The organism is Histidinibacterium lentulum, from assembly GCF_003789055.1.
Classification (GTDB): Bacteria; Pseudomonadota; Alphaproteobacteria; order Rhodobacterales; family Rhodobacteraceae; genus Oceanicola; species Oceanicola lentulus.
This window is the reverse complement of record NZ_ML119085.1, coordinates 1-56,348: the sequence shown is the minus strand read 5'-3', so window position 1 is coordinate 56,348 and position 56,348 is coordinate 1. Positions and strand designations below refer to the sequence as shown.

Genomic DNA, 56,348 nt, shown 5'->3' with positions numbered 1-56,348 from the left:
CTTCTCGAGGAAGAGCTCGCGGGTCGGGAAGGCGATAAGCGACAGCTCGTCCACCGGCACGCCGTCCTGCTTCTCGGGCGGCCGCAGGATCGTGAAATGTACGAGATCGACGGAGCTGTCGGATTTCAGGAGGTTCCGCCAGGTGCGCTCGCCCGGGTGCGGCTCTCCGGAAACCAGGAGCACGCGCAGGCGGTCGCGGACGCCGTTGATCTGCAGCACCGCGGCGTTGTTGCGGGCCGTCAGCTCACCCTCGGCGAATGGGGTTTCGAACTGCAGGACGTTCATGCCTCCATGGGGCAGGGTCACGGGCAGCTCGAGGTCCTCGTTCACTGGCACTTCGAACTCCATGGGCCTGCCGCCGTCGACGGCGATGGTCAGCGGCACGGTGGTGGTCTCCGGCGCGGCGCCCTGATCCTCCACCCGCAGGGTGAGGGTGACAGGCTCGCCGAGGATGGCGAAGGCGGGGGCGTTCGTCAGCACCAGTCTGCGATCCCAGTCTTCGGGCTCGCCCGAAATCAGCGCATGGAGTGGCGCAGGGAAGCGTTCCGGCGCGCGCGCGGCGTCGTGAAGGCGGCCGTCGGTCAGCAGGAACAGGCCCGCCACGCGGGCCTGGGGTTCCTCGGCGAGGGCCTCGGCGAGGGCGCTCATCAGAAGCGTGCCGCCGTCGCCCTCGGTGTCGCCCAGTTCCACGACGCGGAGTTCGGTATTCTCGAGTGCAGCGATTTCGGAGCGGAGGTTCTCGAGAGCGGCCTCGGTCTGATCGGGGCGGCCCGCGATGCGCTGGGAGGCGGAGCGGTCGACCACGGCGATCACGATGTCCGACAGCGGCTCGCGCTCCTCCCGCTGAAGCGAGGGGTTGGCGACGGCCGCAAGGAGGGCGACGGCAGCGAGGCCGCGCAGCCACCAGCCGGCGAGCCTGCGCCAGACGGCCAGGGCGATGGAAACCGCCGCAAGGGCGATTGCGGCCCAGAGCAGGACAAGCGGGATCAGCGGATCGAGAATCAGGCTGCCGGTCACGAGACTTCCTTACTGGTCATCCGCATCACTGACCGAGCCGGTCGAGCAGGGCGGGCACATGGACCTGGTCGGATTTGTAGTTGCCGGTGAGGACATGCATCACGAGGTTGACGCCGAAGCGGAAGGCCAGCTCGCGCTGTCGCTCTCCCGCCATCCCGCGGCCAACGGGGTACATCCACGTCCCGTTCGGGCCGATGGCCCATGCCGCCGCCCAGTCATTGCCGCCGATCACGACCGGGGTCACGCCGTCGTTGAGATCGCGGAAAGGCATGCCTTCGACCTGTTCGGCATCGGGTGGAGAGGCCTCGACCCAGACCTCGCGGCCAGGGTGGCGACCAGGGAAATCCTGCAGCAGATAGAATGTGCGGGTCAGGACATGGTCCTGCGGCAGGGGTTCCAGCGGCGGAATATCGAGGGGGCGGGCGATGGCCTGAAGCTTGCGGCCCTCGGGTGTCGCGGCCCCGAAGCCTGCGATGTCGCCGTCGCGGGTGTCGAAGACGATCATTCCACCCGAGCGAAGGTAGCGGTTGAGCTTGTCGTAGGCCTGGCTCGAGGGGAGCTGCTGGTCCGCGGTCACGGGCCAGTAGAGAATGGGGAAGAAGGCCAGTTCGTCGGTCTCGATATCGACGCCGAGGGGCGCGGCGGGCTCGATCGAGGTGCGACGGAAGAGCGTGTCGGACAGGCCTCGGAGGCCGGCCTCCGCGACCCGGTCAATCTCGGCGTCGCCGGTGAGGACATGGGCGAGCACGACCTCGGTCGTGGCGCGCAGGGCGAGGGCGTCCTCGGCGAAGTCGGTAGCGATTTCCGGCCCCGGTGCCGGCGCGGGGGTCTGGGCGAGGGCGCCCTCCGGCGTCAGGGCGAGGACGGCCAGCAGGGCCACCGCGGCGGATGCGGCACGTGGACCGCGCAGGCGACCGGAGAGGGCGAGCGAGGCCAGGATGTCGGCGAGGAGGAGTAGCAGGGCCGCGCCGAGAAGCCAGCCCTTGAGGTCAGTCTGCCGGGTCACGTCCAGTCCTTCCACGGTGATGCGGGGAGGCCATGAGATTGCGGAGAGGGTGCGGTCCGCCGCGATCACGTTGACCGCGATGCGGCGGTCGTCGCCGGCGTAGAGGCCTGGGGGCAGCTCCGGGCCGGGCGCGCCCTCGGCCAGCCGTTCGCCGGGCACGCCGGGCAGAGCTCCGGCATCCTCGACGCGGCCGAAGGCGGTCAGGACCTCCTCTGGCTGCCAGACGGTCCCTTCGAGTTCCGCCGCCTCCGGTGTGGCCGGGCGGGTCGACACGGCGAGGCGCTCGAGCATGTCCACGAAGAGGCCCGAGAGCGGCAGGGTGGACCATTCGGCATTGGCGGTAACGTGGAAGAGCACGACGGCGCCTTCACCCACGTCCTTGCGGGTGACGAGGGGCGTCCCGTCGGCGAGTTGGGCGATCACGCGGTCGGCGAGAGTCGGATCGGGCTGCGCCATGACCTGGGCATTCACCGTCACGTCGTCCGGCACGGAAAGACCGGCGAAGGGGCCGTCGTCGGGGAAGGGGGCCAAAGCCTTCGGCTCGCCCCAGCTCATGGCGCCCCCCACGGTGCGCCCCCCCGCGCGAAGACGCACAGGCAGGAGCGGGTCCTCCTCGGCGCGGCTGACATCCGATGCGGCGAGTCGGGGACCGGCGAAGCGCAGGAGAAGGCCGCCGGTCTCCACCCATTCCCGGACGGTCTCGGCCTCGCCCGGCGCGAGGGTGGCGACATCGGCGAAGACGATCACGTCGGGATTGGCGAGGAGCACGTCCGTCAGATCGCCGTCGATCAGGTCGGCGGTCGGGGCCAGCGCCTCGTTGAGGTAGTAGAGCGGGTCGAGCAGTTCGAGCCCCTCGCGGTCCTCGCGCCCGGCAATCAGGGCCACCTCCCGGCGCTGGAGGGCGTCGTCGGTGAGGGCCACGGCACCGGCGGACCTAAGGCCCTCGATCTCGAAGCGGGTGACGCGGTTGCGCAGTTCGGGAGGCAGCACGAGCCGTGCCTCGGTGGACGCGTCGCCCGGCTCGAACCGGGCGGTCGCGGAGGCGAGGCGGCGTTCGGCACCGGCGGGATCGAGGCCCATGGCGGCGATGGCGACATCCTGGGCTGTGTCGACTTGCGCGCGCAGGACCGGAACGGTCACCGTACCGTCCTCGAAGAGCGCAGGGGCGAGGGCGAGGACGGGGCGCGGGCTTTCGAAGACGGTGACGGTGCCGCGGGCTTCGAGGCTGTCCAGCAGGCCGGAGCGGCTGTCACGGGCAAGGCCGTCGGAAAGCCAGAACGTGTCGAAGTACCCCTCGAGGGTCTCGGCCCAGGCCAGCGCGGCTTCGGCGTCGGGTTCCCAGGGCGAGGGGTCGAGTGCGGGGAGACGCTGGGCCACGGCGTCGGCGGCCTGGAAGGTCACGCCGTCGGGCGGCAGATCGGTGAGCGAGACGAGGGCCGTCGCACGACCGTCCCGGCTTGCTTCCTCGAGGGCCGCGGCGATTCGGTCGGTGCGGCGGTCCCAGTCCCGCGCGTCGGCCCATGTGCCGTCAGTGAGGATCAGCAAAGGACCGCTGCCGGAACGTTCGGCCTGCGGGTTGAGCACGGGGCCGGCAAAGCCCGCGATCACCAGCGCCACGGCGAACATCCGCAGGAGCAGCAGCCACCACGGCGTGCGGTCGGTCTGGCTTTCGTCGTCGGTGAGGCCCAGCAGCAGCGCCACGCCGGGAAAGCGGCGGCGCACCGGCGCGGGCGGCACGGCGCGCAGGAGGATCCACAGGATCGGCAGGGCGATCAGGCCCAGCAGAAGCCAGGGCGCCGCGAAACCTATGGGGCCGAGGGTCCACATGCCGATCAGACCCGCCGTTCCAGAGCGGCATGGAGCCACAGGAGGGCGCCCGCGGCACTGTCGCCCGTATGGTGGGTGTGGAACTGCCAGCCGGTCTCCCGGGCAAGGGCCGAGATGCGGTCCTTTCGTTCAGCAAGACGGTCGAGATAGGCGCGGCGCAGATCTCCGGCCTTGAGCGTCTCGTGCCGGAGCGCGCCGGTCATGCTTTCGAAGATGGTGCGACCGTCGAAGGGGAAAGCCTCCTCCTGCGGGTCGAGCACCTGGAGGATGGCGCCGCGCACGCCGCGGTCCGCGGCCTTGGTCAGGGCGGCCTCGACGGGGTCGATGTCGCCCAGGAAATCGGAGATGAACAGGGCGCGGCTGTGGGGGAGCATCCCGTCGGTTTCCGGCGTGCCGTAATCGCCCTCGTGATCCTCGGAAAAGAGCGCGGCCATGCGCAGCAGCTGGGTCTCGCCCCCCCGGGGCGGCAGGCGCAGACCGGTCAGCCCGACGCGCTCGCCCGCGCGGATCATCAGGACAGCTGCGGCCAGCGCAAGGACGCGGGCGCGCAGCGCCTTGGTCGGTCCGTCCTTGAGGGACCCGAAGGACATGGAGGCCGAGAGATCGACCCAGAGGATCACCGATTGCGCGATCTGCCATTCCCGTTCGCGCACGAAAGTGGCGTCGGACCGGCCGGAGCGGCGCCAGTCGATCATGCGCGCCTCGTCGAAGGGCATCGCCTGCCGGTACTGCCAGAAGTCGTCGCCTACCCCCGAGCGCCTGCGCCCGTGGGAGCCCAGCAGCACCGTGGTCGCAAGGTGCTCGGCCTCCGCGAGGAGCGGCGGGAAGGGGGCGGCGAGATCCTCGGCCGCTCCACGCAGGAGATGGGGATTGCTCAAGCGGCGGCCTCGACGCGGGTGACGCGGCTGGCAACCTCGTCGATGACGCGGGAGAGCCTCTCGCCCCGCGCGCGGGCTGCGAAGGAGAGGGCCATGCGGTGTTGCAGGACCGGCCCGGCCATGGCGCGCACGTCCTCGGCGGAGGGCGAAAGGCGGCCGTGGGTCAGGGCCTCGGCCCTTGCCACGAGCATCAGGGACTGGGCGGCGCGGGGGCCGGGACCCCAGCTGACGGAGCTCTTCACGATATCGGGGGCGGTGCTGTCATGGGGACGGCAGGCGCGCACGAGGTCGAGGATCATCTCGACCACGGCCTCGCCCACGGGCATCCGGCGCAGGAGGGTCTGGGCGGCGAGGAGTTCGTCCGAGGTGAAGACCTGTTCGGACTCGGCCTCGCTGACACCGGTGGTCGCCAGAAGGATGTCGCGCTCGGTGGCGCGCTCCGGATAGGCAACGTCGATCTGCACGAGGAAGCGGTCGAGCTGTGCCTCGGGAAGGGGATAGGTGCCCTCCTGCTCGATCGGGTTCTGGGTGGCGAGAACGTGGAACGGCTTGCCCAGGGGGCGATGCTCGCCGGCGACCGTCACCTCGCGCTCCTGCATGGCCTGCAGGAGAGCGGACTGGGTGCGGGGGCTGGCGCGGTTGATCTCGTCAGCCATCAGGAGCTGGCAGAAGACCGGCCCCTCGATGAAACGGAAGGCGCGCCGGCCGTCCTGGTCCGTGTCGAGCACCTCGGAGCCGAGGATGTCGGCCGGCATCAGGTCGGGGGTGAACTGGATGCGGCTGGTATCGAGGCCCATGACCTTGGCGAGCGTCCCGACGAGGCGGGTCTTGCCGAGGCCAGGCAGGCCGATCAGCAGGCCGTGCCCGCCCGACACGAGGGTCGCAAGCGACAGGTCGACGACGCGCTCCTGCCCGATGAAGCGGCGGCCGATGCTCTCGCGCGCCTTGATCAGCTTTTCGCCCAGCGCCTCGATCTCGCCCACCAGGGCAGCATCGTCGGTCATGGCAATCTCCTCAGGGTCGTCCTAGGTGGGATCAGGACAACAGATATGGCGACCGGCCCCAATGGCAAAATGGGAGGGCGACACATGGATGTGACCGTATCCGCCGACAGCTTGGCGAAATCCGCCCGGGCTGCCGCGAAAAAAGGCCCGCCGCCTGTGGACAAGTGGGATCCGCCGTTCTGCGGGGATCTCGACATGCGGATCGCGCGGGACGGAACGTGGTTCTACCAGGGCACCCCGATCGGGCGTCCTGCACTGGTGAAGCTCTTCGCGTCGATCTTGAGGAAGGAAGGCGAGAGCTACTTCCTCGTGACCCCGGTGGAGAAGGTCGGGATCTCGGTGGAGGACGCGCCCTTCGTGGCGGTCGATTTCGAGGAGACCAGGGAGGGCCTTCTGTTCACCACCAATGTGGGGGATCAGGTGCTGGCCGGGCCGGAGCATCCGATCCGGGTGGAGCGGGACCGGGAGACGGGAGAGCCGGCACCCTATGTGAACATCCGCCGCAACCTCGAGGCGCTGATCGACCGCAAGAGTTTCTATCGCCTGGTGGAACTGGGTGACACGGAGACCCACCAGCGAGAGGACTGGTTCGGGCTCAGGTCCGGCGGGCGGTTCTTTCCGATAATCCCGGCGAAGGAGCTGTAGCGGGCCGTGCGGCCTGCTGACACAATGCTGTCAGCAGGGCTGTGGGAAGGTCGGACATCGCCACCGACAGAGGAGATACGAGCGATGACGACTCAGGAGTTGATGGCCGACCCGGATGCGACGATGCCCGGAGCGGTGCCGATCGTGTGCTGGACGGAGATCCCAGTGACGGATCTGGAGCGGGCCTGCGCCTTCTACAGTGCGGTTTTCGGCTGGACGATGACGATCCGCGACGAACCGCCGAACCCCATGGCCTTGTTCAACGACGACATGGGGACTGCCGGCGGGCATCTCTATCCCGGCAAACCGGCCGGACCTGCCGGTTCCGTTGGACCGACGATCCATCTGTTCGTACCCGACAGCGTGGAGGCCGCGGCCGAGCGCGTCGCGGCCCATGGCGGCTTGGTCACGGGGCCGGTGATCCCGCTGCCGCCCCACGGGCGTTTTCAGTACGCGTCGGACCCGGACGGCAATTCCATCGGCCTCTTCGAGGCGCTGGGTCCGGCGGCCTGACTCCCATGCGCCGCGCCGACCGGCTGTTCCGGATCGTCCAGTGCATGCGGGGCGGGCGGCTGGTGACGGCCCGGGGGCCGGCGGAGCGGTTGGAGGTCACGCCCCGGACAATCTACCGGGACGTGGCCGACCTCATGGCCTCCGGCGTGCCAATCGAGGGTGAGGCCGGGGTCGGCTATGTGCTTCGGGAGGGCCATCATCTGCCGCCGCTGATGTTCACCGCGTCCGAGGTCACGGCGCTGGTCGCGGGTGCGCGGCTGCTTCGCGCGTGGGGCGGGGCGGAGATGGCCGCCTCCGCGGAGGAAGCGCTGGTGAAGATTGAGGCGGTGCTGCCCGAGAAGGCGCGGGCGCAGGCGGCCCGAGTGTCCGTCCATGCCTTCGGCCTGCCGGAAATGTCGCCCCGCGTTCGCGAGCTGATCGACGTCCTGGAGACCGCGACCGAGGCACGGCAACGGCTGAACCTGGACTATGCCGACGCCGGAGGCCTGGCCTCGCGCCGGGTGGTTCGGCCACTGGGGCTGTGGTTCTGGGGCAAGGTCTGGACGCTGGTTGCCTGGTGCGAGCTGCGGAGCGATTTCCGGATGTTCCGGCTGGACCGAATCCGCGAGGTCGTGCCGGGGGAGAGGTTCCGCGAGGAGAAGGGGCGGACGATGCGGGACTTCCTCCGCGCGGAGGCCTGCGAGGAAGCGGTGACTGATAGAGGGCCGGAGACGGGGGAACCGTGACCGCATAGTGCCGTGTCAATACCGGCGGCGCGGCAGGTGGCAGGACCGCCCGACACACTTGGCGGTGCAGGCCGGGCTGAAGCCCGGCCGGCGGGATATGGCCGTTGTCAGCGGGCGATCGATTGGGCAAGGCGCATGAGGCGGACGGCTTCGGTGCGGTAGCCGAAAGGATCGTCGCCGCGGGCGGAGTTGGCGAGGTCGATCGCCTCGGCATAGCTCCAGTCGCCGAGGTAGTCGGAGCCCCGAAGCAGCTCGCCGAAGCCCGCTATGGCGGCGGCGAAACGGGTGTCGTCATCGGCGGTGAGGTCCGTCGCGATGGGGGCCTCGATCAGGCGGGAGGCGTCCTCTCCCGGGGCCTTGTAGCGCAGGCGCAGGAAGCCGAGTTCCTCGTCGGACGCTGGCGCATCGGTCTCGGCGGCGGAGTAGCGCAGGGGGTCGGTCAGGCGGGCGGGAGAGCCCGTGGGCGTGATCTCGTATAGGGCCGTCACCGAATGGCCCGCGCCAAGCTCGCCCGCGTCCACGGCGTCGTTGTTGAAATCCTCGCGGCGCAGGGCGCGTGTCTCATAGCCGATGAGCCGGTATTCCGCCACGGCGGCCGGGTTCCATTCGACCTGTATCTTCACATCGTCGGCGATCGGAAAGAGCGCGCCGGTGAGCTGGTCCACCAGCACCTTCTGCGCCTCGGAGAGCGTTTCGATATAGGCCGCCGTGCCGTTGCCGGTCTGCGCCAGCGCCTGCATCGTGGCGTCGTCGAGATTTCCGCGCCCGAAGCCCAGCACCGAGAGATAGGTGCTGCTGTCGCGCCTCTCGGCGATGAAGTCCTCCAGCGCTTCGGGGTCCGACAGCCCCACGTTGAAATCGCCGTCCGTGGCGAGGATCACGCGGCCGACCTCGCCGTCCCCGGCCATCTCGGCGGCGGTGGCATAGGCCTGTTCGAGGCCGCCCTGGCCGTTGGTGGAGCCGCCCGCCGTGAGCTGGTCCAGCGCGGCGAGGATCGTCTCGCGTTCGGAAGCGGGCGTGGGATCGAGCACGCGGCCGGCAGAGCCCGCGTAGGTGACGATGGCGACCTCGTCCTCGGGGCGCAGTTCCGACAGCATGAGGCGGAAGGACTGGACGAGGAGCGGCAGCTTGTCGGGACTCTCCATGGAGCCCGAAGTGTCGATCAGGAAGACGAGGTTGAGCGGCGGGCGGTCCTCGACGACGGGCAGAATGCCCTGAAGGCCGATGCGGACGAGTTGCGTGCCTTCGTTCCAGGGTGTCTCGATCACGCCCAGATCGACGGCGAAGGGCGCCTCTCCCGCGGCGGGGGCGGGGTAGTCGTAGGGGAAGTAGTTGATCATCTCCTCGATGCGCACGGCCTCCGCCGGGGGCAGGGTGCCCCGCGACAGGAATGAACGGATCACCGACCAGGAGGCGGTGTCGACGTCGATGGAGAAGGTGGAGACCGGCTCCTCGGCGGTGACCCTCAGGCCGGAGGAGTCCTCGTTGGCAAAGGCCTCGGCGGAGTCCTCGGGGAAAGGCATGACCTCTTCGTATGCGATGCCGTTGCCCGCGGCCTCGAGGCGCATCGGCGCGGCGGGGGCGACGCGGGCCAGGGGCATCGGCGCGGATTCGGCCATGGGGGCCTCGGCGATGCTGGCAACGGGGGGCGGCGCGGCGGCGCTGTCGGACTGGTCCGCGAGGGCGGCCGGATCGGAGACGACGCTGGTTTCGGCCGGTTCGGACTCGGCGGCGGCCTGCCCCGACGGGGCGCTTTCTGCCAGCGTGGCAGGCTCCGGTGAGGCACCTGCGGCGGAATCCTCCGGCGTGCGGGGAGCGGGGATTTCGGCTACGTCGAGCGCTCCGGGCCGCATCAGCTCCCGGCCCTCGGGCGTCAGGAACAGAAGGCCCGCGGCGACGAGGGCGGTGGTGGCGACGAGGCCGCCGCGTGGAGAGAGACGGGTCATCATGGTGCGTGCTCCTGCAAAGAGGCCCTTTCGGGCGGGTGCAGGTCTGTGACGCGGGTCCGTGGCCGATCCTTGGGGCGCGGTTGCGTGAAATGTCTCGAACGTCGCCTGTGCGCGGGCAAGGGCCGCGGTCCGCGCATTCGGGTCGGGCGCTGGGGTCGCGGCACGCAGGGCCTCTTGAAGGCGTTCCGTCTCGTCCGGGCGGGTCATTCCGCCTCCTCTCTCTCTTTCAGCGCGCGCAGGCGCTTCTTAACCTCCGACATGCGCCAGCTCACCGTGCCCTCGGACACGCCCAGGATTGCGCCCGCCTCCCGGTGGCTCAGGTCATCGAGCACGAGGGCCGCGGTGTCGCGCAGTTCCTCAGGCAGGGCGCGCATGGCGGTGGTGAGCCAGTCGAGGCGGTCCTGCTCCTCGCGCCCGGCCTCGGTGCGCGCGAGTTCCCAGTCGCCCCATCCGTCCGTCGCCTTCATGTAGGTGGCCTGGCGGCGTCTGCGATCATGGGCGGCGTTCACCGCGACGCGGTAAAGCCATGTCGTAAGGCGGGACTGTCCGCGAAACGAGCCGAGTTTGGCCGGCAGGGCGGCGCAGATGTCCTGGGTCAGGTCCTCGGCCTCGGCTCGGCTGCCGGTGAGGCGGAAGGTCAGGGCGAAGAGGCGGTCGTAGACCCGCTCGAGCAGGGTTGCGAAGGCCTGTCCGTCGCCTCCCGCGGCCGCAAGGGCCAGGTCCTCGTCGCTCGTGTTCATGCGCATCACGGTTGGTTCGACGCGGGGCGGCGGTCAATCCTTGGCGGGGGCACCCGTTCGACGCACGGGGCTTGACGCCGGGCGCGCCGACGGCGGTAAGGGAGCGAAGGGAGGACATCCATGACCAGCCAGGCGGAGCATGACGACGCATGGGCGAACGCCGCCCATATTCCGGGGGCGGAGGGCTATGTCGCGCGCTGGGCGGAGGCGGCGGAGGCATTCCGCGAGCTCCATCCGCCGGAGGTGCTGCGCCATGGCCCGGGCGCGCGGCGTGATGTCGATCTGTTCCGGCCCAAGGGTGCGACGAAGGGACTGGTCGTCTTCGTGCACGGCGGCTACTGGCTGCGGTTCGGGCCAAGGGACTGGTCGCATCTGGCTGCCGGGGCGCTGGCGGAGGGCTGGGCGGTGGCGCTGCCGGGCTATGACCTTTGTCCCGCCGTCAGGATCGCGGAAATCACCCGGCAGATCGCGGCGGCGGTAGACGTGGCGGCGGAGGCAGTGGCGGGGCCGGTGCGGCTCGCCGGGCATTCGGCGGGCGGGCACCTTGTGGCACGGATGGGGGACGAAGGGCTGCCGCTCGCCTGTCGTGGGAGGGTAGCGCGGATCGTGCCGATCTCTCCGGTGGCGGATCTTGCACCCTTGATGCTGACAAGCATGAACGAGAGGCTGCGGATCGACGCGGCGGAGGCGCGGGCGGAAAGCCCTGTCCATCAGCCGCGCCCGGACGTGCCTGTCCATGTCTGGGTCGGTGCGGACGAGCGGCCGGTCTTCGTTGCGCAGGCCAAGGCCCTCGCGGAGGCCTGGGAGGCGGAGCTGACGGTCGAGGCCGGGCGGCACCACTTCGACGTGGTCGAGGGGCTGGAGGGTGCGGACTCTGCCCTGCTGCGGGCGGTGCTGGGTTAGGGTCCGGCGGCAGGATCCGCAATCGTGACCGGGACACATTTTTCGCCGCGATGGCGTGGCCCCATGCCTTACCCGAAACGCGCCCGCCAGGCGGGCAAGAGGTCGCCCGGCTCCGATGCTGCGAGCCAGACCGCGCGGGCAATGGCGCGGGCGAGGCAAAGTGCCGCGCCGTGGGCGAGGCGGACCGGATCCGTTTCGGGGCCGCTGCCGGTGGAGAGGGCAAAGACAAGGTCTCCGTCCATGGCGGTATGGGAGGGCACCAGCGCGCGGGCCATGCCGTCATGGGCGGCGATGGCGAGGCGGGTACAGCCGGACTTGTCGAGGCGCGCGTCGGTAGCGACCACCGCGATGGTGGTGGCGCCGTCGAGTTTTGTCCTGGGCCAGTCCGCAGGGGCATCGGCGGCCTGACCGAGCCCGCCGAACTCGGCGCCGATCTCGAACGGCGCGGCCCAGAAATGCGGGCCGTCGCCCACAGTGGCGGACCCCAGCGCGTTGACGGCCACCAGAGCGGCGACGGTGGCCTCTCCCACCATGAGCGAGGCCGAGCCGAGGCCGCCCTTGAGCGTGGCCGTGGTGGCGCCGGCGCCCGCGCCTGCGGTCCCGAGGGCGAACTCGGTTCCCGCGGCGGCCAGAGCCTCCGCGCCGAGACGATGGTAGGGCAGGGGGCCTGTCGTGTCGCCGCCATTGGCGAGGTCGAAGAGGATCGCTGCGGGCACGATGGGGACGCGGTGGCCGGCGACCTCGAAGCCCTTGCCGCGAGCGGCGAGAGCCTCGGCCACGCCCTGCGCCGCCGCCAGGCCGAAGGCGGAGCCCCCGGCGAGAACGAGGGCATGGACCTCCGACACGGTCTTGTCCGGGGCGAGGAGGTCCGTCTCACGTGTGCCGGGGGCGCCGCCCATGACATGAACCCCGGCGGCAAAAGGGTCGGAGGAGGTGACGACCGTGACGCCGGAGCGGCGGCGGGGACAGGCGGCGTTGCCGACGAGAAGGCCGGGCACGTCGGTCAGAAGGTTCTTCGGTCCGGTCTGCATCTCGGGAAGGATGCCGCAATCACCTGACCCGCGCCATGGGCACGAGAGCCGCTTGACGCAGAGGCGGCGCAAGGCTTCAGTCCGAACGCCGCGCGATGGCGTCGCGCGGGCCTGTCCGTTACCCGTCCTGTACGCCGGGACCTTCTTTTGTGAGAGGAGGTCTCTGATGGACCGACCCAAGCACTACAGGTTCAGGAACGGCGACAAGGCTCCGCTGCCCTTTGCCGCCGAGGAATACGAGGTGCGGCTTGCGGGTCTGCGCGCCGCGATGGAGCAGGTGGGCGTCGAGGTGGCGCTGTTCACCTCGATGCAGGGTATCGCCTATTATTCGGGCTTTCTCTACTGCTCCTTCGGGCGGCCCTATGGTCTTGTGGTCACGCCGCAGACCAGCGTCACGATCAGCGCAGGCATCGACGCGGGCCAGCCCTGGCGGCGGTGTCATGGCGAGAACCTCGTCTATACCGACTGGGCGCGGGACAATTTCTGGCAGGCCGTGGCCCATGTGGCGGGCAGGGGCCGCGTGCTGGGCCATGAGGGCGATCACCTGACGCTGGCGCGGATGGCGGAGCTGGAGCAGGCCCTGGCACCCGCGCGGCTCGTGGACCTGGCGCCCGCCGCGATGCGGCAGCGGATGGTGAAATCCTCCGCAGAGATCGCGCTGATCCGGAAGGGGGCCGCGGTCGCGGATCTCGGCGGCTATGCGATCTGCGATGCCATCCGGGAGGGCGCGCGGGAGATCGACGTGGCGATGGCCGGGCGCGATGCGATGGAGGTGGAGATCGCGCGGCGCTTTCCGGATGCGGAATACCGCGACACCTGGGTCTGGTTCCAGTCGGGGCCGAATACGGACGGGGCACACAACCCGGTCACGTCGCGGGCGCTGCGGCACGGCGATGTCCTGTCGCTGAACTGCTTTCCGATGATCTCTGGGTATTATACCGCGCTCGAGCGGACGCTCTTCCTGGGAGAGCCGGACGCCGAGAGTCTTGCCCTCTGGGAGGCCAATGTGGGTGCGCACGAGCTCGGGCTCTCCTTGCTGCGACCCGGCGCCCGGTGCTCGGACGTGACCCATGCGATCAACGCCTTCTTCGAGGAACGGAACCTGCTGCAATACCGCAGCTTCGGATACGGGCATTCCTTCGGAATCCTGTCCCATTACTACGGGCGCGAGGCCGGGCTCGAGCTGCGCGAGGACATCGACACGGTGCTGGAGCCCGGCATGGTGGTGTCGATGGAGCCCATGCTGACGATCCCCGAGGGCCAGCCCGGCGCAGGAGGCTACCGCGAGCACGACATCCTCGTGATCGGCGCGGTCGGGGCGGAGAACATCACCGACTTCGCCTACGGTCCGGAGCACAACATCATCTGATGCCCGGGCAGGATGGGGGAGGATCACCCGTCCTGCCCCCGCCTGTCATGCACCTGTAACGAGGAGAGGCGATGACCCCGTCGGAGACAATCCAGACAAGGGGGACCACATGTCATTCCGCATCACCGCCGCGAGCATCGTCGCCTTCGCCGCCGCCATGCCGGCCTTCGCCCAGAGCTTCGACCGGGTCGCGAGCTTTCCGACCGCGCTGAACTCGCCCGAGGCGGAGGAATCCTCTGCCGAGATCATCACCGCCACCGCTGATGGCATGACGCTGATCTACAGCGACAGCCCCGCCGGGGTGATCGGGATGATCGACATCACCGACCCCACTGATCCGCAGCCCATGGGCGAGATCGGGCTCGACGGAGAGCCGACCGCGGTCTCGGCGCTCGGCGGCACGGTCTTTGTGGGCGTCAACACCTCGGAGAGCTTCGTCGAGCCGTCGGGGCGCCTGGCGCATTACGTCGTCGCCACCGGGGAGCTTGCCGGGGAGTGTGACCTGGGCGGCCAGCCCGATTCGACCGCGGTGGCACCGGACGGATCCTTCGTGACCGTCGCGATCGAGAACGAGCGCGACGAGGACGCAGGCGACGGCCGGGTGCCGCAGATGCCCGCGGGCTGGGTCGCGATCATCCCGCTCGACGCGGACGGCATGATGCAATGCGACGCACAGATCCGCGCCGACGTGACGGGACTTGCGGAGATCGCGCCCGAGGATCCGGAACCCGAGTTCGTGGACGTCTCCGAGGCGGGCGAGATCGTCGTCACGTTGCAGGAGAACAACCACATCGTGGTGCTGAACGCCGCGGGCGAGGTGCTCAGTCATTTCTCCGCCGGCGCGGTGGATCTCGAGGGCGTGGATGCGCTGGACGACAACGCGCTGTCCTTCACCGACAGCCTGACAGGCGTGGTGCGAGAGCCCGACGGCATCCAGTGGATCGACACCGACCATTTCGTGACCGCCAACGAGGGTGACATGGACGGCGGGTCGCGCGGGTTCACCGTGTTCCGGAAGGACGGGACCGTGGTCCACGAATCGGGCCCCTCGTTCGAACATGCAGTGATCCAGATCGGCCACTACCCGGACGGCCGCTCCGACGCCAAGGGGGTGGAGCCGGAAGGCATGGAGTTCGCGGTGTTCAACGGCACGCCCATGCTCTTCCTGCTGTCCGAGCGCGGCTCGGTCACCGGCGTCTATGACATGACCGACCCGGCGAACCCGGTCCTGGTGCAGCTTCTGCCCTCGGGCATCTCGCCCGAAGGCGTGGTCGCGATCCCCGAGCGGGGCCTCTTCGCGGTTGCCAACGAGGTCGATCTGCGCGGCGATGGCGGCATCGGCGCCCATGTCATGATCTACGAGCTGGGCGAAGACGCGCCGTCCTATCCGATGCTCACCTCCGCCGGTGCGGAGGAGCTGATCGGCTGGGGGGCGATCTCCGGCATGGTCGCGGGCGAGCCGGGCACGGTCTACGCGGTCAACGACAGCTTCTATGTGGGCAGCCCGACGATCTACACGATCGACGTGACACAGAGCCCGGCCCGGATCACGGACGCGATCGCCATCGATTTCGGCGACGTGAACATGGACATGGAGGGCATCGCCCTCGATGGCGAGGGTAACTTCTGGGTGGCGACCGAGGGCAACCTCGAGAACGAGCGGTACAACGCCTTCTACCATGTCACCGCCGCCGGCGAGATCGTGCGCGAGATCCGCATCCCCGAGGAGCTCGAGGCGGTGCAGACCAATTCCGGTTTCGAGGGCGTGGCGCTGATCGACGGCGTGCTCTGGGGCGCCCAGCAGCGTCCTTGGGCGGACGATGCCGAGAACACCACGAAGCTCATCTCGTTCAATCTCGAGACCGAAGAATGGGGTGCTGTGGTCTATCCGCTCGAGACGCCCGAGACCGGCTGGATCGGCCTTTCCGAGATCACGCTGCACGGGGATCACGTCTATCTGATCGAGCGCGACAACCAGATCGGCGAGGCGGCCCGGGTGAAGCATATCACCCGCGTGCCGGTGGCCGAGCTTCAGCCCGCGCCGCTCGGCGGCGAGTATCCGGTTGTGACGAAGGAAGTGGTCCGCGACGTGCTGCCGGATCTGTTGCAGACGAACGGTTATGCCCAGGACAAGGTCGAGGGGCTCGCCATTTTCGAGGACGGGACGGTCTGGGTGTCGACGGACAACGACGGCGTGGACGACCATTCGGGCGAGACGCTGTTCTGGTCCTTCCAGCTGAACTGATCCCGGCCGCGTCCGGAAGACGGGAGGCCGCGCCCGATGGCGCGGCCTTCTTCGTCCGGCAAGCGGGTTTGCGTTGATCCCGACCACGGTGGCTCGGTAGTGTGACGCAGGGGCGCATTTGCGGCAGCGCATTTCTCCATGAGGGGCCAATGACCGATTTCGACAGCCAGATCCGCGAGAGCCAGAGCCAGGTGGCCGAGGCGCAATCGAAGATCGCCGAGCTCACGAGCCGCATCGAGATGGCGCGGCAGAAGATGGCGCAGGGCGAGGACATCGCCGTGGACATCGAGAACGCCACGCTCGAGGACGTGCACGCCCATACCGAGCTGATGAACGCCAACATTGCCGAGCTGATCATGGGGCTCGACGACGTGACGGCAGGCTTTTCCAAGGATTTCGACGAAATGAGGTCGAAGACCGGCTGGGAGAGCGTGGTCGGTGTGTTTGCCCGCGGCAAGGCGGAGCAGATGCGGCAAGAGCGGATCCGCACCGCCTCGATCGACGACAAGCTGCAGGACCTGATCGCCAAGTCCGACACGATCACGGCGCTTCTGGAGGGCCAGCTGGGCGTGCTGACCGAGCAGAAGGACAAGGTGGAGGGCAACCTGCAGACGACGCTTCAGGAGCGTGAGGCGGTGGTGGCCGAGCTGGAGACCGTGCGCGAGACGATCCAGAAGATGGACCCCGAGATCATCACGCTGGAGAACAGGATCGCGGTCGAGCAGGACGCGGGAGAGCGCACCAAGCTCGAGACGGAACTGGCGGAGCTGAACACCCGCTACAACGCGCTGGTGCGCGACGAGCAGGTGAAGCTTGCCCGGTCGCAGACGCTGGAGCGCTACATCGAGAAGGGCAAGACCTGGATCGACAGCCTGCAGAACCAGGCCGCGACGCAGATGGTGCTGATCAACAAGCTGCAGACGGACACGAAACAGCGAGTGGTTCTGTATGACGCACTGACGAAGTCGCTGAAGACCGCCCAGCAGCAGGATGTGGCGCACCGGATCAACGAGATCGGGGTGAAGACCGATCAGGAGGCGCAATCGGCCATGGCGGCCATCGGCTCGGCCACCAACGCCCGGATGGCGGACATGCTGGAGGCGCACGAGGATCACATGGTCTTCGCCCGCGAGGTGCTGGAGCAGAAGGCGAAGGCCGACGAGCGCTTTGTGCGGCGGTTCCAGAAGATCGTCGAGAAGCACGACAGCAATCGGTACGGGGCCTGAGACGCGGCGTGCCGGACGAGCGGACATCGCGCCCCGCCCCCTGCGTTCCGCCGGGCAGATCATGACGGACAGCGCGCTCGATCATTTCTCGCTTCAGGATACCCGCGTCACGCGGCGCTACCTCGAGAAGTTCGGCACGATCACGGGCCATCTGGGTCGGGTCGCCGGGCAGATGGAGGCGGAAGGGCGACTGTCGCGGCCCGAGGTGGAGGTGCTGGCGCGCTATCTCGTTGGGTTGTCGCTGACGTTCCGGGCTCTGGGGCACAAGTACCTCTTTTCGGGCCGCGCCGCCCATGCGGGGCACCTGACCTTCGACCGGCGGGAGTCGGGCTTTCCGGTCTTCCACGAGCTGCTGACCATGGCCAACGATGCCGCGCAGGCCGGAAAGCACCTGTCCGGGATGCGGGGCGTGGAGGCGCTGAAGGACGAGATGGTGCGGACCATCCTGGGCGATCTTCAGATCCCGACGAAGTTGCAGTTCGCCCTGAGCCAGAGGCTCTATTACGAGGAGCTGGCGCGCGGCGGTCTGTTCTGGGCGCGGAACGATCCGCAGGCGGTCTGGCAGGGCACAGACGGGGCGCGGCGGCGGTTTCTCGTTCATTGGGCTGTCTACGACAGTCAGGTGAATCTGCCGCAGATCTACCTGATGGAGCTGGAGGATACGGGCCGCACCGGCCTGCCCAAGGACGAGCGGCGCTGGCCCGAGGTGCAGAGCCACCTGATGGCGCAGGCCGTGGCGGGGCTGAAGCTGCTGACCATCGCGCGGGGCTTCGACGAGGATTTCGACGACCTGCACCCGAGGCGGCTGCGGCGGTTCCATGTCGGGCCCATGTATTCCTCCAGCTTCACACGCCAGGAGGGGCCGCTGGGCCGCATCCTCGACGCCGCCAAGGCGCCGCCGGGCGAGGACTGGGCACTGGTCTGGACCGAGGAGGAGCTGGTCGCGGACCGGGCCGAAGCGGTGCCGAAGGGCTGGTTCGGCACGGTGGAGCGTCAGGTATTCGCCCTCGATCCCTTCGTGGGACGCGGGGCGGAGACGGGGGCCACGCGCACGGAGCGGGCGATCATCCTGCCGCAGCGGCCCTATCAGGCGCTCGCGGAGCTGAACCCCCCGGGTTTTGCCGATGTACGCAAGTTCGTCGTGGGCGCCGGCGGGCGCGTGCTGAGCTACAGGTGAGGGGATAGGCCATGAGCCGGACCGGGGATGCGATGGAGCTGAGGGAAGAGGCGATCCGCGCGCAGTACGGCGCGGCGCTGGCGATGCTCGAGGGGCTCGACCATGCGCCGCGGGTGGCGGCGGCTCGGGAGGCTGGTGCGGAACGCTCGTCGGGGGTGGGGACGCGGCGGGCGTTCCGGTCGACGACGCCGGGGCTGGCGGCGCGGCGCACGGCGCGGCCCGACGGGGTGCATGTGCGAGAGCGGATCGAGGGGCTGGGCGAGGACGGGCTCATCTCGCCGCTCTGCGCCACGGCGCTCAACGTGCTGCGCCGGTCGCTCGCGATTTCGCTGGCCATGGGAGAAGAGTACGCCGAGAGGGCCGGGCTCTCCGCCCTGAAGCGAGCCAACCTCGAGGGGCGGCTGCCCGGCGAGAAGCGGGCAGCCTTCTCGGAGCTCTTGACCGCCGAGGCGCTGGTGGTTGCCCAGGTCTTTGCCTCTTCGCTCGCATTCCACCTCGCGGAGCATGGCAGCGCCGAGACGGTGGAGCTTGGCGGAGTCGAGGAATTCCTGACCGACAACGCGCAGCTCATGCTGCATGGGCTGATCTGGGAGCTGGACGGCGAGATCGCCGCGCGCGCCGACAGCGAGGTGCGGCTGGTGGCGGTGCTGCAGGCCTTTGCCGAGCTGGTGATGGAGAAGGCTGCTGCGCGGGCGGCGACCGCGGGGCGGCTCGAGCCCTTCGCGGCGGCAAGCTGGCGGGTGGAGGCCTCGGGCTTCACCGTTCAAGGCTTCGCGCCCGCACGGGCGGCGAAGTCAACGACCCTTACCATGACCTTCAAGGAGCCGCACGAGGTCGTGGGCAACCACATCGCCAAGTACCAGGCGCTGCGGCTGTCGAAGATGCTGATGGCCTACGATTTCGAGCGGCGGATGAACCCCTTCGCGGAACTGGGCGGGTTCATCTTCACCTTCATGGGCGACGGCAAGCCGGGCACGGGCAAGACCACGCTGATCCAGATGATGGCGGGGCTGATCGCCGGCTATTGCGAGACGGCGGGCTACACGTTCCGCTATCAGAACCTGTCCACCGACAATATCGACAGTTACCAGGGCAAGTCGGGGCAGAATGCAAAGGCCTTCATCAATTCGATCATCGACCCGAACGTGATCGGCTTCGGGACGATCGACGATATCGACCAGCTTGCCGGAAAGCGCGGGGACCGGCAATCGAGCGCGGGGCAGCTCGAGATCACCGCCGTGCTGATGGAGAGTTTCGCGGGGGCGAATACGGTGGTGCGGGGCAATTGCACCTTCGGGATGTTCTCCAATTACCCCGAGAACGTGGACGATGCGCTGCGGCAGAGGGCGGGGGCGCGGTTCCTCGTGGACGGGCCGCAGACGCGGGAGGATTACATCGACATCCTGCACCTCCTGATGGGGCGCAATCATGCGATTCCTCTGGGCGAGCATGAGCTCTATGCCGCGCAGCAGATCGAGCGGGCGGTGGCGCGGTCCTACGAGGCGCATTCGCGGCCGCAGGAGGCGGGGCTTATGGCGGTGTTCGACCGGGTGCAGGACCGGATCGGGGAGCTGGATACCATCGCGAAGCTCGGGACCTATCTGAAGGCGATCCAGGAGGCGGACGAGAGGTTCACGGGACGGGCGATCAAGAACATCACCGACGCGGTGAAGGTGCGTGCGATGGATTTCGAACTGCCTGACGAGTGGATGGAAGAGCCGGAGCTGTTCCTCTTCAAGGGGTACGAGGAGAAGACGGCGATGATCGAAGAGCTCAGGCGCCCGATCACCACGGAGATGGTGATCCAGGAGATCAACCGCTACGCGGATTCCGAGTTCCGGTACGCGGACACCTCGGACGAGCTGGCCATCGAGGCGATGGTGCGGGATTTCGGCCGGCAGGAGGAGGCGAAGCGGCGGTATCTGGAGGAGAAAGGGTGAACGTCAGCGCCGGCCTGATCCTGCCCGCCATCGGGCTGATGATGCTGGGCTGGCTGGTGCCGAGGGTGCTGGCGCTGGTGTTTCCCGAGGGGGTGAAGCCCCTGTTCGCGCTGGCCTTCGTGGCGACAATCCTGATGGTCGTGCTGTCGATGGCGGTCTGGCTGGGCCTCTACCTCTGGCAGGGGCTGACGGTGGCGGAGTATTTCGCGCCCGGGGCCTGGGGCGCCTTGTGGCATCTGATGAAGCTGGCCACGGCCTCGGCGCTGATCTGGGGGCCGGTACTGGTGCTGTCGGTGGCGGGGCTGCCGAGGCACTGGGTGGAGGAGACGTGGTGAGTCGTATTGTCCAGGAAATCCAGGAAAAATCTGGTCTCGTTGGCATATCTCCAATTATCATTCTTCTGTTGTCGCAACCTGCTATGGGGCAGGGTTCCGAAACTGAAGAGGAGGCATGGAAATCGTATTGGGCTTGTGTAGCGATACATGAAGAAGCAGTAGCAGGCGTTATTCAGAGCTTGGCTGAGGGAGCTGAGTTAATATTAGAGTCGCTGTGCAGCGATACAGCTACTAATCTCGCGAACACGATGGTTAATGTGCGGGAGGGCGTTCTTCCAGATGCGAATGCCCTTGTTAAAGCCTATGAAACCTATCGGTATGTTGTTGCGCGAGATACAAGAGAACGGCTCTACTATGTAAAGCTGAGGGCTAGATGATGGTGACCGGTTCATGAAGCACCTCATTGAGCGCGGGCTGATGTTCGGGAACCTCGTGCCGGTGCGCGCGCCGGTGCTGGTGGAGCGTTATAACCGGGCGCTGAAGCATCTGACGGGCAAGACGACAACGCTGGAAGATTTTCATGTGGATATCTCCGGCTACAGCCCCGAGATCGGGGCGGAGCTGGGCGATCCGCTCTATCTCAACCACCACGGCGTGAACCGGCAGTTCATCCTGCTGACGACCGAGCAGAAGCGGGCGCCGCTCCTCGAGGCGCAGTTCTCCACCTGCCGGGGCATCCTACGGCAGTTCATCGAGCGAAACGAGGCGCAGCTCTTCGCGCTGACGGCGAAGGATGCCGTGGCGGGCGAACTGGTGAATTCCGTGTTCCGGGCGGAGACGGCGGCGGACCTTCTCGAGATCCGGCGGATCACGGTCGAGGCGGACACTACCGCGGGAACGGTGCGCACCGCCGAGCGGCTGGGAAAGCTCGTGGACCGGTTCCGGCGAGAGGACGGCGCCTGGCACGACGACGTCCTGATCGCCGAAATGATAGGGCTCGCCCGGGAGACCGGCGACATCATCCGCAATCCGGTGCGGCTCGAGGCGATGACCTTCGAACAGGAGAATTTCTGGACCGCGCGGTTCGGAGGACTCTACGTGTTTCGCGGTGTGGCGGAGCCGGCGGCGATCGCGGCCGGCGGCCGGACGGCGATTGGGTCCCTTCCGATCACAAAGACGCTCGATCTGCGCGACCGGACCGGCCTCGCCACCTTCCTGCAGCGGAACGGTCTGGCCGAACCCATCGTCAAGGCGCGCGGCATCGACGCCTCGGGCATCCTGCGTCAGAAGATGGATTTCGTCGTCGCGGCGACCGCGGCCGACCGAGGCGAGGATCTGACCGGGGCTACGCGGACGGACCTGCGCCGCCTGGGACGGCGTCACGCCGAGAACCTGCCCGAGGAGTACAAGGCGCTGGCGGCCCTTCTGCGCTGGGCCGAGGCAGGCGGGCCCTGGCCGCGAATCGACTCCGACCATCCGGCCTATTTCTACACGTTGCGCGCAGCGAACGTGCCCGACGCCGATCTCGTGAACCGGCTTCTAGCGGAACTATCGCCGCTGGACGTGCGGCAGCTCTTCATCTGTCACAAGGAGGGATTCTACGCCGCCTATGCCGGCTGGCCCGAGGCCAAGCAGCGCTATGTAGCGGAATTTCTGGAAACCGAGTATCAGATCGACAAGGCCGGGACCCGCGGCGCCCTCTTCGGCCACGAGCCGGCGATGGAGGAGCCGCAGGACACGGGTCCGCCTGCCGGCGCGCCGGAGGACCTGGTGCGGCGCGTAGGACCTTGGGGTGCCGTGGGACGCGGGAGGTGACGCCATGCAATTCGTGCGACTGATCGTGATCCTCGCCGTCGTCCTGACCGTGTTCTACGTCTGCATCTCGCTCTACTCCCGCTCCGTGCGGCGCGAGAGGCTGGAGGAAACCTGGGACGCGGCGCCCCAAGGCGACGCGGGCGCCCGCCGAAGGTTCATCGAGCAGGGGATGGCAGATTACGAAAGCTCTCTCCGGAAGCGGCTGATCCTGCTGGTCTACGTCATCCCGATCTGTCTCATCTCCCTGATCATGTATCTCGTCAACTGAAGGCAGCCCCATGCGAAACATCCGGCGGGCGCTCCGCATCACCTTTCTCGTCGTGCTGGCCCTGTTCCTGCACTACGTCCTGCCGCAGCAGGACGTGGCGCGGATCGTCGGCACCGAGATCATCCGGACAGACCTCTCAGGCGTGAACCGGATCTTCTACGCCCAGGCCGATGCCGGGGGGCAGCAACTCGACACGCGGGACCTGCGGCTGATCAACACGGTGCGAAAGCGGACCTACCTCCTCGGCTTCGTGCGGGGCGGCGACCAGACCATGGTCTACCGCAACGAGGACACGGGCTGGATCTATCCACCCTATTTCAAGTTCGACTCGTCCGATCTGCAGGCCGAGGCGAACGACATGACCTCGACCTCCGCGAATCCCGAATGGGTGGTGATCACCCATTACGGCTGGCGCATCCGCTGGCTGACGGTGTTCCCCAACGCCATCTCGATTCGAGAGGCGCCGGGGCCGGATTACCGCCCGATCCCGTGGGTGAACCTGCTGGTGCTCGCGGGGCTCGTGGCGCTCGGGTTCTTCCTGCGCGCGATGTGGGCGCAGTTCCGGGAGCGCACGCTCGACCCGATCGCGGATGCGGCCGGAGACCGGATCGACCGGGCGCAGGCCGGGGCTCAGGAGCGGCGCGGGCGGTTCCGGCGGTGGCTCGACAGCTGGAAGTCCTGAGCCTGAAGCCAGGTCGTGGTTCGCCGCGGGCTGCGCCCGCGTCGATCCGCTTAGGAGGGCGCTGCCCTTCCCAGACCCCTCCGGGATACTACCGGCCGGAAGAACGCGGGGCGATGCGCGGCCTATTCGCCGTAGGGGACCCAGACCGTCTTCACCTCGGTCGCGGCCTCGAGGAACGCCCTGTCGTCCGCGAGGTCGATCATCCGGCCATGGTTCACCCAGGTGCGCTTGAGGTTGCCCGCTGCGCGGCGCTCGATCTCGGCTGAGAGGGGCGCGCCGGAGAAGGACCAGACCGCATCCACGTCGAGATGGGCGGCGGCTACGGGGGCAAGCTCCTCGTGGGCGCCGGTGAGGATGTTCACCACGCCCGGGGGCACGTCGGAGGTCTCCAGAACCTGATAGAGGTCCGTGGCGGCCAAGGGGAAGGGTTCGGAGGCGACGAGCGTGATGCGGTTTCCCATGGCCATGGCCGGACCGATCAGGGAGACGGCGCCGAGCAGGGGTGTGGCGTCGGGCGCGAAGGCCACGATCTTACCGACCGGTTCGCGCAGGGCGAGAGCGAGGCCGCGGAGAGGAACGCCCTTTGCGGTGCCGTCGAACCGGTCGGCCCAGGCGGCCCAGGTGAAGAGGCGCCGTATGGCGTGGTCGACCTCGGTCGAGCCGTCCGCGCCGGTCATCTCTTCGAGGCGCGCGGCGAACTCGGTCGCGCGGGCGGAAAGGTTCTCGGCGAGGTAGTAGAGAATCTGCGCGCGGGCGTGGCCGGTGGATTTGGCCCATCCGGCGGCGGCGTTCATCGCCTCGACGGCGTTGCGGATGTCCTTGCGGTTGGCCTTCGGAACCTCGCCGACGACCGTGCCCGACGGGCCGAAGACCGGGGCCGAATAGCCGCCGTCGGGCCGGGCCTGCTTGCCTCCGACATAGAGCTTCGCGGTGCGGTCGAGCGGGGTGGTGGTCGCCCCATCGCCCGAAAGGGCCTCGATCCGCGTCAGGCGGTCGGGCGAGTCCACGGGCCGCGTGTAGGCCATCATGCCCTCGACTCCACCTTCGCGGCCGAAGCCGCTTTCGCGCACGCCGCCGAAAGGGGCCGCGGCGTCGAACATGTTGGTCCCGTTTACCCAGACCACGCCTGCGGCCAGCTTGGGCGCCACGTCGAGGGCGAGGTTGATGTTCTCGGACCACAGCGTGGCGGCGAGACCATACCGGGTGTCGTTGGCGAGCTGTACGGCCTCGGCGGGCGTTCGGAACGTGGTGGACACCAGAACCGGCCCGAAGATCTCCTCCCGCATCAGCGGGGCAGCGGGCGAGAGGCCGGTGATCAGCGTGGGCGGATAGAAACAGCCGGTCTCGGGCAGTGGTACGGCGGCGCGGTAGATCTCGCCCTCCGTACTGGCGTCGACGAGGCGGGTGATGGTGTCGAGCTGCACCGGGTCCACGATGGCGCCCACGTCGATCGACTTGTCGAGCGGGTCGCCGATGCGCAGCTTGTCCATCCGCGCGCGAAGCTTGTCGTGGAAGCGGTCCGCCACGGTTTCCTGCACGAGAAGCCGCGAGCCTGCGCAGCAGACCTGGCCCTGATTGAACCAGATGGCATCCACCAGCCCCTCGACCGCGCTGTCGAGATCGGCATCGTCGAAGACGATGTAGGGGGACTTGCCGCCGAGCTCCAGAGTCAGGGACTTGCCGGTGCCGGCCGTGGCCTCCCGGATGCGGCGGCCCACGGCGGTGGAGCCGGTGAAGGCGATCTTGTCCACGTCCGAGCCTGTGATCATCTCGCCCACGGCGCCGTCGCCGGTGACGATGTTCACCACGCCCGGGGGCAGGCCGGTCCGCCGGCAGATGTCGGCGAAGAGAAGCGCGGTGAGGGAGGTGTATTCGGCGGGCTTCAGCACCACCGTGTTGCCCGCGGCCAGCGCCGGGGCGATCTTCCACGCCAGCATCAGGAGCGAGAAGTTCCACGGGACGATCTGACCACAGACACCCAGGGCCATGCGGCCGGGCAGGGCCGATTCCATCAGCGTGGCATGGCCGGCGTGGTGGTAGAAGTGGCGCGCGACGAGAGGGATGTCGATGTCGCGGCTTTCCCGGATCGGCTTGCCGTTGTCGAGAGTTTCGAGCACCGCGAAGAGGCGGCTGTGCTTCTGGATCGCGCGGGCGATGGCGTAGAGCGCGCGGGCTCGGGCATGGGGATCGGCGGCCCATGCGGGTTGCGCCGCCCGTGCGGCGGCCACGGCGCGGTCGACGTCATCCTGGCTGGCATGTGTCACATGCGCGAGGACGGCGCCTGTGGCGGGGTTCTTCGTCTCGAAGGTCTCGCCGGGGTCGGTGAAGGCGCCGTCGATGAAGCAACCGAAGCTGTCGCCCATGTCGACGAGCCACGCCAGCGCTTCGGCGGCGCTCTCGGGGGCGGGGCCATACTCCATGGTCTCGAAGATTTCCTTGACGGTCATGGGCGTGCCCCTGTCCTCATCTGGCCTGAAATACTCAATGGATCACGCCAGCGCGTGGCGCCACGAGGCCGAGTAGGCGCCTGTGACGTGGTGCTCGAGCTGGCGCTCGATGTCCCCCAGAAGCGACGAGGCGCCGAAGCGGAAGAGGTCGGGGCGGAGCCAGCGGTCCCCCAGTTCCTCCTTGATCAGCGCGAGGTACATCAGCGCGTCCTTGGCCTTCGAAATGCCGCCCGCGGGCTTGTAGCCCACGCGGATACCGGTGCGTTCGTGGAACTCGCGGATGGCGCGGATCATGACGAGGCTGACGGGCAGGGTGGCGTTGACGCTTTCCTTGCCGGTCGAGGTCTTGATGAAATCGGCACCGGCCATCATAGCCACATAGCTGGCGCGGGCGACGTTGCGCAGCGTGCCCAGCTCCCCGGTGGCAAGGATCGCCTTCATGTGGGCCGGGCCGCAGGCCTCACGCATGGCGCGCGTCTCGTCGTAGAGCGCCTGCCAGTCCCCGGTGAGGACATGGCGGCGGGAGATCACGATGTCGATCTCGCGCGCACCCGCCGCGACGCTCTCTCCGATTTCCGCAAGGCGCAGGTGCCACGGCGAGAGACCCGCGGGAAAACCGGTAGAGACGGCGGCCACCGGGATGCCCGTGCCCTGAAGCGCGTCCACGGCGGGGCCTATCATGTCGTGGTAGACGCAGACCGCGCCCACGGTCAGGTCGGGCAGGCCAAGGGCATCGAGGAGTTCGGGCGCGACCGGCCGGCGGGCCTTCGCGCAGAGCCGGGCCACGCGACCCGGGGTGTCGTCGCCCGCGAGCGTGGTCAGGTCGATGCAGGAGATCGCGCGGGCAAGCCAGGCCGCCTGCCAGTCCTTCTTGATCGACCGGCGGCCCGGGAGGGTGGCGGCGCGGCGCTCGATGGCCGAGGTATTTGCGCGCGCCGAACGGACCCAGGCCATGTCGAGGGGCATGGGTTCGTTGCGGGGGTCGTGGACCGACGGCAGGGTGCCGGTCCGGTCAGGGGCGGTGGTGTCCAAGAAAGCCTCCGGCAGTCGGGCGAAGCGTCGCACCGTGGTCTGCCTTTGGCAAGGTTTGACCCCGCGGTCAAATCCCGGTCCCGCGAGGTCAGCCGGGCTGGATCAGGTCGCGCTGATGGGCGCGGCGGTATCTTTGCGGCGTGATGCCGTGATGCTGCCTGAAAAGCTTGTGGAAATGGCTGAGGTTCGGGATGCCGCAGTCGCGCGCGATCTCCGACAGGCTGTCGGAGGTGCCTGTAAGTCGCTGGGCGGCGTAGGTCATGCGCTGGGCGTTGACGATCTCGGAGGGCGACTTGCCGAGAAACTTGCGCGCGGTACGGCTGACATGGGGATGGGCGCGGCCGGCGATGCGGGCGAAACCGGCCGCTCCCTCGCGGAAGACCCTCGGGTCCTCCACGGCGGCACAGGCCCGGGCGAGCCACTCGGGCGCGCCGACCGGGACCATGCTGGCCCCGTCGAGAAGGGAGGCGAAGAGCGGCAGGAGAAACGCCTCCGCCTCCAGCGCGTCACGGCGGGAGCGTTCGAGTCGCAGAGCGCCCTGGTTCAATTGCGCCAATTCTCGGATCGACCGGGAGACCCGAACGGGCTGGGGGCCGAAAGACCAGAAAAAGCGGCCGGCGAGCGCCGGATGCCGATCCGCAAGGCTGTCGATGAGGCCCGGATCGAAGACGAGCAGCACCGCCATCGTCTCCTCCGCCCGGGCCTGGAGGGCGTGAGAATCATGGCTGCGCAGGAAGACGACCTCCCCTTCGGCAAGGTCCATCCGCGCTTCGGGCAGGTGCAGGCGAACGGTGCCGTTCTGGACCCAGAACAGCACGGGAAAATCCCGGCTGATCAGCCCCTTGGGTCGCTTCGGCTCGACGGTCGCGCGCACCATCTTGAAAGCGGCGCCCGCGGGCAGGAAGTCGGTGGCGCTCAGGTCTGCTTGAAGCATGGGGCTGCACCCTGGTTACATCGGGGAAGCTGGCGAATTTGCTGCGCTGCGGCAAGGGGCAATGGCCGGAATTCGGATGTCAACGGCCCGGGAGCACGGCTGTTGCCCGAAAACTGGACAGACCTGGCCGTCAACTCGGCAGAAATCCGGTGCGTCGCGCGGCGACGCGCTTTCCGGTTGCAGAAGCCGGACAGCGGCGGTCCCTGGGCTCAGGTGCCGTCCGGTTTCACCGCCGGACCGGAAATCGCCCGGAGCGCATCCATGCCGCTCTCGCCGAGGGGCACGGCCGCGAAGGGACCGCCCACGCGGGTCTGGGCGAGGTCGGTCGGGTCGGGTGTGTGGCGCGACAGCAGGGTCGCCGCGTAGTTCTCGGCGTTGTCCTGGGGATGATAGCCGAGAAAGCCGACCCTGGCGTTCGACAGAGGCGCGCGGGCATTGGCGGAGACACCATAGGCGATGGTGAAGCCCACGACGGGCGTCTCGATGGACCGGGTGACCAGCTGTACGAGGTCGCGGTGGCTGAGCCACGTGCCGAGGCTGCGGGCGTTCTGGGGTTCCGGCGTGCAGGACGCGATGCGCAGGCAGACCGCCTCGAGACCGCGCTTCTCCCAGTACATCCGGCCCATGTCCTCGGCGAAACACTTTGCGAGGCCGTAGAAGGTATCGGGTCGGTGGGCGGTCTCGGTATCGACGCCGGACCAGGTCTCGGCCATGCCCACGGCGTGAATCGAACTCGCGTAAACCACGCGGCGGGCGCCGGCGCGATACGCGGCCTCCCACACATTGTAGGCGCCGACATAATTCGGGCCCAGAAGCTCCTCGAAGGGCTTCTCGTCCACGACGGCGCCGAAATGGACGACCATCTCCGCCCCCTCCATCAACGGCGCGATCTGGTCGAAGCGGCCGAGGTCGGCGACGGACCAGGTCTCGTTGGGCATCAGCGTCTTCGGCTGGTCGAGGATATCCGTGGAGACAAGGCTCTCTGCCATCCGGGAGAGCGGCGCGCGCAGGACGCTGCCGAGGGCGCCGTGGGCTCCGGTCAGGACGATCTTCTTCAGGGTCATGGCGGGGCTCCGGGATCAGATGACGGCCCGTTCGAGGAGCGGGCGGTTCGCGGCGACACGGTCGATGGAGAGGGGCGAGAGGTCAAGGGACCGGTAGCCGCCATGGACGATCAGTTCCGCGATGCCGCGGCCCACGGCGGGGGCCTGTTGCAGGCCGTGACCGGAAAAGCCGTTGGCGGCGAGGAGGTTGGGGCATTCGGGATGGGGCCCGAGGAGCGCGTTCTGGTCGAGGGTGTTCCAGGCGTAGTGTCCGACCCAGGAGCGGCGCAGGCGCAGGCGCTCGAAGGCGGGAACGCGGGCGGCGAGCGCCGGCCAGACCTTGTCCTCCCAGAGGGACGGGTCCTCGGCGAAGTCGCCGGGATCGACGGGGCCGTCCGTCCACGGCGCGCAGCCGGCCATGTATCCTGCGCCATCCTGCCGGACGTGGATGCCCGAGGGGTCGATGGTCAGGGGCAGGGGTTGGCCAAGGTCCGCGGCATCGAAGCAGTAGGTATACCGCTTGCGCGGCTCCACCGGCAGCGCGAGGCCTGCCATGGCGGCGGTCCGGGCGGCGCGCGGACCCGACGCGTTGACGATCCAGCCGGGGGAAAGGCGCGCGCCGGAGGCGAGGGTGAGCGCGGTGACGCGCCCGGCGGCCGTTTCAATGGCGGTCACCTCGTCGGACAGCCACCGGACGCCCAGGTTCTTCGACTTGCGGCGGAACCAGTCGAAGACGGTGGCACCGTCGAAATAACCCTCGTCCCGCGTACCGTGGGAGCCGAGGAGGAGATCGTCCGTCGCGTAGAAGGGGTATTCGGCGGCGATCTCGGCGGAGCTCAGGAGGCGGGTGCCCGCGCCGAGCCGGGTCTGGAGCGCGTGGGCCGCGCGCAGGGCTTCGGCGGCGGGCGCGGTGGCCGCAAGGTAGAGATAGCCGAAGGTGTGAAAGGGGATGTCAGGGGCCTCGTCATCCTCCATCCACTCCCGGAATCCGCGGATGAAGGCGGCGGCGAACCGGGAGATGAGGACGTTGATCTCGGTGCCGAACTGCTGGCGCAGGCAGGAATTGGTGTGGGTCGTGGAGGCGAATTCGTAGCTCGGGTCCCGCTCGATCACCGTGACGGTGCCGGTGAAGGCAGGGTCGCGGGCAAGCCACCATGCCACGGAGGCGCCGATGATGCCGCCACCGATGATCGCCACATCGGGCTGCTCGTCCGCCGTCACCGGCGGTCTCGCATGGTCGGGGACCGGGTCATGACGGGCAGACTAGGCGCGCGGGCGGCGGCTGTCACGCCGCCCGCGGCCGGGCCTCAGGCCTTCAGCGTCAGGACGCCCTCGTGCGCGAGGTAGGCATAGCCGTTCGGCGGCAGCGACAGCGTGCCTGCGTCGAGCGAGGCATGGTGCGGGCCGTCGAGCCGTGCCGGGCCGCCCAAGGCCAGGCTGTGGTGCTCGGGCGAGAGGTTGAACACGCAGGTGAGGGCGCCGTGCCCGTCCGCGCGCCGGAAGGCGAGAAAGGGTTCAGGCAGGTCCAGAAAGTCGGTCGTGCCCCGTGTCAGGGCGGCCGAATGCTTGCGATAGGCGATGGCGGCCTTGTAGGCCGCGAGCACGCTGTCGTTCTGGGCCGCCTGACGGTCCACCGCGCGGTCGGCCTGAGGCGCCTTGACCGGCAGCCAGGGCGTGCCGGCAGAGAAGCCCGCGCTCGGGGCATGGGCCTCCCAGACCATGGGCGTGCGGCATCCGTCCCGGCCCTTGACCTCTGGCCAGAAGCGCAGGGCGGGCGGATCGGTCAGTTCGGAATAGACGAGCTCGGTATCGGTCTGGCCCAGCTCCTCGCCCTGGTAGATGCCGATGGTGCCCGGAAAGGACATGAGCATCGCCACGGCCTGTTTCGCCAGCGTGTCCTGGTCGCGGGCGTGCTCCTTCCAGCGGGTGACGTGACGCACGACATCGTGGTTGGAGAAGGACCATTTCGGCCAGCCGTCCGGCGCGCCCTTCAGGAAGCCGGCGATGCAGCGACGGAAGTGGTCGGCGGTGAATTCGGGGCTGAGCATGGCGAAGCTGTAGGCCATGTGCAGCCGGTCGGTGCCGCGGGTATATTCCGCCATCACCTCGATGGATCGGTCGCCGTCCTCGCCGACCTCGCCCACCATCATGATGTCATCGTAGCGGTCGCAAAGGCTGCGCATCCGCTCGAGGAAGGCGAGGTTCTCGGGCTGGTTCTTGTCGTGCAGGTGACGCTGCCACGGATATGTCTCTCGCGGCGTCTTCGCGAGGTCGTCGCGCGGGAAGTCGCCGGGCGGATTGTCGGGGAACTCGGCGTTGTGGAAATAATAGTTCACCGTGTCGAGGCGGAACCCGTCGAGCCCCCGCTCGAGCCAGAACTCCATCGTGCTCAGCAGCCAGTCCTGGACCTCGGGATTGTGGAAGTTGAAATCGGGCTGCGAGGTCAGGAAGTTGTGCAGGTAATACTGCCGGCGGCGCGGCTCCCATTCCCAGGCCGATCCGCCGAAGACGCTGGCCCAGTTGTTGGGCGGGCTCCCGTCGGGCTTCGGGTCGGCCCAGACATACCAGTCGGCCTTGGGGCCGGTGCGGGACGCGCGGCTTTCCTCGAAGAAGGGATGCGCCGAAGAGGAATGGGACAGCACCTGGTCGACGATGACCTTCAGCCCGAGGTCATGGGCCGTCGCGATCAGCTCGTCGAAATCGGCGAGCGTGCCGAACAGCGGGTCGATGTCCGTGTAGTTCGACACGTCGTAACCCATGTCAGCCATGGGAGACGTGAAGATCGGGCTCAGCCAGATCGCGTCCGCACCAAGCTCCGCCACATGGGGCAGGCGGCGGGCGATGCCCTGCAGATCGCCGACGCCGTCGCCGTTGTCGTCCTGAAAGCTGCGGGGGTAGATCTGGTAGATGACGGCGTCGCGCCACCATTCGCGGGTTGCCATGGGCGGTGCCTCTTTGCTGGTCCGATTCGGGTCTGGCGACGCTTAGCACCGGGAGGGAGCGGGTGAAACGCCGGGGTTGCGAGCGCTAACGGCACGAGCCGCTCGCAGTGCGCTAGTGCCCGGGATTCAGGCAACGGCTGGGCTCAGCTGCCGCGGTAGGTGGAATACCCGAACGGCGAGAGCAGGAGCGGCACATGATAGTGGGCGCGCTCGGACATGGAAAAACGGATCGGGATGATGGAGAGAAACCCGGTCGGCTGGCCGGTCGCGGTGAGATAGGCACCGGCGTGGAACACCAGTTCGTACTCGCCCGTCTCGAAGGCAATTTCGGGCAGGATCGGTCCGTCGGTCCGTCCGTCCGCATTGGTGACCTTCTCGGCGATCTTCTCCGGGCCGCCGTCGATGCGGAACAACTCTATCGGGAGGCCAGCCGCGGGACGACCGCGGGCCGTGTCCAGGACATGGGTCGTGAGGTATCCGGACATGCCGCCTCTTTCAGTCGCGTTCTTCCGCCATTCGGCAGGGCGGCGAGCCGAATTGCAACCCCCGCGCTTGCCTGCACGCCGCCCAGGACGCATGAAACGGGCATGGACAGATATCCCCGCGACACCTGGGGCCACGGCCCCAACCCGCCCGATCCGCGCTGGCCCGATGGCGCGAAGATCGCCGTTCAGATCGTCATGAACTACGAGGAGGGCGGCGAGAACTGCGTGCTGCACGGTGATGCGGCCTCGGAAGCTTTCCTGTCTGACATTCCGGGCGCCCAGCCATGGCACGGGCAGCGGCACTGGAACATGGAATCCCTCTACGACTACGGAGCGAGGGCGGGGTTCTGGCGCCTGCACCGCTTGTTGTCGGGGCGCGGGGTTCCCGTGACGGTCTACGCCGTGGCGAGCGCGCTTGCGCGGTCGCCGGGTCAGGTCGAGGCGATGCAGGGGGCCGGGTGGGAGATCGCCTCCCACGGCCTGAAGTGGGTCGAGCACAGGGACATGCCCGAGGAGGAGGAACGCGCGGCCATCGCCGAGGCGATCCGGCTGCACGAGGAAGTCACCGGCGAGCCACCGCTGGGCTGGTACACGGGCCGGTCGTCGATCAACTCGGTCCGGCTCGCCGCCGAGACGGGGCGTTTCGCCTATGTCGCCGACGCCTATGACGACGACCTGCCGCACTGGATGCAGATCGGGGGGCGGGACCAGCTGATCGTGCCCTACACGCTCGAGGCGAACGACATGCGCTTCGCCACGTCGCCGGGCTGGGTGACGGGGCAGGACTTCGGGCAGTATCTGTGCGATGCCTTCGACGTCCTGCTGGCCGAGGGCCGCGCGGGGCGGCCTGCCATGATGTCCGTGGGGCTGCATTGCCGCCTGGTGGGGCGGCCCGGGAAGATCGCGGGGCTGATCCGGTTCCTCGATCATGTCGCGGCCCATGAGGACGTCTGGCTCGCCCGGCGCATCGACATCGCGCGGCATTGGGCCGAGGTCCATCCGCCGGTGACGCGGGACCGGCCGTCGAGCATGGATCGGGACTCATTCGTGGCGGCCTTCGGCGGCATCTACGAACATTCGCCCTGGATCGCCGAGCGCGCCTGGGCGCTGGAACTGGGGCCTGCGCATGACCATGCGGCCGGGCTGGCCAACGCGCTGGCGCGGGTTTTCCGGACGGCAACACACGAGGAGCGCCTCGGTGTTCTCCGCGCGCATCCGGATCTCGCGGGCAAGCTCGCTGCCGCGAAACGGCTGACCGCGGAGAGCACGGCGGAGCAGGCGAGCGCGGGGCTCGACGCGCTGACGGATCAGGAACGGACGCGGTTCACGGACCTGAACGACGCCTATGTGGCGAAGCACGGGTTCCCCTTCATCATCGCGGTGCGGGATCACGACAAGGCGGGCATCCTCGCGGCCTTCGAGGCGCGGATCGCGAATGGGACGGACGTCGAATTCGCGACTGCCTGCCGACAGGTGGAGCGGATCGCGCGGTTGAGGCTCGAAGCGCTGAGCCTCTGACGGCCTCAGCCGCCGGACCCGTGTTCTATGGTATGCGGTTCGCGGAGAGTTCCGTGACCCGTCCATCCTCGATGACCAGTTCGGTGAGGGAGAGGGGCTCGATCCGCTGGGCGAGGATGTCGTAGACGCGGCCGCCCCGGGCGCGGTGCAACTGGGTCAGGATCGGGCCAAGGTGGGCCACCGCGACGATCGCGGCACCCGGGTGCGCGGACGTGAGCCTGTCCGCAGCGGCGGTCACGCGGGCCGCCACGTCGTTCCAGCTCTCACCGCCGGGAGCACGAAGCGCTCCGGGCTCCTCCCAGAAGCGGGCGGAGAGATCGGGGTCGCGTTCGGTGACGGCAGCATGGTGGAGGCCGTCCCACGCGCCGAAATCGAACTCGCGGAACTGCGGTTCGTGGGGCAGGCGGTTCCGGGCTCCTGCGAGGGCATCGGCGGTTGAGCGGGCCCTCAGGAGATCGGAGGAGATCACCAGCGCCTCGGCGGGCAGGGCGGCGTCCAGCCCGGCCAGCGCGGCGAGGTCGGTCAGATCCGCGGCCACGTCGCGGTGGCCGGTCATGGTGGTCTGGTGGGTGGGGCCGTGGCGGACCCAGAACCAGCGGGTCACGGAAGCGCGCCCTTCAGCACCAGAGGCAGGCCCGCGATGACCTGCACGACGAGGCCGGCCTCTGTGGCGAGAGCCTGGTTGAGACGGCCCTGTGCGTTACGGAAGGTGCGGCCCATGGCGTGTTCCGGCACGATTCCCTGTCCGACCTCGTTCGAGACTACCACGACGGGGGCCGGACATGCCGCCAGCGCGGCGAGCATCTTGGCGGGGGAGGCGGAGAGGTCGGCATCCACCAGCAGCCTGTTCGACAGCCAGAGCGTCGCGCAATCGAGCAGAACGATGTCCTGCGGGGAAACTCGGGAAAGGGGGGCGGCAATGTCCTGCGGCGCCTCGACGGTGTGCCAGCCCGTGCCGCGTGCTGTCCGGTGGGCCTCGATTTTGTCCGCCATTTCAGCGTCGAAGGCCTGGGCGGTGGCAAGATAGACGCGCCGCCGCCCGGTGCCGGTGACCAGCGCCTCGGCGAAGGCGGACTTGCCGGAAGCCGCGCCTCCTAGAACCAACGTGAGTTTTTGCAAGGGTTTCTGTGCAACCATGTGTGATCCGGGGGCGTTCCGGCCGCGTAGACATTTCAGAAGTTGGCGAGAGGCCAAACCATTTTCTCGGGGGTAAGTCGATGGCACTTGACGCGATAGCCGATCAGCGCCTGTCCCGCCGCGCGATGCAGGCGGAACTTCTGGATGCGGAGACCGAACTGAAACTGGCCTACGCCTGGCGCGACCAGCGCGACGAACAGGCGCTCCATCGACTGATCACCGCCTATATGCGCCTCGCCATCTCCATGGCTGCGAAATTCAAGCGCTACGGCGCCCCGATGAACGACCTCATTCAGGAAGCGAGCCTCGGCCTCATGAAGGCTGCGGACAAGTTCGACCCCGATCGCGGCGTGCGGTTCTCGACCTATGCAGTGTGGTGGATCAAGGCCTCGATCCAGGACTACGTCATGCGCAACTGGTCCATGGTGCGCACCGGCTCCACCTCGTCGCAGAAGTCGCTCTTCTTCAACATGCGCCGCGTGCAGGCGCGACTGGAGCGGGAGGCCGCCGCGACCGGGGAGTCGATCGACAAGCAGAAGATGCGCGAGATGATCGCGAAGGAAGTGGGCGTGCCGCTCCATGATGTCGAGATGATGGAAGGGCGCCTGTCGGGCTCGGACTATTCGCTCAACGCCACGCAGTCGGTCGACGACGAGGGCCGCGAGTGGATCGAGGCGCTTGAGGATGACGGTCCGCAAGCGGCCGAGACGGTGGAGAACAGCCACGACACGGAAACGCTCAGGCAGTGGCTGTTGAGCGCTCTCAGCACGCTCAATGAGCGCGAGCGGTTCATCGTGCGGGAGCGGAAGCTGCGAGACGATCCGCGAACTCTCGAAAGCCTTGGCGACGAGCTTGGCCTGTCGAAGGAGCGGGTGCGGCAGCTCGAGGCGGCGGCCTTCGGAAAGATGCGCAAGGTGCTCGAGACCCAGTCGCGGGAAGTTCATAACTTCCTCGGGTGATCCGCGCGGCGCTCCTCTGTCTTTGGGCGCTGCCTGCCGCGGCGCAGGACATTTACGTCCTGGGCGAGCTGCATGACAACCCGGAGCATCACCTGGAACAGGCGCGGCGCGTGGCGGTGATCGAGCCTGCGGCCTTGGTGTTCGAGATGCTGACGCCGGAGCAGGCCGCGGCCGCGGAGGGGATCGATCCGCTGGACCGGCAGGCGCTGGAAGAGGCGCTGGGCTGGAACGGTTCGGGTTGGCCCGACTTCGCCATGTATCATCCCGTCTTCGCCTCCGCGCCGGAGGCGGTCATCTACGGCGCTGCCGTGCCGAGGGAGCTGCTCTCCTCTGCGATGGAGAGCGGTGCCGAGGCCGTGGTGGGGCGGCCGGGCCTGCTGCCACCGGTCTCGGACGAGGAGCGGGCCGAGCGGATCGCGCTGCAGGGGCGGGTGCATTGCGGGGCGCTCCCCGACGAGATGCTGCCCGGCATGGTCGAGGCGCAACGTGTCAGGGACGCGGGGTTCGCCCATGTGGCGCTCAAGGCCTTCGAGGAGACCGGCGGGCCGGTGGTGGTGATCACGGGAAACGGCCATGCTCGGACAGATTGGGGCGTGCCGGCGTCGATCAGGGGGGCGCGGCCGGACGTGGAGGTGTTCGCGTTGGGTCAGTTCGAGGGGGCCGCGGAGCAGGATGCGCCCTACGACGAGGTGGTCATCGCCGCGCCGGTGGCGCGGGGCGATCCGTGCGCGGCGTTCCGCTGAGCGGGGGCGTTCACGCGTGGACAGCACATCAAACCTTTGATGTAATTTATTTTGTCAGAATTTTGTGAAGCGTCGGCGCCCATGGCGCGCACCCTTGTCTCATTCGAAACTAGGATCCTCTGGCAGGCATGCGAGACCCGGACGCTCGAGCGTGAGAGCCTGTTGCATCGCAGGGGCCCGGCCGCCGACCGACCTTGAACCTGAACAGCTGCCTCGGAGGGCCACGGACGCGGCCGATTCGTGTGGAAGGTCTTTGCTGTCCCGGGGTAGAGTGATCTACTCCGCGGCGCGGAGGGGCGCGTCGGTCCGGTCGTGAACGATCGTGCGGGTGGGAAAGGGGATCGGCACGCCGGCGGCGTCGAGGGCTTCCTTCACACGGCGGGTCATGTCGGTCTGAAAGCCCCACGCATCGGCATTGGCGCACCACACGCGGACGAGGAAATCGACGGAACTGTCGTTGAGAGTGGCGACCTGAAGCCAGGGCTCGGGCTTCGCCAGGGCGCGGGGATCGGCCATGATCGTGTCGCGGATCACGCGCTCGGCCTCGGCGAGATTGGCACCGTAGCCCACCCCGAAGGTCCATTCCACGCGGCGCTGGTCGTAGCTCGAATAGTTCGTGATCGTGTGGCCCCAGACCTCGGAATTGGGAATGATCGTCTGCACGTTCTGGAGCGTGGCGAGCTCGGTGAAGTTGAGGGAAATCGACTTCACCGTACCCATGATTCCATTGACCACCACGAAATCGCCGATCTTGATGGGGCGGAAGAAGATCAGCATCACGCCCGCTGCGATGTTCGAGAGGGTGCCCTGAAGGGCCAGGCCGATGGCGAGGCCGGCGGCACCGATCAGTGCGACGATTGAGGTCGTCCGCACGCCGAAGGTGTTCAGCACGAAGATGAAGGTGAAGGCGATGACCGTGTAGCGCAGGATGTCGCCGAGAAAGCCCATCAGCGCCGGGTCGAGGGTCGGATTGCGGGAGGCGAGGCGGGTCACGCGGCCCTTGGCCCATGCCGCGAGCCGGAAACCCACGAAGAGGATCAGCAGCGCGGCGAGGACGCTGCCGAGAAGGGAGGCCAGAAAATCCAGCGTCAGGAGGTCGCCGAGGGTTACGCCCTCCCAGATCCGCGTTGCGAGTATGTCGTCCATGCGGCTGTCCCCCGACTGTCATGCGCCTGAACGCCGTTTTCTAGGGCATTCCGTTGCGGGAGGCCACCGCCGGACCGCGGCGCGGCGGGTCAGTCCGCGGCGAGCGCGTCCATCCTTCGGCCGAGTTTCGCGTCGAGATCCGAGAGGCCGCCGGTGTCGTGGGTCGTCAGCCGCACCTCTACGGTCTTGTAGACATTGGACCATTCCGGGTGGTGGTTCAGCTTTTCCGCCCAGATCGCGGCGCGGGACATGAAGCCCCAGGCCTCGACGAAATCCGCGAAGGTAAACGTTCTCGACAGAGCCGTGCCGTCATCCGACAGGCTCCACCCGCTGGCGAGCAGGCCCTCGCGGTCCACGTCCTTCATCGGTTCGCTCATTGCTGTTCCTCCACTTGCGCCTTGCGAAATGGTCCGTAGCCGGTGAGCACCTCGATCTCCTCGTCGACCGAGCGGCGTTCGGCCACGAGATAGCGGGCGACGGCATCACGGAATCCCGGATCGCCGATCCAGTGCAGGGAATGGATCGGGGTGGGCAGGTAGCCGCGGGCGAGCTTGTGCTCGCCCTGCGCGCCGGCCTCGACAGTCTCGAGGCCACGGGCGATGGCCCAATCGATGGCCTGATAGTAACACAGCTCGAAATGGAGGCAGTCGACGTGGCGCGAGCAGCCCCAGTAGCGGCCGTAGAGCCTGCGCCGGCCGATGAAGTTGAGCGCGCCGGCGATCGGCGTGCCGCCGTCGAGGGCGAGGCAGAGCAGGATGTCGTGGCGCAGCGTCTCCTGCGCGATCTCGAAGAAGGCGCGGGTGAGGTAGGGCATGCCCCATTTGCGCGACCCCGTGTCCTGGTAGAAGCGCCAGAAGTACTCCCAGTGGCTCGGCTCTAGCGCGTCGCCCGTCAGGTTCACGATTTCGCCACCGAAGGCGCGGGCGCGCTCGCGCTCCTTGCGGATGGTCTTGCGCTTGCGGCTGGAAAGGTCGGCAAGGAAGGCGTCGAAATCGGCATATCCGCGGTTTTCCCAGTGATATTGCTGGGTAGTCCGCCTGAGAAGGCCCATCTCCTCGCCGGCCATGGCCTCCGCTTCGGTGCAGAAGGTGGCGTGGAGCGAGGAGAGTTCGTTGTCGGCGGCGATCTGGACGGAGCCCTGGACGAGGGCGGCCATGCCCTCGACCTCCTGCCCCGGGCGGGTCAGGAAGCGCCGGCCGGTGGCAGGGGTGAATGGTACGGCGATCTGGAGCTTCGGATAGTAGCGGCCGCCCGCGTTCTCATAGGCATGGGCCCAGTTGTGGTCGAAGATGTACTCGCCTTGGCTGTGGCCCTTGGCGTAGAGCGGCGCGCAGGCGATGAGCGTGCCGTCACGGTGGGCAGTCAGGTAGCGAGGCTGCCAACCGGTGCCCCGGCCGACGCTGCCGCTGTCTTCCAGCGCCTTGAGGAAGCGGTGGGTCGTGAACGGGTCTTGGGGGGGACCGCCATCTGCGCATTCGGGCGCGGCGCAGGCGTCCCAGTCGGAGGGGTCGATCCCGGAGAGGGACGCGTGGGCCGTGATCTCGATGGCGGAGCCGTCCATGATTCAGGAGTTGGCGCGAGGGGGCGGGCGGTCAAGGGCGGCTCCCCCGCCCTGGGGCGTGTAGCCCTCGAAGGTGATGGTATGGGCGTGGCGGCGGGCGGCGGTTTCCTCCTCAGGGGAGCGGACCGTCCAGCAGAGGATGGCAAGACCGTTGCCCGCCAGGTCGGAGACGCGGGCGCGGGCGAGATCGCGGTGATCGTGGCTGATGAACGACGCGCCGGTTCGCAGCGTGTCGGTCATGTCGCGTAGAATGGCGAGCCGCCCCGGGGGGACGCCGGGCCAGTCCGCTGGATCGAAGGCGCAAGTGGTCAGGCCCCGGGGGATGTCCGGCGCGGCAACGGCGAGGGCGGCGACGCTTTCGGGGTTGAAGGACATGAGCGCGACGGGGCCCTCGTAGCCGCGGAGGGCGGCGGCGGTGGCCTCTTCGAGAGCGCCCACGTCGGGCCCCAGGGCGCCGTCCTGATCCTTTACCTCGATCAGGAGGGGGACGCGGCCCGCCACCTCCTCCAGAACCCGGGCGAGCGTGGGGATCGTGTCGTCGGAGCCGAGGAGGGACAGGCGCGAAAGCTCGGCGGCGGGACGGTCGGCGATGGGGCCGCGCTCGGCGGTCAGGCGATCGAGGGTCGCGTCGTGGAACACCATCGGCACGCCGTCGCCGGAGGGCTGAAGGTCGATCTCGATGCCGTAACCCCCGGCGATGGCGGCGCGGACCGCCGAGAGGCCGTTCTCGGGCCGGCCGGCGCCCCTGTCGTGGAGCGCGCGATGGGCGATGGGCCGCGCGAGGAACGCCGGGGGGAGCGGACTCATGCGATGCGGAAGATGCCCTCGATCTCCACCGCCGCGCCGAGGGGCAGGGCAGCGACGCCCACGGACGAGCGCGCATGGCTGCCCACCTCGGGGCCGAGCGCCGCGACCATGAGGTTGGAGCCGCCGTTGACCACCTTGGGCTGGTCGAAGAAATCGGACGCGGAGGCGACGAAGCCGGTCAGCTTCACCACCCTGTCGATGCGGGCGAGCGAGCCGGTGGCGGCGCGGACCTGCGCAAGGAGCATGAGCGCGCAGTGTTCGGCGGCGCGGGCCGCCTCCTCGACGCCGATGGTCTCGCCGAGACGGCCGGTGATGACCTTTCCGTCCGCCATGGCGATCTGTCCGGAGACGTGCAGCAGGTCGCCTGCGAGCACATAGGGCACGTAGCTGGCGAGGGGGGCCGTGGCCTCTGGCAGGGTATGGCCGAGGTCGCGGAGCCGCGCCTCGATGGCGTCGTCGGTCATGGAATGGGTTCCCGGAGGTTGCGTCGGCCGGACGTTAGGCGGCGGCGGTGCGGGTCACAAGGGGGCAGCCCGGATCAGACCTCCCGGAAGACCCTTGCGAAATAGTCGGTCAGCGGTTTCACGAGGTAGTTGATCGGGGACCGGTCGCCGGTACGCATGTAGGCCTCCACCGGCATGCCGGGGATCAGCACGGTGCCCTCGGGCAGGCGGTCGATCTCGCCCTCGTTCAGCACCACCTCGACGCGGTAGTAGCTGAGGCCCGTCGTCTCGTCCTGAAAGGCATCGGCGGAGCGGGTGATGACCTGGCCGAAGACTTCGGGCGTGGTCCGCATGTCGAGGGCGGAGAGACGCAGCGCCACCTCCTGGCCGACATAGACGAGGTCGATGTCCGTCACCTGCACCTGGGTGGCGATGACCAGCGGGCGGTCCTGGGGGACGATGTACATCACCGGATCGGCGGGCCGGATGACCGAGCGCGGGGCGAAGACGGTCTTGCCGTAGATTACCCCCGCGACAGGCGCCCGGATGTCCAGCCGGTCGAGCTGCCGCAGGAGGGCGCGGCGGCGCTCTCCCAGTTCGCTCTCGTTGTACTGAAGGTCGCGCAGGCGGGTCAGGGCCTCCTCGCGGCGGGTCTCGTCGATGGCGAGGATCTCGAGGTCGAGCTCGGTGATCCGGCCCTCGGCCTGCGCCTTGGAGGCGGCGAGCTCTCCGGCCCGGCCCAGAAGGTTCGCGGCCTCGCGCTCGAGCGCGAGCACGGTGCTGGCCTGGATCAGGCCGTTCTGGAGCAGGCTGCGCTTGTCGGTCAGCTCTTCCTCGATCAGCTCGATCTGGCGCTCGACGGAGCGCTGTTGCGCTTCGATCCCCTCGATCTGGTCGGCGATCTGTTCGCCGCGCTTGGCGAGCTGCTCCTTTTCCGCGTCGGCATTGGTGCGGCGGATCTCGAAGAGGCGGGCCTCCTCCTCCATCACCGAGGCGATGTCTTCGGACGCGTTGGCGATCAACTCGGGGTCGAAGGTGATCTCGCCCGCGCCGTCCCGTTCGGCCTCCATGCGGCCTCTGCGGGCCATCAGCTCGAAGAGCTGGCCCTCGACGACGGTGAGTTCCGACTGCAGGTCGTCGGGATCGAGGCGGATCAACAGATCCCCCGCGTCGACCTGGGCGCCTTCGTCCACCAGGATGGACGAGACCACGCCGCCGTCGGGGTGCTGGATCACCTGGCGGTTCTGGTCGACCTCGATCTGGCCGGTGGCAATCACCGCGCCGGAGATGCGTGCTGCGACGGCCCAGCCGCCGAAGCCGCCCACGAGGATCACGAGCGCCAGGATCCCGACGATCATCGGTCGGCGGGCGGACCAGCGGGTCTTTTCGGATTGGGTCATGTCACTCCTGCCGGGGTCTGCGCTTTCTGGATGACGTCATGGTTCTGCACGATCTCGCGCAGGACCTCGTCCTTGGGGCCGAAGGCGCGGCGGGCGCCGTTCTCGATCACCAGCAGCAGGTCGCATTCCTGGATCGCCGCCGGGCGGTGGGCCATGATCATGACGCTCCGCCCTTCGGACTTCAGGGCGCGGATCGCCTCGTTCAGGGCGAGGCTGCCGTCGTTGTCGAGGTTGGAGTTCGGCTCGTCGAGCACCAGCACCACGGGATCGCCGTAGAGCGCGCGGGCGAGGCCGATGCGCTGGATCTGCCCGCCGGAGAGGCGGCCGCCCGAGGCGGTGATGCGGGTGTCGTAACCGTCGGGCATCCTGAGGATCATGTCGTGGGCGGCGGCGGTCTTTGCAGCCTTCACGACGGCGGCGGGGTCGGGCTCGGCGGCCATCCGCGCGATGTTCTCGGCGATGGTGCCGTCGAAGAGCTGCACCCGCTGGGGCAGGTAGCCGATCAACTGGCCGAGGACGTCGGGATCGTACTGGTCGAGCGCCGCGCCGTCGAGGCGGATCTTGCCGCCGGCGGGATGCCAGAGACCGGTGACGGCCCGCGCGAGGGTCGTCTTGCCGGCGCCAGAGGTGCCGATCACGCCGACCGCCTGACCCGGCTCGACCCGGAAGGAGATCATCCGCAGCACGGCCTGGCTCTCGCCGGGGGGCAGGACGGTGACCTGCTGGGCCTCGAGGATCGCACGGGGCGTGGGCAACGGCGTGCGCGGCATCTCCTCGGGGATCTCTCCCAGCAGGACCGAGAGGCTGTCCCAGCCTTCGCGGGCGCGCTGGAAGGCCGCCCACTGGTTGATCAGCATCTCGACCGGCGCCAGCGCCCGCCCGAGCAGGATCGAGCCCGCGATCATCGCGCCGGGGGTCAGTTCGCCCAGCAGAACGAGATAGGCGCCGAGGCCGAGCATCGCCGATTGCAGGAACAGGCGGAAGGTCTTGGTGGTGGTGCTGAAGGTGCCGGTCACGTCGGAGGCTGAGATCGTGGCCTCGAGCGAGCGGTCCCGCAGCGTCTTCCAGCGGGTGAATGCGGCGTTGCGCATGCCGAGCGCATGGACCATCTCCGCCTCGGTGCGGATCTGGTTGCCCATGAGTTCCGCCTGAAGCGTGGCGCCGTTGGCGTCCTCCATGGGGCGGCGGCTGAAGAACTGGTTGGCGAGCGCCACCGCGATCAGCACCGCGCCGCCCGCGAGCGCGAGATAGCCCATCCACGGATGGAAGATGAAGATCCCGAGGATGAAGACCGGGGCCCACGGCAGGTCGAAGACGGCCATCAGCGCGGGTGAGGTGATCAGGCGCTGCACCGACTCAAGGTCGCGCAGGCCCGTGCCGGCCTGTTTCGGCACCCTCGCCGAGGCCTGCGCGCGCAGCACCGCGCTGAACACCCGCCGGTCGAGCCGCGACTGGAACCGCGCGCCCACCCGGCCCATGATCCGGCTGCGCGTGTAGTCGAGAATGCCCATCATCCCGTAGAGAAAGGCCACGAGCACGCTCAGCGCCACAAGCGTCTCGAACGAGCGGGAGCCCAGCACCCGGTCGTAGACGTTGAGCATGTAGAGCGGGCCCGTGAGCATGAGCATGTTCACGAAGAAGCTGAAGATGCCGACGAACCAGTAGAGCGCCCTGCTTTCCTTGCGGGCCTCGATCAGTTCGGCGCGGCCGCGGGCCGCGGCCTCGGTTCGGGCGATGCTCATCTGCGCTGGATCCTCTCCGTCGCCGTGTCGTAACGGCATCATAACCCGTCGCGGGTACCGAGGTCTTGTGTTTCGCACAGGCTGTGGCAACTGTGAACGCCCGAGTGTTGCCTTGCCCCCGCGCCTTGGCGTACCCCCACCGACGAAAGGCAGGGTCCCGATCATGGCGATTATCCCCCGAGTCCTGCGCGCCCTCGGCGTCGCCGCGATCCTGTCCGGAACGGTGGCCTGCTCCGTGGCACCTCCGGGGGGCGGCATCCACGATCCCTACGAGCCGGTGAACCGCCAGGTCCATGCCTTCAACACCGGTCTCGACAGGGCGGTGGCGCGTCCGGCCGCCCAGGTGGTCAGGGCCGCCGATCCCGCGTCCTTCCAGTGGATCGTCAACTTCTCCGACAATGCGAGTCTGCCCGGCATGGTGCTCAATGCCACACTCCAGGGCGACGGCGAGGCCGCCGCGGTCAATGCGGTGCGGTTCCTGATCAACACGACGCTGGGCTTCGGCGGGTTCATCGACTGGGCCGGGCCCATGGGCTACCAGGAGCGGTCCACCGATTTCGGCCAGACACTTGCGGTCTGGGGCGTGCCCGAGGGCGCCTACGTCGAACTGCCTCTGCTGGGCCCCTCGACCGAGAGGGATGCGGCCGGCGAGGTGGTCGACGTCCTGCTCGACCCGCTCGAGTATCTCGGCACCCGGCCACAGCGCCGCTGGAGCCTGCCGGCGCGCGTGGGGGAGGTCGTGGTGGAACGTGGCATGTTCAGCGACACCGTCGACTCGCTGCTCTACGACAGCGCAGACAGCTATGCCCAGGCGCGGCTCGCCTACTTGCAGAACCGCCGGTTCGAGCTGGGCGAACCACCGCCGCCCGTCGTGCAGGGCGATGCCGAGTCCGAAGCCTATGTCGATGATCTGCTGGAGGATTTCTACAGATGACAGTCACGCGCCCAACCCGACGCGCGCTGCTTTGCGGCGCCGCTGCCGTAACTGCGGCGGGCCTTCTGCCTGCGCCCGCCATGGCCGTTGACCGCGATCAGGCCGCGGCGCTCGTGAACCGGCTGGTGGGTGAGATCAACGCGGTGATCGCCCGCGGCGGATCGGAAGAACAGATGTATCAGGCCTTCGCCGGCATCTTCGACCGCTATGCCGACGTGCCGCGGATCGCAGTGACGGCCCTCGGCCGGACACCAACCCGGCCGACGCAGGATCAGCTCCAGCGCTACGTGAGCGCCTTCCGGGTCTACATCGCGTGGAAATACGGCAGCCGGTTCCGCGAGTTCATCGGCGGGCAGATCGTGGTGGAGGACGTCGGCCGCCCCTACGGCGATTTCGTCGACGTGCGGTCCATCGCCTATCTGCGCGGCGAGGATCCGTTCCGGGTGGATTTCAAGATCTCCGACCGCTCGGGGCGGCTGCTGTTCGAGGACATGGTGATCGAGGGGATCAACATGCTCGATCAGGAATCGACCGAGATCCGCGCCATGCTGGCCCGCCGCGGCGGGGACATCGAGGGGCTGATCGCGGACTTGCGCTGACGGCGGGACGTCGCTCCCGGCCCCGGGGGCCGGATCGCCCCGCCCGCCGTCCCGCGGCGGCTGCGGACCCTGGCCTCCTGCGCCGGGTCCGGCGTGGGAGCGCGGAGCGCCGCCCTTCGTGCTCCCCCGGATACCTTTTGCCAGAGAACGGAGGTGGACGGCCCTTTGCACCGCTGCGGAGGCCCGTGGCTACTGCTGGCCCATGATGTCGATCAGCGCGTCGCGCAGGGCCTGCTCGACCACCTGCCCCGCCTCCTCGGCGGCCCGGCTCTGGGCCTCCAGCCGGGAGCCCGTGCCGCGGGGCGGCAGCATCGGCAGGGGCGTGGGCGTCATGCCGTCGGTGATGCGGATCATCGTCTCGTGCCAGATCTCGGCCGGCAGACCGCCGCCGGTCACGCCGGTGAGCGGCGTGTTGTCGTCGTAGCCCATCCAGACGCCCACCACGTAATCGGCGGTATAGCCGATGAACCAGGCATCCCGCGCGGCCTGGGTGGTGCCGGTCTTGCCCGCCACCTCCCAGCCGGGGATCCGCGCCTTCTGGCCGGTGCCGCTCTCCACCACGTTCCACATCATCCAGGTGGTCGCGAGCGCACTCTCCTCGCGGATCACCCGCTCGCGGATGCCGCCGGTGGCGGCCATGACCGGCTCGCTCTCGCCCATCACCTGAAGTTCCACGAGACCGTAGGGCAGCACCGCGGAGCCACCGTTGAGAATGCCGGCATAGGCGCCGGTCATCTCGAGCAGGGTCGATTCGGAGACGCCGAGGGCCACGGCAGGCCCCTGGGCTATGTCGCTCTCGATGCCGAACTGGGTCGCCACCTGGGCCACGAGGTCGCGGCCCACGGCCTCCGACAGTTTCACCGCCGGGATGTTGAGTGAGTGCGTCAGCGCCTCGGTCAGGGTGACGTTGCCCCGGTAGTTCTCCGAGTAGTTCGAGGGACACCACTGGCCCGATCCGGTCACGTTCATGCAGAAGGGCGCGTCCTGGATGGTGTCGAGGGGGGAAAAGCCCATCTCGACGGCGGTGGCATAGATGAACGGCTTGAAGGCGGAACCGGTCTGCCGCAGCGCCTGGGTCGCGCGGTTGAACGCGCCCGCAGCCTGCAGGTCGCGGCCGCCGACCATGCCGCGCACGGCGCCGTCGGCCGACATGACGACGATCGCGGCCTGTGCCTCCGAGCCTTCGCGGACGCTTTCCGAGAAGACCCGGGTCAGCGCCTCTTCGGCCGCGGACTGGATCGCGGGATCGAGCGTGGTGCGGATGACCACGTCCTCGGTGGTGTTGCGGGTGTAGAATTCGGGGCCCGAATCCATCACCCAGTCGGCGAAGTAGCCCCCGGCGCGGGCCTCGGCGGCGCGCGAGAGGCGCGCGGGGGCTGCGCGGGCCTCGGCGGCCTCGGCGGCGGTGAGGTAGCCCTGGTCCTCCATGAGGCCGATCACCAGGCTGGCCCGGCCCTGGGCGCGGGCGAGGTTCGAGGTGGGCGCATAGGCGCTCGGCGCCTTCAGCAGACCCGCGAGCATCGCCGCCTCCGCCGGGCCGACCTGGGCCGCGGACTTGCCGAAATAGCGCTGGGCGGCGGCCTCGAAGCCGCGGGAGCCCGCGCCGAGATAGGCGCGGTTGAGGTAGATCGTGAGGATGTCCTCTTTCGAATAGCGCACCTCCATGGCCATGGCGAAGACCGCTTCCTGGACCTTGCGCCAGAGGGTGGTGCGGCGGCAGTCGGCCTCGTAGGCGGTCTCGTTGTCCCATAGCGCGGGATCGAAGGGGCGGCCGAGGCAGAGAAGCTTGGCGGTCTGCTGGGTAATGGTGGAGCCGCCGTGCCCGTCGAGGGGGCCGCGGCCCTCGCGCAGGTTGATCCGCACGGCCGAGGCCACGCCGCGCGGGGAAATGCCGAGATGGTGGTAGAAGCGGCGGTCCTCGGTGGCGATCACCGCGTCGTGCAGGTCGCGGGAGACGGTCGCGGCGGTGACCATGCCGCCGAACTGGTCGCCGCGCCAGGCGAAGACCTCGCCGTCGCGGTCGAGGAGGGTTACGGAGCCGCGGGTGCGCTGGTCGACGACGTCGGTGATGGGCGGCAGCCGGGAAGCGGTCCAGAGCACGGCGATGCCGACGATGACGCCGACCGCAAGGCCCATCCGCCAGCTGACGCCCCAAACGAGGCGCACCACCCAGCGGAAGAGGCCGGTCACCATCGCGACGATCCAGCCAAGGGGGCCGCGGGGACGGCGCGGGCCGCCGCCCGCCCCGCGCCCACGCCTTGCCGGGGCGGACGCCGCTTTGGCCTTGCGGGGTGGCGCGGCGGGGGCCTTCGTGCGGGCGGTCTTGCCGCCGCTGCCGCCGCTGCCGCCGGTCCGGCGCGGGGTCGAAGCTGTGCGTCTGTCCGCCACCAGGGGCGGGCTTTTCCTGCCGTTTCCGCTCATAGGTGTCCGTCTGCCCGTCTTGCCTGTCCTGCCCCCGGCGCCGTCCGACCGGCCCCGGGCCAGGGTTTCTGTCGTCGCGCCTCGTCCGGGCGCTTGGTCCGCCTCGGCGCCGGTCCTGCGCAACCGACGCCGGTCGGGCCCTCCGGCCCGTCGTTGCCCCTATGTAGAGGCGCACGAGTCGTCATGCCACGCTTTTCTGAGCGCCTAAATCATAGGCATGAAGCCCAATTTGTGCAATTTATGTGCAGAAGCGTCCGGTCCTGTTCGGTGGCAGGGGCGGTGACTGCTTGTCCAGCCCCCGCCCTCGTCCCCTCTTGTCGTCCCAGCGGCGTCCCCCCGGGGTGTGCCGTTCTGGGGACCACTCGCAAGGGGAAGATCGTGAAACTCATCATTGCGACGATCAAGCCGTTCAAGCTGGAGGAGGTGCGCGAGGCGCTCACCGCCATTGGCGTACGCGGTATGATGGTGACGGAAATCAAGGGCTTCGGCTCTCAGTCCGGGCACACGGAAATCTACCGCGGCGCGGAATACGCCGTGAACTTCGTGCCCAAGGTGAAGCTCGAGATCGTGGTGCCCGCCGCCATGGCGGATCAGGTGGTCTCGACCATCGCGTCCACGGCCAAGACCGACAAGATCGGCGACGGCAAGGTCTTCGTGCTGGATGTCGAGAGCGCGCTGCGCGTGCGGACCGGCGAGACCAACGACGACGCGCTCTGATACTCGCGCCAACAGGAGAAACGGGACAATGGACTACATCAAGATCTGGCTGGCGGCGCTGATGATCGCGCTGGTGGGCCTGGTGACGGTGGCCCCGGAGGCCGCGTGGGCCCAGGACGCCACGACCGAGGAAGTCGTCGAGGAAGAAACCCCCGCCGAGGAGGCGCCGGCCGAAGAGGCCCCGGCCGAGGACGCGGTGCTCGCCGAGGAAGCGCCTGCCGAGGAAGAGGACGGCGCGACCGCCGGCGTCGACGCTGCGAGCGACACCATCTTCATCTTCAACTCGCTGCTGTTCCTCATCGGCGGCATTCTCGTGTTCTGGATGGCGGCCGGCTTCGCCATGCTGGAGGCGGGTCTCGTGCGCTCGAAGAACGTCACGATGCAGCTGACGAAGAACATCTCGCTCTTCTCCATCGCGGCGGTCATGTACTACCTCGTGGGCTACAACCTGATGTACCCGCTGGGCAGCTGGGCGATCGGCACCGAGGAGTCGGGCGGCTACTTTTCCGCGCTCTTCGGCGTCGCGGTGCTCGAGGCGGTGGGCGTCGGCCGCGATGCGGCGGACGACTATGGCTATGCCGCGACCTCGACCGACTTCTTCTTCCAGCTGATGTTCGTGGCCACCGCGGCCTCCATCGTGTCGGGCGCGCTCGCCGAGCGGATCAAGCTCTGGCCGTTCCTTCTGTTCGTGGTCGTCCTGACCGGGTTCATCTACCCGATCCAGGCCGCCTGGGACTGGGGCGGGGGCTTCCTCGAGGTGCAGTACGGGTTCTCCGACTTCGCCGGCTCCACGATCGTGCATTCGGTCGGCGGCTGGGCGGCGCTCACCGGGGCGATCATCCTCGGGCCGCGCCTGGGCAAGTACAAGGACGGCCGGGTCAACCCGATCCCGGGCTCCAACCTCGCGCTTGCCACGCTGGGCACGTTCATTCTGTGGATGGGCTGGTTCGGCTTCAACGGCGGCTCGCAGCTTGCCATGGGCACCGTCGGTGACGTCGCCGACATCGGCCGGGTCTTCGCCAACACCAACGCGGCGGCCGCGGGCGGCGCGATCACGGCGCTGATCCTGACGCAGCTCATGTACAAGAAGCCCGACCTGACCATGGTGCTGAACGGCGCGCTGGCCGGCCTCGTGTCGATCACTGCCGAACCGCTGGCCCCCACGCTGGGCGCGTCGCTGCTGATCGGTGCCGTGGGCGGCGTGATCGTGGTGTTCACCGTGCCGCTGCTCGACAAGCTGAAGATCGACGACGTGGTGGGCGCCATCCCGGTGCACCTCTTCGCAGGCATCTGGGGCACGCTCGCGGTCGTCCTGACCGGCGGCTACCATGGCGAGGCTACCCTGGGCGGCCAGCTCATGGGCATCATCGTGATCGGTCTCTTCGTGATCGTCACCTCGGCCATCGTCTGGGTGATCCTGAAGGGCATAATGGGCCTGCGCGTCGATCAGGAGACCGAGATCAACGGTCTCGACATGGGCGAGCTGGGCATGGAGGCCTACCCGGAGTTCTCGAAAGGCTGATCCTCCTTCCTGTCGGTCTTTTCGGGCAAACTGGACCCGGGCGCTCGCGCCCGGGTTTTTTTGCGCGAGCGCTCGTCCGCCCTCACGGGCAGTCTCGCGAGGGGGCACGAGAAAGGGCCGCGGTGTGCCCGCGGCCCCGGAGCTCCGAAGGGAGTATTTCAGGCCAGATGAGGGGGGCGGGTCAACCCATCCGTTTCGGCGCGCCGGTGGCCATGTCGGTGCCGATGTAGGGGAGCTTCGCCTCTTTCCACGCGCCCATGCCGCCCTCCATGTGGGCGATCCCGGAGACGCCCTCCGAGAGCGCCTTCTGCGCCATCTTCAGGGATCGCGCGCCCGAGCCGCAGTGGATCACGACCGTCTTTCCCTTGCCGCCCGGCAGGGTCGCGGGGCGGAAGAAGGCCATGGGCATGAGCATCGCGCCGTGCACGTGCTCGAACATGTATTCCTGGGGCGTGCGCACGTCGATCAGGGCGATCTCGCCGGCCTCGAGGCCGTGATAGACCTCCTCGGGGGTCAGCACGCCCACGGGGCCTGCGTCTGTCTCGACGGTCTTCATGGGCATCTCCTTCAGAAGCGGTTGGCGGGGATCTTGAAGTAGGAGCGGCCGTCGGCTTCGGGTTCCGGCAGGCGGCCGCCGCGCAGGTTGACCTGGAGCGCATGGAGCATCCGGTCTGGCAGGGGGAGCGTGGCGTCGCGGTCGTCGCGCAGCCGGCGGAAGTCGGCCTCGGAGGTGCCGCCGCCCATGTGCTTGTTGCGGGCCCGGTGCTCGTTCACGGTCGCCTCCCAAGCGGGGTCCGTGCGGTCGCCCACGGGCGGGTAGTCGTGGCCCACGAAGAGGCGGGTGTCGCCCGGCAGGGCGAGGATGTCGGTCAGGGACTTGTAGAGCACCGCCGAGGAGCCGCCTGGGAAGTCGGCGCGGGTGGTGCCGGCGTCCACATGCATGAAGGTGTCGTGCACGAAGGCGGCGTCGCCCGCCACATAGGTGATCGAGCCCAGCGTGTGGCCCGGGGAGAGCATCACGCGGACCTCGAGCTCGCCCAGGGCGAAAGTCTCGCCGTCCGCGAACAGGCGGTCGAAGTCGCGGTCCGGGTCCAGCTCCGTCTCGAGGTGGTAGATCTCGCGCCAGAGGGCGGCGATCTCGCGCACCTTCTCGCCGATGGCGTTGGGGGCGCCGGTCTGCTCCTTCAGCCAGGCGGAGGCCATCAGGTGGTCGGCATGGGGGTGGGTGTCGAGGACCCAGGCGACGGTCAGGCCCCTTTCGGCGACGTAGTCGAGGATCTCCTGCGCGCTGTCGGTCCGGGTCCGCGCATGGGCGGGATCGAAGTCGAGCACCACGTCGATCAGGGCCGCCTGTTTCGTGGCCGGGTCCCAGGCGACGTATTGCACCGAGCCGGAGGCTGGGTCGTGAAAGCCGGTGACGGCGGGAGAGCCGGGACCGGTGGAGGGGGAGTGGCGGCGGTACATGGGGTCTCTTTCGTCTCTATACATTTGCATATTGCAATGTATGACCCTGCGCCCCTCCTGCAACCCCCGCCCGGCGCTACGCCTTCTCGGCGGCGACAATGGCCTGCGCCAGCTTCGGCACGGTCTCGCTGTTGAGGCCCGCGATGTTCATGCGGCTGTCGCCCACCATGTAGACGCCATGGTCCGCACGGATCCGCTCCACGACCTCCGACGGGAGGCCGAGGCGGGAGAACATGCCACGGTGACGGGCGATGAAGGCATAGCGGTCGGAATTGGTGAGTCGCGCCAGTTCGCCGGCGAGCTGGTCGCGGAGATCGAGCATGGAACTGCGGACCTCCTCGAGCTCGGCCTCCCAGTCGGCGCGGAGGTCGGGATCGGTGAGGATCATCGTCACCACCCGCGCACCGTGGTCGGGCGGGAAGGAATAGGTCTGGCGATTGAGGAAGTTGAGGTTGCCCTGGGTGGTGGGCGTGTCGGACGCATCGGCGGAGATCGCCATGAGCAGGCCCGTGCGCTCGCGGTAGACGCCGAAATTCTTGGAGCAGGAGGCCGCGATCAGGCATTCGGGCATGGCCGAGGCGATGGCGCGGGTGGCGGCGGCATCGGCCTCGAGCCCGTCGCCGAAGCCCTGGTAGGCGAGGTCGATCATCGGAACCGCCCCGCGCTCGGTGAGGATCGCGATCACCCGGCCGACCTGCTCGTCCGTCAGGTTCGCGCCGGTGGGATTGTGGCAGCAGCCGTGAAGCAGGACGATGTCGCCCGAGGCCACGCCCTCGAGATCCGCGATCATGCCGTCGAAATCCACCAGCGCCGTCGCCTCGTCGAAATAGCGGTAGGTGCGGGTAGGCATCCCCATGAACTTCAGGATCGAGAGATGGTTGGGCCAGGTCGGGTCGGAACACCAGACGGTGGCATCCGGGTTCGCGAGCCGCGCCAGTTCGAAGCCCTGACGGCAGGCGCCGGTGCCGCCGGGGGTGGCGATGGCGGCGATGCGGTCGCGCGCCACGGTCTCGCCAAGGATGAGGCCGATCATCGCGTCCGCGAAGGCGGGATCGCCCGCGAGGCCGGTGTAGGCCTTGGTCTCCTGCGTTTCGACCAGGCGACGCTCGGCCTCCTTCACAGCGCGCATGACCGGGGTCACGCCCTCGGCGTTGCGGTAGACGCCGACGCCGAGGTCGATCTTGTCCTCGCGCGGGTCGGCCTTGAAGGCCTGCATGAGGGCCAGGATCTTGTCCGCGGGCTGGTCCTGAAGGCGGTCGAACATCATGCCTCTCCGGTGGCGATGGGAAGGTCGCTCATGCCCCACTCGGCCCAGGAGCCGTCATAGAGCGCGTGGTCGCGGGCGCCGATACGGGCGAGCGCGAGGCTGAGGATCGCGGCGGTGACGCCCGATCCGCAGGTGGTGATGACGGGGCGGTCCGGGTCGATGCCCCGGGCCTCGAAGGCGGCGCGGAGGGCGGAGACGTCCTTCATCGTACCGTTCTCGTTGAGGAGGCTGCGGTAATGGACGTTCCTCGAGCCGGGGATATGGCCCGCGCGCAGGCCGGGACGCGGCTCCGCCTCCTCGCCGCGGAAGCGGGCGGGGGAGCGGGCATCGGCGATCTGCCAGTCGCCGAGCTTGGCGGCGGCGGCCACTTGCGTGACGTCCTTGACGAGGTGGTTCTGGCGGGTCGCGGTCATGTGGCGATCGCGGATCACCGGGGGCAGGTCCTCCACCTCGCGGCCCTCGGTCTGCCACTTCGGCAGGCCGCCGTCGAGCACGGCGACGTCTGCCTTGCCCATCAGGCGGAACATCCACCAGATGCGCGGCGCGGAGAAGATGCCGGCGCCGTCGTAGACGACGACCTGGTGACCGTCACCGATGCCGAGGCGGCGCATGCGGGACATGAACTTTTCTACCGGCGGGGCCATGTGGGGCAACTCGGAGCGCTGGTCGCTGACGTCGTCGAGATCGACGAAGCGCGCGCCGGGAATGTGGGCGGCGGCGTACTCGGCGCGGGGGTCGCGGCCCATGTCGGGCAGATACCAGGAACCGTCGACGATCCGGAGGTCGGGACTCGAGAGGCGGTCGGCAAGCCAGTCTGTAGAAACGAGCGTGGTCGGATCGTCGGACACGGGACGCGGAGCCTCCTCGGACGTGGTCGGACCTGACTAGCCCGCAGGCCATGGGGAGGCAAGGTCGGCAACGTGTGGCGGGGCGCGCGGTCCCTCATGAAGGAACCCGGAGCGGAGAAGGGCGGACACGGCAAAGGCGCTGGCCCAACACAACGGAAAATGGCCCCGCCGGCGGCGGGGCCCGTCCTGCGTCCGGAGACGCGGGTCGATCACTCGGCGGGGGGGAGGAGCACGCCGTCGATCACGTGGATCACGCCGTTCGAGGCCTCGATGTCGGCGGTCACGACGGTCGCGTCGTTCACCATGACGGTGTCGCCGTCGATCGAGATGGTGATCTCGGCGCCGTTCACGGTCTCGGCGGTCATGCCGTCGGACAGGTCACCCGACATCACCGAGCCGGCGACGACGTGGTAGGTCAGGACCGAGGTCAGCGCGTCGGTGTCTTCGAGCAGACCTTCGACAGTTCCCTCGGGAAGGGCGGCGAAGGCGTCGTCGGTCGGCGCGAAGACGGTGAAGGGGCCTTCGCCCTTCAGGGTCTCCACGAGACCGGCGGCGTCGACGGCAGTGACGAGCGTGCTGAAGCTGCCCGCTTCGACGGCCGTATCGACAATGTCCATCTCCTGGGCGAAGGCCGAGGTGCTGAGGGCGGTGGCCGCGGTGGCGGCGAAGAAAGTCGTGCGAAGCATAGTGTAGTCTCCCATTACGTTCGGATGCCGCCGTCTGGCAGCATCGCCCTCACTACGTCCGGAGAGCGATCCGGTTCACCGGCTCATTTTCGCAAGGGACGCTTGACCTCTTGAGCCTTCCCGCTAAGCCGCGACCTCTCGGAAATTCCAGTAAAGAAGATGTCAGAACTGGTCACGCGGGCGTCATGTCCGGTGCCTGTTTTCCGGTCGTCCGACCCAGCGCGGACCGGCCCTGACCGGACCGGGCCTCCCGGCTCCTGTCGCAAGAATACCCGCGTTGCGCGGCAATGTGACAGTTGTTTCCGTGAAACCGGTCAGATTCACCATAGATCAGCGGCAACCAATGCAGAGGAGGCGCGCTATGGCCCATCGCTGGACGAACAAGCTTACCCGTGCGGACGTGACGCCCGAGGCCGTCTGGCTGAACCGGCGGCAGATCCTCGGCGGGCTCGGCCTCGCCGGAGCGGGCATCGCGGTCGGGTCGGGGGCGACGGCGCAGGCCTCGCGCGCCGAGCTGGAACCCAACAGCTGGGAAGACATCACCACCTACAACAACTTCTACGAGTTCGGCACCGGCAAGGGCGATCCGGCGGCCAATGCCCACCAGATGGTGACGGAGCCCTGGTCGATCCGCGTTGACGGGCTGGTCGACAATCCCGGCGACTACATGCTGCAGGACCTGATCGGCGGGCTGACGGTCGAGGAACGCATCTACCGCCTGCGCTGCGTCGAGGCCTGGTCGATGGTGGTGCCTTGGAACGGGATCGAGCTTGCGGACATCCTCGACCGCGTGGGCGTTCAGGACGGCGCGCGTTACGTCGCCTTCGAGACCGCGGTGCAGCCCGAGAACATGGTCGGCGTCCGCCGCCGCGTGATGCCGTTTCCCTATGTCGAGGGGCTGAGGCTCGACGAGGCGATGCATCCGCTGACGATCATGGCGACGGGCATCTACGACCGGCCGATCCCGAACCAGAACGGCGCGCCGATCCGGCTGGTGGTGCCATGGAAATACGGCTTCAAGTCGATCAAGTCGATCGTGCGGATCACCCTGACCGAAGAGCAGCCGCCGAACAGCTGGAATACGCTACAGCCGCGGGAGTACGGCTTTTATGCCAACGTGAATCCGAACGTGGATCACCCGCGCTGGAGCCAGGCGGACGAGCGGGTCATAGGCTCGGGCGGCGGGGGCCTTCTGGGGAACCTGCAGGTTGAGCGGCGGCCCACCGAGATGTTCAACGGCTACGAGGAAGAGGTGGCGGGTCTCTACGAAGGGATGGACCTGTCGGTCTTCTATTGATGGGCGTCGCGGCAGGCATCAACGGCGCTCTGCGCCGCGTGCCGGCCTGGCCGGTCTATGCGCTCGGCTTCGGCTGGATGGCATGGCTCTTCTATTCGGGCATCGTCGGCCGCCTCGGCCCCGAGCCCGTGGAAACGCTGGAGCATCGCTACGGCGAGCTGGCCCTGCAACTGCTGGTCGCGGGCCTTGCCGTCACGCCCCTGCGCCGCTTCACCGGGATCAGCCTGATGAAGTTCCGCCGCCAGATCGGCCTGATGGCCTTCTATTTCCTCGTGGCCCATGTGCTGGTCTGGGCGGTTCTCGACGTGCAGAGCCTGGGCCGCGTCTGGGCCGACATCGTGGAGCGTCCCTACATCACCATCGGCATGGCCGGGCTCCTGGCGCTGATCCCGCTCGCCCTGACCTCCAACAATCTCGCCATCCGCAAGCTCGGGCCGCTGCGCTGGCGACGGCTGCACCGGCTCGTCTATCCCGCGGTGCTGCTCGGGGCGCTGCATTACATCTGGCTCGTGAAGGGCTTCGAGATCGAGCCGCTGGTCTACGCGGGGATGATCGTCGGCCTGCTCCTTCTGCGCCTCGATCCGGAACGCGCCCGCGCGGTGCTGCGGCCCAGCGCTTCCTGACGGCGGGCACCTTCTTGGCGAACCGGTTGGCGCCGGTTCCGTCGGGCGACTCGGGAGTTGATTCTGCAGGGCGCCGCGCCGGTCTCCGCCCGCTGAGGGGAGGAACTTGGGGGTAACCCTGTGGGTAACACAAGATGTAGGGCAGCCCCTGTTCGCAGACTGCTAAGAATGTTGCCGGAGGCCAACCCGGCGCCTCCCAGATCTTGCGCTAACGCCTTGAAAATCTGGCAGAAACGAAGCCTGTTACAAAAAGTGCATTTTCGGGGAAGAAACCTCTTGCGGGTTTGGTTTGGTATCCGTAGATAGCGCTTCACCGGCGGCGCTGAGGCGCGGCTGGGGCGCCAGACGGGGCGGCGGCGGGAGCCGGTGCAGACGAGGCGGTGACATCAGGGGCAT

General features: G+C 68.4%; 52 protein-coding genes (1 of these 52 running past the window's edge). 23 read left to right on the top strand and 29 right to left on the bottom strand.

The genetic code is table 11. The annotated features are described in order from the left end of the window. The 4 genes in view from EAT49_RS11020 to EAT49_RS11005 are tightly spaced (at most 25 nt apart) and all read right to left on the bottom strand, a layout consistent with a single transcriptional unit that may run on beyond the window. On the bottom strand, window positions 1–1,017 hold the beginning of the coding sequence (locus EAT49_RS11020; RefSeq protein ID WP_123642379.1) for a hypothetical protein. 1,059 nt of this gene lie to the left of the window's left edge; the window shows 1,017 of its 2,076 coding nt (coding positions 1–1,017); the start codon lies at window positions 1,015–1,017; the stop codon falls past the left edge of the window. 25 nt (window positions 1,018–1,042) lie between these two features. Beyond that, entirely contained in the window at window positions 1,043–3,850 is a 2,808-nt protein-coding gene (locus EAT49_RS11015; RefSeq protein WP_123642378.1) for a DUF4159 domain-containing protein, read from the bottom strand. A 5-nt stretch (window positions 3,851–3,855) separates the two neighbouring features. Next, window positions 3,856–4,728 (bottom strand): DUF58 domain-containing protein, encoded by an 873-nt coding sequence (locus EAT49_RS11010; protein WP_123642377.1) that lies wholly within the window; start codon window positions 4,726–4,728, stop codon window positions 3,856–3,858. Continuing rightward, on the bottom strand, window positions 4,725–5,732 hold the full coding sequence (locus EAT49_RS11005) for an AAA family ATPase (RefSeq protein ID WP_123642376.1): 1,008 nt from the start codon (window positions 5,730–5,732) through the stop codon (window positions 4,725–4,727). Before EAT49_RS11005 ends, EAT49_RS11010 begins: the two co-directional genes overlap by 4 nt. An 84-nt stretch (window positions 5,733–5,816) precedes the next feature. On the opposite strand from EAT49_RS11005, the gene EAT49_RS11000 reads away from it, so the two are divergent. From EAT49_RS11000 to EAT49_RS10990, 3 genes are all read left to right on the top strand, one after another. Beyond that, a complete protein-coding gene (locus tag EAT49_RS11000) occupies window positions 5,817–6,377 on the top strand; it encodes a DUF1285 domain-containing protein (protein WP_123642375.1) in 561 nt (186 codons plus the stop codon). 84 nt (window positions 6,378–6,461) lie between these two features. Then, on the top strand, window positions 6,462–6,890 hold the full coding sequence (locus EAT49_RS10995; protein WP_246003831.1) for a VOC family protein: 429 nt from the start codon (window positions 6,462–6,464) through the stop codon (window positions 6,888–6,890). A gap of 5 nt (window positions 6,891–6,895) precedes the next feature. Further along, window positions 6,896–7,615 (top strand): helix-turn-helix transcriptional regulator, encoded by a 720-nt coding sequence (locus EAT49_RS10990; protein ID WP_123642374.1) that lies wholly within the window; start codon window positions 6,896–6,898, stop codon window positions 7,613–7,615. A gap of 107 nt (window positions 7,616–7,722) precedes the next feature. Here EAT49_RS10990 and EAT49_RS10985 read toward each other — a convergent pair whose 3' ends face one another. Both EAT49_RS10985 and EAT49_RS10980 read right to left on the bottom strand, forming a co-directional pair. Then, window positions 7,723–9,564 carry a vWA domain-containing protein gene (locus EAT49_RS10985; protein WP_425459523.1) on the bottom strand — a complete coding sequence of 614 codons (1,842 nt, stop codon included), beginning with the start codon at window positions 9,562–9,564 and terminating at the stop codon, window positions 7,723–7,725. Between the two features lie 203 nt (window positions 9,565–9,767). Next, window positions 9,768–10,304: an RNA polymerase sigma factor gene (locus EAT49_RS10980; protein WP_123642627.1), complete on the bottom strand. Its 537-nt coding sequence runs from the start codon at window positions 10,302–10,304 to the stop codon at window positions 9,768–9,770. A 120-nt stretch (window positions 10,305–10,424) separates the two neighbouring features. Here EAT49_RS10980 and EAT49_RS10975 point away from each other — a divergent pair, with 120 nt between their 5' ends. Continuing rightward, the gene (locus EAT49_RS10975; RefSeq protein ID WP_123642372.1) at window positions 10,425–11,207 is read left to right on the top strand and encodes an alpha/beta hydrolase; all 783 of its coding nucleotides are present in this window, start codon (window positions 10,425–10,427) and stop codon (window positions 11,205–11,207) included. 68 nt (window positions 11,208–11,275) lie between these two features. Here EAT49_RS10975 and EAT49_RS10970 read toward each other — a convergent pair whose 3' ends face one another. Further along, on the bottom strand, window positions 11,276–12,238 hold the full coding sequence (locus tag EAT49_RS10970; protein WP_123642371.1) for a P1 family peptidase: 963 nt from the start codon (window positions 12,236–12,238) through the stop codon (window positions 11,276–11,278). Window positions 12,239–12,404: 166 nt separating this feature from the next. Between EAT49_RS10970 and EAT49_RS10965 the strand changes: the two genes are divergently transcribed. The 10 genes from EAT49_RS10965 (at window position 12,405) to EAT49_RS10920 (ending at window position 23,235) form a co-directional block, all read left to right on the top strand. After that, on the top strand, window positions 12,405–13,607 hold the full coding sequence (locus EAT49_RS10965) for an aminopeptidase P family protein (protein WP_185020727.1): 1,203 nt from the start codon (window positions 12,405–12,407) through the stop codon (window positions 13,605–13,607). Window positions 13,608–13,716: 109 nt separating this feature from the next. Beyond that, window positions 13,717–15,852, top strand: coding sequence for an esterase-like activity of phytase family protein (locus EAT49_RS10960; protein ID WP_123642370.1), 2,136 nt, complete (start codon window positions 13,717–13,719; stop codon window positions 15,850–15,852). A 149-nt stretch (window positions 15,853–16,001) separates the two neighbouring features. Then, window positions 16,002–17,078, top strand: coding sequence for a coiled-coil domain-containing protein (locus EAT49_RS10955; RefSeq protein ID WP_123642369.1), 1,077 nt, complete (start codon window positions 16,002–16,004; stop codon window positions 17,076–17,078). 61 nt (window positions 17,079–17,139) lie between these two features. Beyond that, window positions 17,140–18,255 (top strand): hypothetical protein, encoded by a 1,116-nt coding sequence (locus EAT49_RS10950; RefSeq protein ID WP_123642368.1) that lies wholly within the window; start codon window positions 17,140–17,142, stop codon window positions 18,253–18,255. A gap of 11 nt (window positions 18,256–18,266) precedes the next feature. Beyond that, window positions 18,267–20,195, top strand: a complete 1,929-nt coding sequence (locus EAT49_RS10945) for an AAA family ATPase (protein WP_123642367.1) — start codon at window positions 18,267–18,269, stop codon at window positions 20,193–20,195. Then, a complete protein-coding gene (locus EAT49_RS10940) occupies window positions 20,192–20,530 on the top strand; it encodes a hypothetical protein (protein ID WP_246003830.1) in 339 nt (112 codons plus the stop codon). The genes EAT49_RS10945 and EAT49_RS10940 overlap by 4 nt, the downstream gene beginning before the upstream one ends. After that, complete coding sequence (locus tag EAT49_RS10935; RefSeq protein ID WP_123642366.1) at window positions 20,527–20,907, top strand: hypothetical protein; 381 nt, start codon at window positions 20,527–20,529, stop codon at window positions 20,905–20,907. The genes EAT49_RS10940 and EAT49_RS10935 overlap by 4 nt, the downstream gene beginning before the upstream one ends. A gap of 13 nt (window positions 20,908–20,920) precedes the next feature. After that, entirely contained in the window at window positions 20,921–22,285 is a 1,365-nt protein-coding gene (locus EAT49_RS10930) for a DUF6638 family protein (RefSeq protein WP_123642365.1), read from the top strand. A 4-nt stretch (window positions 22,286–22,289) separates the two neighbouring features. Continuing rightward, window positions 22,290–22,553, top strand: coding sequence for a hypothetical protein (locus EAT49_RS10925; protein WP_123642364.1), 264 nt, complete (start codon window positions 22,290–22,292; stop codon window positions 22,551–22,553). Window positions 22,554–22,563: 10 nt separating this feature from the next. Beyond that, the gene (locus EAT49_RS10920) at window positions 22,564–23,235 is read left to right on the top strand and encodes a DUF1523 family protein (RefSeq protein ID WP_123642363.1); all 672 of its coding nucleotides are present in this window, start codon (window positions 22,564–22,566) and stop codon (window positions 23,233–23,235) included. Between the two features lie 122 nt (window positions 23,236–23,357). Here the strand turns inward: EAT49_RS10920 and EAT49_RS10915 are convergent, their stop codons facing one another. The 7 genes from EAT49_RS10915 to uraH all read right to left on the bottom strand — a co-directional run bounded on the left by EAT49_RS10915 (window position 23,358) and on the right by uraH (window position 32,118). Next, on the bottom strand, window positions 23,358–25,682 hold the full coding sequence (locus EAT49_RS10915; RefSeq protein WP_123642362.1) for an aldehyde dehydrogenase family protein: 2,325 nt from the start codon (window positions 25,680–25,682) through the stop codon (window positions 23,358–23,360). 42 nt (window positions 25,683–25,724) lie between these two features. Beyond that, window positions 25,725–26,714 carry a deoxyribose-phosphate aldolase gene (gene deoC / locus EAT49_RS10910; RefSeq protein ID WP_246003829.1) on the bottom strand — a complete coding sequence of 330 codons (990 nt, stop codon included), beginning with the start codon at window positions 26,712–26,714 and terminating at the stop codon, window positions 25,725–25,727. A gap of 88 nt (window positions 26,715–26,802) precedes the next feature. Beyond that, window positions 26,803–27,648, bottom strand: coding sequence for a helix-turn-helix transcriptional regulator (locus EAT49_RS10905; protein WP_123642361.1), 846 nt, complete (start codon window positions 27,646–27,648; stop codon window positions 26,803–26,805). 209 nt (window positions 27,649–27,857) lie between these two features. Next, a complete protein-coding gene (locus EAT49_RS10900) occupies window positions 27,858–28,706 on the bottom strand; it encodes an NAD-dependent epimerase/dehydratase family protein (protein ID WP_123642623.1) in 849 nt (282 codons plus the stop codon). 21 nt (window positions 28,707–28,727) lie between these two features. Further along, on the bottom strand, window positions 28,728–29,912 hold the full coding sequence (locus tag EAT49_RS10895; RefSeq protein ID WP_246003828.1) for an NAD(P)/FAD-dependent oxidoreductase: 1,185 nt from the start codon (window positions 29,910–29,912) through the stop codon (window positions 28,728–28,730). 86 nt (window positions 29,913–29,998) lie between these two features. After that, entirely contained in the window at window positions 29,999–31,633 is a 1,635-nt protein-coding gene (locus tag EAT49_RS10890; protein WP_123642360.1) for an alpha-amylase family glycosyl hydrolase, read from the bottom strand. Window positions 31,634–31,776: 143 nt separating this feature from the next. Then, on the bottom strand, window positions 31,777–32,118 hold the full coding sequence (gene uraH, locus EAT49_RS10885; protein WP_123642359.1) for a hydroxyisourate hydrolase: 342 nt from the start codon (window positions 32,116–32,118) through the stop codon (window positions 31,777–31,779). 102 nt (window positions 32,119–32,220) lie between these two features. Here uraH and puuE point away from each other — a divergent pair, with 102 nt between their 5' ends. Then, complete coding sequence (puuE, locus tag EAT49_RS10880) at window positions 32,221–33,636, top strand: allantoinase PuuE (protein ID WP_123642358.1); 1,416 nt, start codon at window positions 32,221–32,223, stop codon at window positions 33,634–33,636. 25 nt (window positions 33,637–33,661) lie between these two features. Here puuE and EAT49_RS10875 read toward each other — a convergent pair whose 3' ends face one another. Continuing rightward, entirely contained in the window at window positions 33,662–34,240 is a 579-nt protein-coding gene (locus EAT49_RS10875; protein ID WP_123642357.1) for a histidine phosphatase family protein, read from the bottom strand. Further along, a complete protein-coding gene (gene cobU / locus EAT49_RS10870) occupies window positions 34,237–34,773 on the bottom strand; it encodes a bifunctional adenosylcobinamide kinase/adenosylcobinamide-phosphate guanylyltransferase (RefSeq protein ID WP_123642356.1) in 537 nt (178 codons plus the stop codon). The genes EAT49_RS10875 and cobU overlap by 4 nt, the downstream gene beginning before the upstream one ends. Window positions 34,774–34,853: 80 nt before the next feature. On the opposite strand from cobU, the gene EAT49_RS10865 reads away from it, so the two are divergent. Both EAT49_RS10865 and EAT49_RS10860 read left to right on the top strand, forming a co-directional pair. Further along, entirely contained in the window at window positions 34,854–35,732 is an 879-nt protein-coding gene (locus tag EAT49_RS10865) for an RNA polymerase factor sigma-32 (protein ID WP_123642355.1), read from the top strand. Next, window positions 35,729–36,475, top strand: coding sequence for a ChaN family lipoprotein (locus tag EAT49_RS10860; RefSeq protein WP_123642354.1), 747 nt, complete (start codon window positions 35,729–35,731; stop codon window positions 36,473–36,475). The genes EAT49_RS10865 and EAT49_RS10860 overlap by 4 nt, the downstream gene beginning before the upstream one ends. Before the next feature lie 276 nt (window positions 36,476–36,751). Here the strand turns inward: EAT49_RS10860 and EAT49_RS10855 are convergent, their stop codons facing one another. From EAT49_RS10855 to EAT49_RS10825, 7 genes are all read right to left on the bottom strand, one after another. Continuing rightward, a complete protein-coding gene (locus EAT49_RS10855; protein WP_123642353.1) occupies window positions 36,752–37,621 on the bottom strand; it encodes a mechanosensitive ion channel family protein in 870 nt (289 codons plus the stop codon). 89 nt (window positions 37,622–37,710) lie between these two features. Next, entirely contained in the window at window positions 37,711–37,998 is a 288-nt protein-coding gene (locus EAT49_RS10850) for a 4a-hydroxytetrahydrobiopterin dehydratase (RefSeq protein ID WP_123642352.1), read from the bottom strand. Beyond that, on the bottom strand, window positions 37,995–39,182 hold the full coding sequence (locus EAT49_RS10845; RefSeq protein ID WP_123642351.1) for a GNAT family N-acetyltransferase: 1,188 nt from the start codon (window positions 39,180–39,182) through the stop codon (window positions 37,995–37,997). The genes EAT49_RS10850 and EAT49_RS10845 overlap by 4 nt, the downstream gene beginning before the upstream one ends. Window positions 39,183–39,185: 3 nt before the next feature. Further along, window positions 39,186–39,989 (bottom strand): glycerophosphodiester phosphodiesterase family protein, encoded by an 804-nt coding sequence (locus EAT49_RS10840; RefSeq protein WP_123642350.1) that lies wholly within the window; start codon window positions 39,987–39,989, stop codon window positions 39,186–39,188. Then, a complete protein-coding gene (locus EAT49_RS10835) occupies window positions 39,986–40,453 on the bottom strand; it encodes a RidA family protein (protein WP_123642349.1) in 468 nt (155 codons plus the stop codon). The genes EAT49_RS10840 and EAT49_RS10835 overlap by 4 nt, the downstream gene beginning before the upstream one ends. Window positions 40,454–40,527: 74 nt before the next feature. Then, window positions 40,528–41,832 (bottom strand): HlyD family type I secretion periplasmic adaptor subunit, encoded by a 1,305-nt coding sequence (locus tag EAT49_RS10830; RefSeq protein ID WP_123642348.1) that lies wholly within the window; start codon window positions 41,830–41,832, stop codon window positions 40,528–40,530. Beyond that, window positions 41,829–43,574: a type I secretion system permease/ATPase gene (locus EAT49_RS10825; protein ID WP_123642347.1), complete on the bottom strand. Its 1,746-nt coding sequence runs from the start codon at window positions 43,572–43,574 to the stop codon at window positions 41,829–41,831. The genes EAT49_RS10830 and EAT49_RS10825 overlap by 4 nt, the downstream gene beginning before the upstream one ends. A 163-nt stretch (window positions 43,575–43,737) precedes the next feature. Here EAT49_RS10825 and EAT49_RS10820 point away from each other — a divergent pair, with 163 nt between their 5' ends. Both EAT49_RS10820 and EAT49_RS10815 read left to right on the top strand, forming a co-directional pair. After that, window positions 43,738–44,508 carry an MlaA family lipoprotein gene (locus EAT49_RS10820; protein WP_123642346.1) on the top strand — a complete coding sequence of 257 codons (771 nt, stop codon included), beginning with the start codon at window positions 43,738–43,740 and terminating at the stop codon, window positions 44,506–44,508. Between the two features lie 80 nt (window positions 44,509–44,588). Continuing rightward, window positions 44,589–45,107 carry an MlaC/ttg2D family ABC transporter substrate-binding protein gene (locus EAT49_RS10815; protein WP_246003827.1) on the top strand — a complete coding sequence of 173 codons (519 nt, stop codon included), beginning with the start codon at window positions 44,589–44,591 and terminating at the stop codon, window positions 45,105–45,107. Window positions 45,108–45,296: 189 nt separating this feature from the next. Here EAT49_RS10815 and EAT49_RS10810 read toward each other — a convergent pair whose 3' ends face one another. Beyond that, the gene (locus EAT49_RS10810) at window positions 45,297–47,528 is read right to left on the bottom strand and encodes a transglycosylase domain-containing protein (protein ID WP_123642344.1); all 2,232 of its coding nucleotides are present in this window, start codon (window positions 47,526–47,528) and stop codon (window positions 45,297–45,299) included. A gap of 378 nt (window positions 47,529–47,906) precedes the next feature. Here EAT49_RS10810 and EAT49_RS10805 point away from each other — a divergent pair, with 378 nt between their 5' ends. Together EAT49_RS10805 and amt are read left to right on the top strand one after the other, a co-directional pair. After that, window positions 47,907–48,245, top strand: a complete 339-nt coding sequence (locus EAT49_RS10805; protein ID WP_123642343.1) for a P-II family nitrogen regulator — start codon at window positions 47,907–47,909, stop codon at window positions 48,243–48,245. 28 nt (window positions 48,246–48,273) lie between these two features. Beyond that, window positions 48,274–49,767 carry an ammonium transporter gene (amt, locus tag EAT49_RS10800; RefSeq protein WP_123642342.1) on the top strand — a complete coding sequence of 498 codons (1,494 nt, stop codon included), beginning with the start codon at window positions 48,274–48,276 and terminating at the stop codon, window positions 49,765–49,767. A gap of 181 nt (window positions 49,768–49,948) precedes the next feature. Here amt and EAT49_RS10795 read toward each other — a convergent pair whose 3' ends face one another. The 5 genes from EAT49_RS10795 to EAT49_RS10775 all read right to left on the bottom strand — a co-directional run bounded on the left by EAT49_RS10795 (window position 49,949) and on the right by EAT49_RS10775 (window position 54,032). Then, entirely contained in the window at window positions 49,949–50,323 is a 375-nt protein-coding gene (locus tag EAT49_RS10795) for a rhodanese-like domain-containing protein (protein WP_123642341.1), read from the bottom strand. Window positions 50,324–50,334: 11 nt separating this feature from the next. Further along, window positions 50,335–51,231 carry an MBL fold metallo-hydrolase gene (locus tag EAT49_RS10790; RefSeq protein ID WP_123642340.1) on the bottom strand — a complete coding sequence of 299 codons (897 nt, stop codon included), beginning with the start codon at window positions 51,229–51,231 and terminating at the stop codon, window positions 50,335–50,337. 76 nt (window positions 51,232–51,307) lie between these two features. Next, window positions 51,308–52,495 carry an amino acid aminotransferase gene (locus EAT49_RS10785; RefSeq protein WP_123642339.1) on the bottom strand — a complete coding sequence of 396 codons (1,188 nt, stop codon included), beginning with the start codon at window positions 52,493–52,495 and terminating at the stop codon, window positions 51,308–51,310. After that, window positions 52,495–53,346 (bottom strand): 3-mercaptopyruvate sulfurtransferase, encoded by an 852-nt coding sequence (gene sseA / locus EAT49_RS10780; protein ID WP_123642338.1) that lies wholly within the window; start codon window positions 53,344–53,346, stop codon window positions 52,495–52,497. Before sseA ends, EAT49_RS10785 begins: the two co-directional genes overlap by 1 nt. A 209-nt stretch (window positions 53,347–53,555) precedes the next feature. Continuing rightward, the gene (locus tag EAT49_RS10775) at window positions 53,556–54,032 is read right to left on the bottom strand and encodes a fasciclin domain-containing protein (RefSeq protein WP_123642337.1); all 477 of its coding nucleotides are present in this window, start codon (window positions 54,030–54,032) and stop codon (window positions 53,556–53,558) included. 361 nt (window positions 54,033–54,393) lie between these two features. Between EAT49_RS10775 and msrP the strand changes: the two genes are divergently transcribed. Together msrP and msrQ are read left to right on the top strand one after the other, a co-directional pair. Next, complete coding sequence (msrP, locus tag EAT49_RS10770; RefSeq protein ID WP_123642336.1) at window positions 54,394–55,329, top strand: protein-methionine-sulfoxide reductase catalytic subunit MsrP; 936 nt, start codon at window positions 54,394–54,396, stop codon at window positions 55,327–55,329. Next, complete coding sequence (msrQ, locus tag EAT49_RS10765; RefSeq protein WP_123642335.1) at window positions 55,329–55,952, top strand: protein-methionine-sulfoxide reductase heme-binding subunit MsrQ; 624 nt, start codon at window positions 55,329–55,331, stop codon at window positions 55,950–55,952. Before msrP ends, msrQ begins: the two co-directional genes overlap by 1 nt. The last annotated feature ends 396 nt before the right edge of the window (window positions 55,953–56,348 follow it).

Bases quoted from the DNA above. Each gene is read 5' to 3' on its own strand.
- EAT49_RS10825 (WP_123642347.1), bottom strand. From the start codon at position 43,574: ATGAGCATCGCCCGAACCGAGGCCGCGGCCCGCGGCCGCGCCGAACTG.
- EAT49_RS10950 (WP_123642368.1), top strand. From the start codon at position 17,140: ATGACGGACAGCGCGCTCGATCATTTCTCGCTTCAGGATACCCGCGTC.
- EAT49_RS10915 (WP_123642362.1), bottom strand. From the start codon at position 25,682: ATGACCGTCAAGGAAATCTTCGAGACCATGGAGTATGGCCCCGCCCCC.
- msrP (WP_123642336.1), top strand. From the start codon at position 54,394: ATGGCCCATCGCTGGACGAACAAGCTTACCCGTGCGGACGTGACGCCC.
- EAT49_RS10960 (WP_123642370.1), top strand. From the start codon at position 13,717: ATGTCATTCCGCATCACCGCCGCGAGCATCGTCGCCTTCGCCGCCGCC.
- EAT49_RS10980 (WP_123642627.1), bottom strand. From the start codon at position 10,304: ATGAACACGAGCGACGAGGACCTGGCCCTTGCGGCCGCGGGAGGCGAC.
- EAT49_RS10810 (WP_123642344.1), bottom strand. From the start codon at position 47,528: ATGAGCGGAAACGGCAGGAAAAGCCCGCCCCTGGTGGCGGACAGACGC.
- EAT49_RS10920 (WP_123642363.1), top strand. From the start codon at position 22,564: ATGCGAAACATCCGGCGGGCGCTCCGCATCACCTTTCTCGTCGTGCTG.
- EAT49_RS10845 (WP_123642351.1), bottom strand. From the start codon at position 39,182: ATGGACGGCTCCGCCATCGAGATCACGGCCCACGCGTCCCTCTCCGGG.
- EAT49_RS10820 (WP_123642346.1), top strand. From the start codon at position 43,738: ATGGCGATTATCCCCCGAGTCCTGCGCGCCCTCGGCGTCGCCGCGATC.
- EAT49_RS10995 (WP_246003831.1), top strand. From the start codon at position 6,462: ATGACGACTCAGGAGTTGATGGCCGACCCGGATGCGACGATGCCCGGA.
- amt (WP_123642342.1), top strand. From the start codon at position 48,274: ATGGACTACATCAAGATCTGGCTGGCGGCGCTGATGATCGCGCTGGTG.
- EAT49_RS10865 (WP_123642355.1), top strand. From the start codon at position 34,854: ATGGCACTTGACGCGATAGCCGATCAGCGCCTGTCCCGCCGCGCGATG.
- EAT49_RS10990 (WP_123642374.1), top strand. From the start codon at position 6,896: ATGCGCCGCGCCGACCGGCTGTTCCGGATCGTCCAGTGCATGCGGGGC.
- EAT49_RS10815 (WP_246003827.1), top strand. From the start codon at position 44,589: ATGGCCGTTGACCGCGATCAGGCCGCGGCGCTCGTGAACCGGCTGGTG.
- EAT49_RS10975 (WP_123642372.1), top strand. From the start codon at position 10,425: ATGACCAGCCAGGCGGAGCATGACGACGCATGGGCGAACGCCGCCCAT.
- puuE (WP_123642358.1), top strand. From the start codon at position 32,221: ATGGACAGATATCCCCGCGACACCTGGGGCCACGGCCCCAACCCGCCC.
- EAT49_RS11015 (WP_123642378.1), bottom strand. From the start codon at position 3,850: ATGTGGACCCTCGGCCCCATAGGTTTCGCGGCGCCCTGGCTTCTGCTG.
- EAT49_RS10955 (WP_123642369.1), top strand. From the start codon at position 16,002: ATGACCGATTTCGACAGCCAGATCCGCGAGAGCCAGAGCCAGGTGGCC.
- uraH (WP_123642359.1), bottom strand. From the start codon at position 32,118: ATGTCCGGATACCTCACGACCCATGTCCTGGACACGGCCCGCGGTCGT.
- EAT49_RS10970 (WP_123642371.1), bottom strand. From the start codon at position 12,238: ATGCAGACCGGACCGAAGAACCTTCTGACCGACGTGCCCGGCCTTCTC.
- EAT49_RS10775 (WP_123642337.1), bottom strand. From the start codon at position 54,032: ATGCTTCGCACGACTTTCTTCGCCGCCACCGCGGCCACCGCCCTCAGC.
- EAT49_RS10905 (WP_123642361.1), bottom strand. From the start codon at position 27,648: ATGCTTCAAGCAGACCTGAGCGCCACCGACTTCCTGCCCGCGGGCGCC.
- EAT49_RS10840 (WP_123642350.1), bottom strand. From the start codon at position 39,989: ATGAGTCCGCTCCCCCCGGCGTTCCTCGCGCGGCCCATCGCCCATCGC.
- EAT49_RS10835 (WP_123642349.1), bottom strand. From the start codon at position 40,453: ATGACCGACGACGCCATCGAGGCGCGGCTCCGCGACCTCGGCCATACC.
- EAT49_RS10830 (WP_123642348.1), bottom strand. From the start codon at position 41,832: ATGACCCAATCCGAAAAGACCCGCTGGTCCGCCCGCCGACCGATGATC.
- EAT49_RS10930 (WP_123642365.1), top strand. From the start codon at position 20,921: ATGAAGCACCTCATTGAGCGCGGGCTGATGTTCGGGAACCTCGTGCCG.
- EAT49_RS10945 (WP_123642367.1), top strand. From the start codon at position 18,267: ATGAGCCGGACCGGGGATGCGATGGAGCTGAGGGAAGAGGCGATCCGC.
- EAT49_RS10985 (WP_425459523.1), bottom strand. From the start codon at position 9,564: ATGATGACCCGTCTCTCTCCACGCGGCGGCCTCGTCGCCACCACCGCC.
- EAT49_RS10795 (WP_123642341.1), bottom strand. From the start codon at position 50,323: ATGAAGACCGTCGAGACAGACGCAGGCCCCGTGGGCGTGCTGACCCCC.
- cobU (WP_123642356.1), bottom strand. From the start codon at position 34,773: ATGGTTGCACAGAAACCCTTGCAAAAACTCACGTTGGTTCTAGGAGGC.
- EAT49_RS10890 (WP_123642360.1), bottom strand. From the start codon at position 31,633: ATGGCAACCCGCGAATGGTGGCGCGACGCCGTCATCTACCAGATCTAC.
- EAT49_RS10785 (WP_123642339.1), bottom strand. From the start codon at position 52,495: ATGTTCGACCGCCTTCAGGACCAGCCCGCGGACAAGATCCTGGCCCTC.
- msrQ (WP_123642335.1), top strand. From the start codon at position 55,329: ATGGGCGTCGCGGCAGGCATCAACGGCGCTCTGCGCCGCGTGCCGGCC.
- EAT49_RS10855 (WP_123642353.1), bottom strand. From the start codon at position 37,621: ATGGACGACATACTCGCAACGCGGATCTGGGAGGGCGTAACCCTCGGC.
- EAT49_RS10925 (WP_123642364.1), top strand. From the start codon at position 22,290: ATGCAATTCGTGCGACTGATCGTGATCCTCGCCGTCGTCCTGACCGTG.
- EAT49_RS11005 (WP_123642376.1), bottom strand. From the start codon at position 5,732: ATGACCGACGATGCTGCCCTGGTGGGCGAGATCGAGGCGCTGGGCGAA.
- EAT49_RS10965 (WP_185020727.1), top strand. From the start codon at position 12,405: ATGGACCGACCCAAGCACTACAGGTTCAGGAACGGCGACAAGGCTCCG.
- EAT49_RS10850 (WP_123642352.1), bottom strand. From the start codon at position 37,998: ATGAGCGAACCGATGAAGGACGTGGACCGCGAGGGCCTGCTCGCCAGC.
- EAT49_RS10790 (WP_123642340.1), bottom strand. From the start codon at position 51,231: ATGTACCGCCGCCACTCCCCCTCCACCGGTCCCGGCTCTCCCGCCGTC.
- EAT49_RS11000 (WP_123642375.1), top strand. From the start codon at position 5,817: ATGGATGTGACCGTATCCGCCGACAGCTTGGCGAAATCCGCCCGGGCT.